Raw genomic sequence first — 56,973 nt, 5'->3', positions numbered from 1 at the left:
GATCTACCCGGTGGTGATGATGGCGACGGCGGAGGGCACCCGCCGGCTCACCGACGCCGAGACGGCGACGATCGCGGAGGGCGTCGTCTCCGGCCGGATGGAGAACCCGGGCGGCTGACCCCGCTCCCCACCTGACCAGTCAGCAGTCCGCAGCACAGCGCCCGAAGGAGAACCGCCGCCGTGGCCATGCAGTTCTACGCCTCGCCCGAGCAGATCATGCGCGACCGCTCCGAGCTGGCCCGCAAGGGCATCGCCCGGGGTCGCAGCGCGTTGGTCCTGAGTTACGAGGGTGGGGTGCTCTTCGTCGCGGAGAACCTCTCCAGCACCCTGCACAAGGTCAGCGAGATCTACGACCGGATCGGCTTCGCCGCGGTGGGCCGGTACAACGAGTTCGAGAACCTGCGCCGCGCCGGGGTGCGGATGGCGGACCTGAACGGCCTGAGCTACGACCGGCGCGACGTCAACGGCCTGGCCCTGGCGAACGCGTACGCGCAGACCCTCGGCGCGATCTTCACCGAGCAGTCGAAGCCGTTCGAGGTGGAGATCTGCGTGGCCGAGGTGGGCGCGACGCCCGAGGACGACGCGCTCTACCGGCTGACCTACGACGGCTCGGTCAACGACGAGCCGGGCCGGATGGCGATGGGTGGCCAGGCCGAGTCGATCTCCGGGGTGCTCAAGTCACAGCACCGGCCGGACATGTCGCTCAGCGAGGCGGTCCGGGCGGCCGTGCAGGCGCTGAGCAGTGTCGGCGGGGAGGGCGGAGCGGCGCGGACGATCGCCGCGAACCAGCTGGAGGTGGCGGTCCTGGACCGGCGCCGGGTGGGGCGGACGTTCCGCCGGATCACCGGGGCGGCGCTGACCGGGCTGCTGGACGGCGACGCCGGCGCGGACAACGCGCCCGCTCCCGGGCGGGCGAAGACGCCGACGGTGCCGACGGAGGAAGCGAACAAGCCGACTACGTCGGCGGGCTCGGCCGACCTGGAGGGCCAGCAGACCGAGCAGCCGGAAGCGTAACGGGCGCGGTGGGCACCGATCCCGACCGGCGTCGGGGTCCGGCGGGGCGTCAGCGGTGCGGCTTGAGCGGCTCCCACCAGGCCCGGTTCCGGCGGTACCAGTCGACGGTGGCGGCGAGCCCCCGGTCCAGGTCGACGGTGGCGGACCAGCCCAGCTCCCGCCGGCTGGTGGTGCTGTCCAGCGAGTAGCGCCGGTCGTGGCCCTTGCGGTCGGCGACCGGCCGCACCCGCTCCCAGCCGACACCGCAGGCGGCGAGCAGCCGGCCGGTGAGCTCCCGGTTGGTCAGCTCGGCCGAGCCACCGAGGTGGTAGACGCCGCCGGCGCGTCCCCGGGTCTGGGCCAGCGCGACGCCATTGCAGTGGTCCTCGACGTGCAGCCACTCCCGGACGTTGCCGCCGTCGCCGTAGAGGGGCACGTCGTGCCCGTTCAGCAGGTTGGTGATGAACAGCGGCACGACCTTCTCGGGGTACTGGTAGGGGCCGTACGTGTTGGCGCCCCGGGTGACCACGACGTCCAGGCCGTGGGTGCGGTGGTAGGCGAGGGCGAGCAGGTCGGCGCCGGCCTTGGAGGCCGAGTACGGCGAGCTGGGGTCCATCGGCGTCCGCTCGGTCCACGACCCGGTGTCGATGGAGCCGTACACCTCGTCGGTGGAGACCTGCACGAAGCGGCCCACGCCGTGCCGGAGCGCGGCGTCGAGCAGGGTCTGGGTGCCCACCACGTTGGTGGTGACGAAGGCCGCGGCGCCGGTGATGGACCGGTCCACGTGCGACTCGGCGGCGAAGTGGACGACGACGTCGTGGCCGGCGACGGTGGCGTCGACCAGCGGCGCGTCGCGGATGTCGCCGCGGACCACCCGCAGCCGGGGGTCGGCGCGTACGGGGGCGAGGCTGCCCTCGGTGGCGGCGTAGGTGAACGCGTCGAGCACGGTGACCGTGTCGACGTCGACGGCCGGCTCGGCGCCGCCGAGCAGTCGCCGCACGTACGCCGATCCGATGAACCCGGCGCCGCCGGTGACGAGGATCCTCACGGCTGGGAACGTACCGGCTCGCCGGTCGGGGTGCGGCGGGACCGCCGGTGCCGGCAGGCGTGCGTGACGGCCGCCGATGAGACGGCTGGGTTGAGCGCTGCCCATCGGGGGCCCCGGGCGGCTAATGTCACATCATGGAGCGGCGAATCTTCGGCCTCGAGACCGAGTACGGCGTCACCTGCACCTACCGCGGGCAGCGCCGGTTGTCCCCCGACGAGGTCGCGCGGTACCTGTTCCGGCGGGTGGTGTCGTGGGGCCGGTCGAGCAACGTGTTCCTGCGCAACGGGGCCCGCCTCTACCTGGACGTGGGCTCGCACCCGGAGTACGCGACGCCGGAGTGCGATTCGGTCACCGATCTGGTCGCCCACGACCGGGCCGGTGAGCGGATCCTGGAGGGGCTGCTCGTCGACGCGGAGAAGCGGCTGCACGACGAGGGCATCGCGGGTGAGATCTACCTGTTCAAGAACAACACCGACTCGGCCGGCAACTCGTACGGCTGCCACGAGAACTACCTGGTCTCCCGGCACGGCGAGTTCGGCCGGCTCGCCGACGTGCTGATCCCGTTCCTGGTCACCCGGCAGTTGATCTGCGGGGCGGGGAAGGTGCTGCAGACTCCGCGCGGGGCGGTCTACTGCCTGTCGCAGCGGGCCGAGCACATCTGGGAGGGCGTCTCCTCGGCGACCACCCGGAGCCGACCGATCATCAACACCCGGGACGAGCCGCACGCCGACGCCGAGCGGTACCGGCGGCTGCACGTGATCGTGGGCGACTCGAACATGAACGAGGTGACCACGCTGCTGAAGGTGGGCACCGCCGACCTCGTGCTGCGGATGATCGAGGCCGGGGTGGTGATGCGGGACCTGTCGCTGGAGAACCCGATCCGGGCGATCCGCGAGGTGTCGCACGACATCACCGGCCGGCGCAAGGTGCGGCTGGCCTCCGGCAAGGAGGTCAGCGCCTTGGAGATCCAGCAGGAATACCTGGCCAAGGCGACCGAGTTCGTGGAGCGGCGCGGCGGTGACCAGACCGCGAAGCGGGTGGTGGAACTCTGGGGCCGGGTGCTGCGGGCGGTGGAGACGGGCGACCTGGACCCGGTGGCCCGGGAGATCGACTGGGTGACCAAGCTGCGGCTGATCGAGCGGTACCAGCGCAAGCACGACCTGCCGCTGTCGCATCCGCGGGTGGCGCAGATGGACCTGGCGTACCACGACCTGCGGCGCGGCCGTGGCCTGTACGGGCTGCTGGAGCGGCGCGGCGAGGTGGACCGGGTGGCCACCGACCCGGAGATCTTCGAGGCGAAGGAGACCCCGCCGCAGACCACCCGGGCGCGGCTGCGCGGCGAGTTCATCCGGCACGCGCAGGAGAAGCGGCGGGACTTCACCGTCGACTGGGTGCACCTGAAGCTCAACGACCAGGCGCAGCGGACCGTGCTCTGCAAGGACCCGTTCCGGGCGTACGACGAGCGGGTGGAGCGGCTGATCGCCAGCATGTGACGGCGGGCGGCCGGTGCTGCGGGCGCCGGCCGCCACCGCACCGGTACGCTGGCGACGCGATGAACACTTCCGAACCCTCCGGCCGTGACAGCGGCACCGAGAAGCTGAACTGGATCGACCGCCGCCGGGAGAAGATCCGCGACGAGATCGAGCGCAACCGCCGCGGCGAGTACACGGTGCCGACGTGGGTGTTGGCGGCGGTGCTGGTCCTGATCGTCGGCGCCTGGCTGGCGCTGATCTTCCTCGCCGGCTGACGCTCCTCAGGGTTCCCCGGGGACTGCGTTCGGGCGGGAGCGCGCGCCCCGCGCCGACCGGCGGATTCCTTGACAGGTCGCCGCCGCACATGATCGTCTATGTCTTTCGCCGGGCCGATCGTAGGTGGGGACATGCCGGTCGCGGAGCCGCCGTGCGGCGCCTGCTGCTACCTCTTCACCGACACGCCGTGCGGTTCCTGCTACTCCTCCTGCACGGACGGAGGGGCGGATCTCGGTGCCTGGCTGGCGCTGCCGGAGGTGATCGTCCGGGCGGTGCTGGGGCTGGCCGCCGGCGCCTCGTCGCACGGCTCGCCGGCCGCGAGCGCGTCGACCCGGTTGGCCATCAGGCTGATCAAGGGGCGGGACGCCCACGGACACGGGAGAGTGACGTCATCGCACACATCGATCTCGGCTTCGACGAGCGGCAGCACCCCGGCATCCGGGGGCTGACCCGGTTCCGTCCGGAGACGGCCGGGCCGCTCAACGCCCTGGCGGAGACGCTGCTGCGCGCCCCGCACCCCACCCTCAGCCCCGGCGAACGCGAGCTGATCGCCGCGTACGTGTCCGGCCTGAACGACTGCGGATTCTGCCGCGCGTCCCATTCGGCGACGGCGGCGGCCCAGTTGCCGGCGGGGATGTCCCTCGTCGAGCAGGTGCGCGCCGACCTGGACGCCGCGCCGGTGGGGGAGAAGCTGCGGGCGCTGCTGCGGATCGCCGCCGCCGTCCAGCGCGGTGGCCGGGAGGTGACCGCCGAGCTGGTCGACGCCGCCCGGGCCGCGGGCGCCACCGACCTGGAGCTGCACGACACGGTGCTGATCGCGGCGGCGTTCTGCATGTACAACCGGTACGTCGACGGGCTGGCCGCGTTCACCCCGGAGGACCCGCGGGCGTACGAGATGGGGGCCCGGCACCTCGTGGAGCGCGGCTACGCGGCGGGCTGACCCCGCCGCCGGTCAGCGGGTGAGCCGGGCGGCGTGCCGGCCGGCCGCGGCGGCGGCCAGGAAGTAGGCGTGGTCGGCGTCCAGGCCGCGGCCCATGGTGGACAGCGTGACCGGCGTGGCGCGCAGCGCGGCGTCGAGGCCGTCGGTGGGCACCCGGACGATGGGGTGCCGCGCCGCGAGGGGGGCGAGGGCCGCGTCCACCTGCGCGGCCAGCGGCGACGCCAGGTTGTCGGGCACGACCAGGTCCGCCGGGGCGAGCGCCACCCGGCCGTACGCGGTGAGGCTGTGGTGGGAGACGCCGCGGTGCCGGGGGCGGGGGTCCGCGTCGGAGATCCGCAGCGAGCCGACCGGGCGGCCGCCGAGCGTGGCGACGGCGTTGACGGCCTCGCCGACGGCCACGCCGGAGAAGCCCCACCGGGTGCCGGTGCCCAGGTTGCCGGGTCCCTGGGCGACGATGGCGACGTCGGCGCGGAGCACGTGCCGGGCGGCGAGCAGCCCGCTGTGCAGGGTGCTGGCCTCCAGGTCCCCGCCGAACGCCTGCCCGACGCTGACGGTGCCGGCGAGGTGGTCGGCGAGCCCGGCGAGGGTGCGGGAGAACCAGGCGGGCAGCGCCCCGCCGTCGGTGAGCAGGTACGCCACCCGGGCGTCCGGGGCGTCGGCGTGGATCCCGGCGAGGATCGCCGGCAGGGCGGAGTGCAGGTCGGCGGTGACCACCGGCATCCCGTCCAGGCTCTCCGCGGCGGCGAGCAGGTCGTGGTGCGGGGAGGTCTCCTCGTCCACGCCGAGCAGGATGGGTTGCAGCGGGGTGTAGCGGGCCTTCACCAGGTGGCCGGCGTCGCGGGTGTCGAGGGCCTGCGGCGGGTCCGGCGGCAGGCGGTCGGGCAGGGCGACGACCAGGGCGTACCCGCCGGTGCCGAGGCCCATCAGCAGGGCGCCGGCGTTCAGCAGCACCCGGTCACCGGGCTGCGGGTCGCCGACCAGCGCCGGGTAGGCCAGGGCGCGCATCGGAGCGCCGTCGGGCAGGTCGACGTCGAGTTCGGTGGCGCCGGCCCACCGCCGCCGCACCGCCGTGACCGTTCCGGACCGCCATCGCACCATGCCCGGCACGCTATCCGCCGTCCGCCGGGCCGGTCGTGCCCGGGTCAGGACTGGCCGCCGGGGCCGGGCTCCCGGTCCGCCGGACGATCCCCCTCGTCCTGGGTGCGGCGGGCGCGTCCACCCCCGGAGCCGGGCATCGACCGGGTCGGGTCGAGGAAGACGTACCCGATCTCCGGGTACCGGTCGGTGAGCCGGCGCTCGGCCTCGTCCGCGGCCGCCTCGATGTCGGCGCCGGTGGCGGCGTCGTGGAAGTCGACCTTGGCGGCGACCAGGATTTCCTCCGGGCCGAGCAGCATGGTCATCAGCGTGTCGACCCGGTCGACCGCCGGCAGTCCGGCCAGCTCGCGTTCGATCTGCCGGTGCACGCGTTCCGAGACGGCGCGGCCCACCAGCAGCGAGATGTTGCTCCGGGCCAGGATGGTGGCGACCGCCAGCAGCAGCACGCCGATGAGGATCGAGGCGACGCCGTCGTAGAGCTCGTCGCCGGTCAGGTGGGACAGCCCCAGGCCGGCGCCGGCGATCAGCAGACCGGTCAGGGCGGCGCTGTCCTCCAGGAAGACCGCCTTCACGGTGGTGTCGGCGGTCAGCCGGAGGTAGCGGCGCGGGCTGGCCCGCCAGCGGCGGGACTCCCGGCGGACCTGCCGGACCGCCCGGGCCAGGGAGACGGACTCGATCACGAAGGAGAGCGCCAGCACGATGTACGACGCCAGGTAGTCGCCGGTGTGTTCGTGCACGACGATCGTGGTCACGCCGTGGGTGATGGCGAAGCCGGCGCCGACGACGAAGGTGAACATCGCGGCGAGGAACGCCCAGACGTAGCTCTCCTTGCCGTACCCGAAGGGGTGCCGGGTGTCGGCGGGCCGCGCGCCCCGGCGCAGCGCCAGGTAGAGCAGCACCTCGGTGGTGGTGTCGGCGACGGAGTGGGCGGCCTCGGAGAGCATCGCGGCCGAGCCGGAGATCAGCCCGGCGACCAGCTTGGCGACGGCGATGGCGAGGTTGGCCGCGCCGGCGACGACGACCGTGCCGACGCTCTCGGACTTGGCTTCCGCTTCCGCCATGCGCTCACCCTATGGCCGGTTTCGGCCCCCCGCCCGGCGTGCGGAGCCGCTGCGGGAGGGTGTGGCGTGGCTCGCCCGGGCCGCGACGTTCCGCGCGCCGCCCCCGCGTGGGTGCGCGCCCACGCCGCGCGGGCTGCTAGCGTTCAGCACGTGTCGCGGACCCGCACCGAACGCCTGGTCAACCTGGTGATCTGCCTGCTGTCCACGCGACGGTTCCTGACCGCCGCGCAGATCGCCGCGACCGTGCCCGGTTACGAGCACGATCCGGACGACGCCAAGGACCACGAGGCGTTCCAGCGCAAGTTCGAACGGGACAAGGCGGAGCTGCGCGAGCTGGGTGTCCCGCTGGAGACCGGCACGGCGAGCGTCTTCGACGCCGAGCCGGGCTACCGGATCGCCCACCGCGAGTACGCGCTGCCCGACATCCCCCTGGAGCCGGACGAGGCCGCCGCCGTGGGCATCGCCGCCCGGCTGTGGCAGCACGCCGGCCTGGCCGCGGCCGCCTCCTCCGGGCTGGCCAAGCTGCGCGCCGCCGGGGTGGACGTGGACCCGCAGGCCACCCTGGGCATGGAGCCGATGGTGACGGTCGACCCGGCGTTCGCCCCGTTGACCGCCGCCGCCCGGGACCGGCGGGAGGTCAACTTCGACTACCGGGTGCCGGACCGGGACGCGTCGAGCCGTCGCCGGCTCCAGCCGTGGGGCGTGGTCTGCTGGCGCGGCCGGTGGTACGTGGTCGGCCACGACCTGGACCGGGAGGCCACCCGCTGCTTCCGTCTCTCCCGGGTGGTCGGCGCGGTCCGGGTCACCGGCCAGCCGGGGGCGTACGAGCCGCCTGCCGGGGTGGATCTGATCAGCCACGTCGCCCGCTGGTCGGGGCCGGTGGAGCGGACCGGGCGGGCCAGCGTGCTGGTCGTCCCGGGCCGGGCCGCCGGGCTGCGCCGCTGGGCGGTGGACAGCACCAGCGGGCCGGACGGCGACCGGCTGGTCCTGCCGTACGCCGACCCGGACTACCTCGCCGGCCAGCTCGTCGGGTACGGCCCGGACGTGCGGGTGCTGGACCCGCCGGAGGTCCGCGAGGCGGTCATCCAGCGGCTGAAGGAGATCGCCGCCCGGCACGACGAGCTGGCGGTCGCCGGGGGTGCCCGGTGACCCGGCCGGCGGCCCGTGCCGGCCGCGCCTCGGCGGACCGGCTGGCCCGGCTGCTCAACCTGGTGCCCTACCTGCTGGCCCGGCCCGGTATCGAGATCGCCGAGGCGGCCGGTGACCTGGGGGTGACCGAGCGGCAGCTGCGGGAGGACCTGGAGCTGCTCTGGGTGTGCGGGCTGCCCGGCTACGGTCCGGGTGACCTGATCGACATGGCGTTCGACGGTGACCGGGTCACCATCACCTACGACGCGGGGATCGACCGGCCGCTGCGGCTCACCCCGGACGAGGCCCTGGCCCTGGTGGTCGCGCTGCGGATGCTCGCGGAGACCCCGGGGGTGGCCAACCGGGAGGCCGTCGAGCGGGCCCTCGCCAAGATCGAGAACGCGGCGGGCGACCTGGTGGCCGCCCCGGTGGAGGTCCGGCTGCCCGGGGACAGCGCCCGCGTGCGGGAGCTGCGCGCCGCGGTCGAGCGTGGCCGCGCGTTGCGGATCACCTACTACACCCCGGCCCGGGACGAGACCACCGAGCGGACCATCGACCCGCTGCGGATGTTGATGGTGGGCGGCCGGGCGTACGTCGAGGCGTGGTGCCGGCGGGCCGAGGCGGTTCGGCTGTTCCGGGCCGACCGGATCGACGCGGTCACCGAGCTGGACGAGCGGGCCGTGGTGCCGCCGCAGGCCCGGCCGCACGACCTGTCCGACGGGGTGTTCCGTCCCTCGCCGGACCTGCCGCTGATCACCCTGCGGATCGGCCGGGGCGAGCGGTGGATCACCGAGTACTACCCGTGCGAACGGGTCGAGGCCGACGGCGAGCAGTGGCTGGTGTCGCTGCGGGTCACCGACCTGGGCTGGGCCCGCCGCTTCGTGCTCGGGCTGGGCCCGGACGTCGCGGTGGTCGCCCCGGCGGAGTTGGCCGAGCAGGTCCGCGCCCAGGCGGCGGCCGCGCTCGACGCGTACGCGACGCCGGCCCGGCCCGCCGACTCGGCGGGGGCCACTGTCACCCAGTAGGCTGACCGCCGTGGTGACCTGGATCGTGCTCGCGGTGGTGCTGTTCGCGCTCGTCGTGCTGGGCCTGGCGGTCCGGCCGGTGCTGGCGCGGCTGCCCCGGCTGCGCCGGGCGGCGGTGGCGCTGCAGGGGCGTCAGGCCGAGGCGGAGGCGCTGCGGTCCACCGCGGAGGCGCTCCAGCAGCGGGCCGAGGCGCTGCAGGCCCGGGCCGCCACCGCCCAGGAGCGGGTGGCGTTGATCAAGGCCAAGCGGGGAAAGTGATCGATCGGCGTCGGTCCCGGGCGCGGTAGCTGCGCGTTCGGCGGTCGTTGCGCGCAGAAACGCGCCGCCGCAGACGGTTGACGGGACACTCCGGGTTGGCCGAGACTTCACCGACCGGGCCCGCACCGACAGGCCCGGTGGGGTGGCAACCGCTCTCGGCGCACGTACGATGGGCTGCGTCCGCCCCTCAACGACACAGAGCGACTGGAGCTTCCCATGGGTGCCCTCAAGCCGTGGCACATCGCCGTACTCGTGGTCGTGCTGATCCTGCTCTTCGGCGCGAAGCGGCTCCCCGACGCGGCCCGCTCGCTGGGCCGCTCGCTGCGGATCATCAAGGCCGAGACCAAGAGCCTGCACGACGACGACCGTGACCTGGCCGAGAAGGCCGACGCGCAGGCCGGCTACCAGCCGCTCCCGCCGTACGCCGGTCAGCAGCCGCAGCAGGGTTACGCGCCGCAGCAGCCCCCGCAGCAGCAGCAGTACGCCCAGCCGCAGCAGCCGGTCGCCCCGCCGGTCGACCCGGTGCAGCGCGTCCGCGACAACTGACCGAAGGGCCCAGCACCGTGGCCTTCGCGCTCCGTAAGCGCGGCCCGAGCACCTTCGAGCGGGCCGCCGACGGCTCGATGACGCTCATGGAGCACATCCGTGAGCTGCGTAACCGCCTGTTCCGTGCCTCCCTGGCGATCGTGGTCGGCTTCGGCTTCGGCGTCTGGCTCTCCGGTCCGGTGCTGCACCTGCTGCAGAAGCCGTACTGCGACCTGCCGAAGGCGAGGCTCGTCAACGGCACGTGCAACTTCGTCCAGCTCGGGCCGGCCGACCTGTTCCTGCTGCAGATGAAGGTGGCCCTCTGGGTCGGGCTGATCATCGCGGCGCCGATCTGGCTGTACCAGCTCTGGGCGTTCATCGCGCCGGGCCTGCACAGGCACGAGCGGCGGTACGCGTACTTCTTCACCGGCCTGGCGGCGCCGTTGTTCGGCGGCGGCGCGGTGCTGGCCTACTTCGTCACCTCCAAGGGCCTTGAGTTCCTGCTCAACGTCTCCGGTGGCGGTGACATCACCACGACACTGGACATCACCCGGTACATCTCGTTCGTCACGAATCTCATCCTGCTCTTCGGGGTGGCGTTCGAGTTCCCGCTGATCGTGCTCATGCTCAACTTCGTGGGGCTGGCCAGCGCGAAGCGGCTGTTCGGCTGGTGGCGGGTGGCGATCTTCGTCTTCTTCGCCTTCTCCGCGGTGGTCACACCGACGCCCGATCCGTTCGGCATGACCGCGTTGGCCATCTGCCTCTCCGCGCTCTACTTCGGCGCGGTAGCGGTGGCCTTCCTCAACGACCGGCGGCGGGGGCGCGGTCGCGAGATCTACTCGGACCTCGGCGACGACGAGGTGTCGCCGCTGGACCTGACGCCCGAGCCGGTCGAGGCGGGGCAGCGGGTCGACACGGTCGCCCCGGTCGGGGCGCCGGAGCCGGTCGCCGCGCCCGCGCCGATCGAGCGCCGCTACGACGACATGACCTGACCGGGCTTCCCGGAGCACCGACGCGGACGCCGCCCCGGGTGGGCGGCGTCCGGCGTTTCCGGCGGCCCGGGGGGTGATCCGCGTCAGACGAGCGCCAGCAGGCGGTCGAGCGCCGGGGGCACCCGGCCGGGGTCGAGGGCGCCGGCGAGCAGACCCGCGTAGTGGCTCTTCCGGCCGGACCGGGTGCCGAGGAAGCGGTGCAGCTGCCGGGGGAGCGGGCGTGCCTGCTGGGCGGGCTGCCGTTGGAAGAGCCGGAGCGACCGGAGGTCCCCCGCCTCCTCGACGACCCGCTCCACCTCGCCCGTGCCGAGCGCGCGGATCAACTCCTCCTCCAGGTCCGCGACGCAGACCTGGAAGCCGAGGTCGGCCATCCGGTCCCGGGACAGGTCCGCGCCGAGGCCGGCCCGCTCCAGACCCCGTCGGATGTACCCCTCCTCGGCGGCGTCGTAGAGGCCGGCGAGCCTGCGGTCGAGGCCGCGCGGGCCGAACAGCTCGAGGAAATGGCCGACGTTGGTGGCCCCGCCCATCGGGACGATCGCCACCCCGTCGAGGGAGCGGCCGCGACGCTCGGCCACCGCCTGCAGGGCGCACCGGTCGCTGGCGCCCTCCACCAGCACCACCGTCGCGGCGTCCAGGCCCGCGACGAGGTCCAGCGCGGTTCGCAGATCCACCGCCCACCTCCGTGCCCGCCGACGGCGCCACCATGCCGGGTGCCCGTCCGGGAAGGCAAGCGAGTATTCGGCGCATCCGCTGCCGGGCGCCGGCATCCCGCACCTGCAGGTGATGTGACCGGGTCCCGGCCCGTGTCCGATCCGGACACCGGCCGGGCCGCGCCGTGCTCAGGCCACCCGACGGACGCGGTCCGGCGGCGGCGCCGGCACGGCGTCCGGGTGCAGGATCGCAGCGATCGCCTCGACCCCGTCGACCAGCCGGGGACCGGCCCGCACGATCAGCCCGTCCGCGTCGACGGCCCAGACCTCCGCGTCGGGGAAGTGCGGGGCCACCGCCGCGGCCTGGTCGGCGGCCCCGTCGAGGTGGAAGCCGCACGGGGTGACCAGCACGACCTCCGGCGCCGCGGCCCGCAGCGCGGCCCAGGTGGTGGGCGTCGAGCGGGCGCCGGGGTGGCCGGCCACCGGTTCGCCGCCGGCGGCCCGGACCTGGTCGGGAATCCAATGACCGGCGCCGAACGGCGGGTCCACCCACTCCACGACCGCGACCCGGCGCCGCGGCCGGTCGGCCACCGAGGCGGAGACCCCCGCCAGTCGCGCCCGCAGGCCGTCCACCAGGGCCTCCGCCCGATCCGGTACGCAGGCGGCCGTCCCCACCGCGAGGATGGTGCCGAACACGTCCTCCAGGGTGTACGGGTCGAGCGACAGCACGTCGGCCCGGCAGCCGAGGTGGTCCACGGCGTCGGCCACCCGCCCGGCGGGCAGGGCGCAGACCCGGCACAGGTCCTGGGTGAGGATCAGGTCGGGGTCGAGCCCGGCCAGCGCGCCCGCGTGCAGGGTGTAGAGGTCGGCCCCCGCGGCGAGCTGCCCCTTGACGTACGCGTCGATCTCGCCGGGACTCATGCCGCGGGTGTCCCGGCCGCCCACGACGACCGTCGTGCCGGCCCGGTCCGCCGCCGGCAGCTCGCATTCGAAGGTCACCCCGACCAGGTCCTCAGCGAGGCCGAGGGCGTAGACGATCTCGGTGGCGGACGGCAGCAGGGAGACCAGGCGCATCCCGCCATCCTGCCCGCCCACCGCACGGGCCCCGCACTGCCCCGGCAGTTGCCCGATCCCGACCTTTCGGTCCGGGCCCGGCGATAGGCTGGGTCGGCGCCGGAGAGCACGGACGCATCGGTCGTCGCCGCCGCACGGGTCGCCACAATCCACCTCGGGGCCGCCCGCCCCGACGGCGATCTCGCGGGAGGCGGTGCGGTGTCGGATCCCATCACGGTGTTCTTCGAGCGGCTCGCCGCCGGCGGCTGTGGGCGCCTGCTGCGCAAGACCGGCGGCACCGTCCGGTTCGAGCTGACGGGGGACGACGGGCTCGACCTCTGGCACCTGACCATCGCCGAAGGGCGGGTGGAGGTGTCCCGGGAGGCGCGGGACGCGGATGCGGTGATCCACACCGACCGGGCCTTCTTCCTTCGGATGGTGCGGGGCGAGGCGAAGCCACTGACGGCCTGGCTGCGCAACGACATCATTGCCGAGGGGCAGTTCCGCTTCGTCGTCCTGCTGGAGCGGCTCTTCGCCGCGCCGCCGCCGGTGACCCGGCAACCACGCGCCGTGGCCGGCGACGGCCGGGAGCGGGCATGAAGTCGAACCTGGTCCGGGTGCTGGACGGCAACATCTTCGTGCTCAGCGAGAACAACGGCGACATCGAGGCGGCCGTCGCCAACGTGTGCGGCTTCTTCGACTTCGACACCCGTTTCCTGTCGCTGTGGCGGCTCCGGCTGAACGGCGACCGGCTGAACCCGCTCTCCATCGCCGAACGGGACTACTTCACGCTGCGCTTCTTCCTGGTGCCGGGCGAGCCCACCCATTATGTGGACGCGAAGGCCTCGGTGATCCGGGAGCGGTCCATCACCGGCGGCGTCTTCGAGGAGCGGCTGACCGTGCTGAACCACGACCGGGGTCCGGTGGACTTCACCGTACGGCTGGACGTGGCCAGCGACTTCTCGCCGATCAGTCTGGTCGGCGCGGAGCGCGAGCCGGTGGGACAGCTCTACCGGCGCGTCGAGGACGGCGGCCTGCGGCTCGGCTACCGCCGGGAGAAGTTCCAGCGGGAGACGGTCATCTCCACCAGTGAGCCGGCGGCCGTCGACGAGGACGGGCTGACGTACACGGTGCAGGTGGAAGGGAACGGGGAGTGGACGACGACCCTGCGGGTCCGGGCGTTGGTGCTGCGGCCGGACGGCCGGGACGTTCGGGAGCAGCTGGACCGGCGCCCCCGGCGGACCACCGCGGAGCAGCGGGAGGACCTGGCGGACTGGCTGGCCCGGGCGCCGCAGCTGAGCTGTGACTGGGACGCGGTGACCACCACCTACCAGCGGAGTCTGGTCGACCTGGCCGCGCTGCGGTACTCCCCGCTCACCCTCCCGGACGAGACGATGCCCGCCGCCGGCCTGCCCTGGGTGGCCACCATCACCGGGCGGGACAGCATCCTGACCAGCTTCCAGGCGCTGCCGATCGCATCCGAGCTGGCGGTGGCGACCCTGCGGATGCTCGGCATCGACCAGGGCGCGGTGCTCGACGACTTCCGCGACGAGGAGCCGGGCAAGATCCTGCGCGAGTTCCGCTACAGCGAAATGGTGGCCTTCGAGGAGCGACCCGAATCGCCGTACTACGGCAGCGCCGACGTCACGCCGCTCTACGTGGTGCTGCTCGACGAGTACGAGCGGTGGACCGGCGACGCCGCCCTGGTGCGGGAGCTCGAGGAAGAGGCCCGGGCGGCGCTGAACTGGATCGACCAGTACGGCGACATCCTCGGCGACGGCTACGTCCGCTACCGGCGGCGCAACACGCGAACCGGGCCGGAGAACCAGGGCTGGAAGGACTCGCCGGCGGCGATCTGCTATGCCGACGGCCGGCTCCCGGAACCGCCCCGGGCCACCTGTGAGCTGCAGGGCTACGCGTACGACGCGAAGCTGCGCGGGGCCCGGCTGGCCCGCGAGTTCTGGGGCGACCCGGCGTACGGGGAACGGCTGGAACGGGAGGCGGCGGCCCTGCGGGAGCGCTTCGAGCGGGACTTCTGGATCGCCGACCGGGGCTACTACGCGCTCGCGCTGGACGCCGACGGCCGGCAGGTCGACGCGCTCGCCTCCAACATGGGACACCTGCTGTGGAGCGGCATCGTCGACGAGTCCCGGGCCGCACAGGTCGCCGCGCACCTGCTCGGCCCCCGGCTCTTCTCCGGCTGGGGAGTGCGGACGCTGGCCGAGGGGCAGGCGCGGTACAACCCGCTCGGATCCCACGTCGGGGCGGTCTGGCCGTTCGACAACGCGCTGATCGCCTGGGGGCTGCGCCAGTACGGCTTCGCCGAGGAGGCCGGCCGGATCGCCGAGGGGATCATCGACGCGGCGCGCCACTTCCACGGCCGCATGCCGGAGGCGTTCGCCGGCTATCCCCGAGAGCTGACCCGTTACCCGGTGCGCTATCCGACGGCGAACAGCCCGCAGGCGCTGGCCACCGGTGCGACGTTCCTGCTGCTGCGTGCCCTGCTGGGTCTGGACCCCGCCGGGGAGCACCTGATGATGGTGCCGCGGGTGCCGGCCCGGTTCGGCCGGGTGGAGTTGCTGGACGTCCGCGGGCGGTGGGGTCAGATCGACGTGATCGGCAGCGGGCTGGCCCGCCTGGACGGCGGGTGACCGGGGGCCGGGTTGGGCGGTGAGCCGGGCCACCCTCGTGGCCGGGCGGCTTGGCGGCCGCTCGGGGCCGGGTCTAGCGTTCGCCGGGGCGCTCCGCCCGCGCCCGACAGCCCACCACCGCCCACCCGGAGGACATCCCTTCATGCGTGCCACCGTGATCCACGCCCCGAACGACATCCGGGTCGAGGAGGTGCCGGACGCCGCCGTCCGCACCCCGACCGACGCCGTCGTACGCGTCGTGCTCGCCTGCATCTGCGGCAGTGACCTGTGGGCGTACCGGGGGGTGGCCAAGCGCCAGCCCGGGCAGCGGATCGGTCACGAGTTCCTCGGCGTGGTCGAGGCCGTCGGCGCCGAGGTGACCTCGGTCCGGGCGGGCGACCTGGTGGTGGCGCCGTTCGTCTGGTCCGACGGGGTCTGCGACTTCTGCCGGGAGGGCCTGCAGACGTCCTGCCCGCACGGCGGCTTCTGGGGCGAGCCCGGCTCCGACGGCGGCCAGGGCGAGGCCGTCCGTGTCCCGTACGCCGACGGGACCCTGGTCAAGCTCCCCGCCGAGGCGGCCGGCGACGAGCGGCTGCTCACCGCGATGCTGGCCCTGTCCGACGTGATGTCCACCGGCCACCACGCCGCCCTGGCCGCCCGGGTCCGGCCCGGCACCACCGTCGCGGTGGTCGGCGACGGCGCGGTCGGCCTGTGCGGGGTGCTCGCCGCCCGGCGGCTCGGCGCCGAGCAGATCATCGCGCTGGGCCGGCACACCGCCCGCACCGACATCGCCCGCTCCTTCGGCGCCACCGACGTGGTCGCCGAGCGGGGCGACGCCGCGATCGCCGCGGTCAAGGAGCTGACCAAGGGGCAGGGCGCGCACGCCGTGCTGGAGGCCGTCGGCACCGCGGAGTCGATGCGTACCGCGATCTCCATCGCCCGCGACGGCGGCGCGGTGGGCTACGTCGGGGTGCCGCACGGCGGCAGCGCCGGCGTGGACATCGGCCAGATGTTCGGCCGCAACGTCGCGCTCGGCGGCGGCGTCGCGCCGGCCCGGGCGTACATTCCGGAGCTGCTTGCCGACGTGCTGGACGGCGCCATCGACCCGTCGCCGGTCTTCGACCGGTCGGTGACCCTCGACCAGGTGCCGGACGGCTACCGGGCGATGGACGAGCGCACCGCGCTCAAGGTCCGCATCACCTTCTGACCAGGTCGGCACGACGAGGCGCCGGACCCGCGGCAACGCGGGTCGGGCGCCTCCGTCGTGGACAGATCGGGCGGCCGGTGGCCGGAAGACGGTCCGGTGCGGGCGCAGCCACGGGGTTGAGGGGCGTCTCCCCTGGTGGAGGCCGTGGGTCGTACCGTACGGTGCTCGCCGTGACCGCGCACGATCTTGTTCCGCCCGGCCCCGTCGCCGTGCTCGCCAACCCCACCGCCGGCCGGGGCCGGCACCGTGGCCTGCTGCCCCGGCTGCTCGAGCGGCTGAACGCCGGCGGCCGGCCGGTGCGGGTGCTGACGGCGGGAACCCCGGCGGAGGCGGAGGCGGCGTGCCACGCCGCGGTCGCGGACGGCGCCGGTGCGTTGGTCGCGGTGGGTGGCGACGGCACCGTCCACCGGGCGTTGCAGGCGGTCGCCGGTACGGCCGTGCCGTTCGGCCCCGTCCCCGCCGGCACCGGCAACGACTTCGCGGTCGACACCGGCTTCCCGGCCGACCCGCTCGCCGCGGTCGACGTGATCGCCGCCGCGCTGCGCGACGGCCGGACCCGCCCGGTCGACCTGGCCCGGATGACCGCCCCCGACGGTGGGCACCGCTGGTACGGGGCGGTGCTGGCCGCCGGATTCGACGCGATCGTCAACGAGCGGGCCAACCGGATGCGCTGGCCGCGCGGCCCGCGCCGCTACGACCTGGCGATCCTGGTGGAGCTGGCCCGGCTGCGCCCGCGCCGGTACACGCTGCGCCTCGACGGCGAGGAGCTGACGCCCGACGCCGTGCTGGTGGCGGTGGGCAACTGCCCGACCTACGGCGGGGGCATGCGGATCTGCCCGGACGCCGACCCGACCGACGGGCTGCTGGACGTGGTGGTCGGCGGACGGTTCGACCGGCGCACCCTGATGCGGGTGAAGCCGCGCATCTACCAGGGCACGCACGTCGACCATCCGCTGGTGCGCAGCTACCGGGCGCGGACCGTGGAGCTGAACGCCGAGGGCATCACCACGTACGCCGACGGGGAGCGGGCCCTCGACCTGCCGGTGCGGATCAGCGCCGTGCCGCAGGCGGTGCGGCTGCTGGGCTGAGCCGACCCTCGGGCCCCGGGTCGGCGGAGCCGTCCGGGCGCTCGGCTGCCGTCGTGCCGTCGCCGCCCTCGGTCGACGTGGCCGGCGCGCCGGCCCGGACCGCGCCGATGCTGGCGGCGATCACCAGACCGATCGCGAGGACCTCCGTCGCGCGCAGCGCCTGGTCCAGCACCAGCCAGCCGGCGAGGGCGGCGATGGCCGGGCCGAGGCTCATCAGCACGGCGAAGGTCGCGGTGGGCAGCCGGCGCAGCGCCAGCAGTTCCAGGGTGTACGGCAGCACCGAGGCGAGCAGGGCGAGCCCGGCGCCCAGCCCGAGCACGGCCGGATGCCCCAGCCGGGCGCCGGCCCCGACCAGCCCGATCGGCAGGGTGACCAGGGCGGCCACCGTCAGCGCCAGGGCCAGCCCGTCCGCGCGGGGGAACCGGCCGCCGACCCGCGCCGAGCAGAGGATGTACGCGGCCCACATCACCCCCGCGCCCAACGCCAGCGCGGCGCCGGCCGGGTCGAGCCGGTCGAAGCCGCCCTGGCCGAGCAGGGCCACCCCGGCCAGGGCCAGCCCGGCCCAGCACCAGGCGGCCAGCCGGCGGGCGGTGCACACCGACAGGGCCAGCGGTCCGAGCACCTCCAGGGTGACGGCCGGGCCGAGCGGGATCCGGTCGATGGCCTGGTAGAAGATCGAGTTCATGCCGGCCAGGGCCAGCCCGAAGGCCATCACCGAGGCCCAGTCGGCGCGGTCGTGGCCGCGCAGCCGCGGCCGGCACACCGCCAGCATCAGCAGCGCGCCGATGGTCAGCCGCAGGGTCACCGCCCCGGCCACCCCCGTGCGCGGGAAGAGCAGGGCGGCGACCGCCGACCCGAACTGCACCGACAGCGCCCCGCCGAGGACCAGCCCGACCGCCCCGAGCCGACCGCGGCGCGGGGCCTGCTCCGTCGACGGGCGCGGCCTGGTGGTCATGCCCGTGACGCTAGACGGGCACCTCGGAACCGGGCTCGCCGGGCCGGCTGCTCCCGAGGCGGGCCACGTCGCGCCCGCCGCTCAGCTCGGCCCGAGGGTGGTCGGCTCCGCACCCGCCCGGTAGTCCCGCGCCGGCACTCCGTACGCCTCCCGGAAGGCGCGGCTGAAGTGGGCGGGGTCCGGAAACCCCCATCGCGCCGCGATGACCCGGATGGGCTGGTCCCGCAGCAACGGGTTGCGCAGGTCGCGCCGGCACTGTTCCAGGCGGCGCCGGCGGATGAGCCCAGCGACCGTCTCCTCCTCGCCGGCGAAGAGCCGGTGCAGGGTGCGCAGCGACAGGTGGTGGGCCTGCGCCACGGCGCCGGGGTCGAGGCCCGGCCGGGCCAGGTGCCGCTCGATGAACTCGACCACCTGCAGCCGGGTGACCTGCTGACGCGTCTCCGGCGACAGGGAGTCCTCGCCGTCCGCGTACCGTGCCAGGGTCGCGCACACCAGGTCGAGCGTCACGCCGCCGAGCCCCTGCGCCTCGCTCGGCTCGTACTGCTCGGGGTGCGCCACCAGTTGCCGGAGGAACTGCGCCAGCAGGGCGCCCGTCCCCCGGTCGGCGGGCATGGCCGCGGCGAGCAGCCGGTTAACCCGACCGGCGGACAGCGGCAGCCGGGCGTGCGGGATGTGCACGCAGATCGTCGAGGTGTACCTCGTCTCGTCCACCTGGTGCTCCGCCTCGTACGGTCGGGAGCCGTCGAAGAAGGTGAACCCGGTCTGGTCGATGGTCGACTCGTTGCGGGCCTGGCTGATGGCGCTGAAGCCGGCGGTCGGCAGGGCCAGCTGGAACATCTCCGAGTCGGCCTGGCGGATCTGCCGGGCCGTCCGCCTGGTGCGCAGCGTCGGGTACCGGAACTCGGTCAGGTGCACCCCGCCCAGGTCGATCAGCTGGGCGAAGGCGTTGAACGGCGCCCGCCGGTCGGTCCAGATGCTGGCCGGCGTGCTGCCGACGGCGAAATCCGCCCAGAGGTCGAAGCGGTCGGCTTCCGGCACCAGCTGGGTGTCGAGCACCTGACGTGGCAGGATCGCGTCCTCCCCGAGGGCGTTGATGATCGAGGCAGCATCGTACCGGCAGCTCGCGGAGGTCCATGGGGCAGTGCGGCACCGCGGACGAGCTACCGGAGGCGCTGACCACCTCGGGTCAGCGCCGGAACCCGCAGCTCAGGAGCCCAGCGCCAGGTCGAGCACCGCGCCGAGCCCGTTGGCCCGGCCGGCGTCGGCGGCCGGCAGCACCAGCACGGCGCAGCCCGCGCCCACCGCGCCCGCGTCGGCCGGCGTGTCGCCGACCATCAACGCGCGCTCCGAGTCGACGCCGAGCATTCCGCAGGCCCGCAGGAAGATCCCCGGGTCCGGCTTGCAGCGCCCCACCTCGTAGGAGAGCGCGTACGCGTCGACCAGCCCGTCGAGGCCCCAGGCGGCGAAGAGCGGCCGGATGTCGAAGCCGATGTTGCTGACGACGGCCACCTTCACCCCGGCGCGCCGCAGCTCCTTGAGCACCGCCTCGGTGTCCGGGTACGGCACCCAGCCCTCGGGGACCCGTACCCGCTCGTAGAGCGCCTCGGGGAACCCGTCGATGCCCGCGTCCACCGTCTCCGCCAGCCCGGTGTACGCGCCCCGGTGGGCGTGCTCGTAGAGATCCCGGTCGGCCCAGAGCTCGGCCAGCCGGGGCGGCACCCGCGCGGGCACCGGCCCGCCGGCCCGCCCGGCGGTGAGCAGCCGGTCGGCCAGCGAGGTGGCGCGTACCCGGTCCAGCTCCACCCCACACGTCGCGGCGGCCGCCAGCACCCACTCGCGCGGCTCCTCCACCTGGGCGAGGGTGCCGTGGAAGTCGAAGAGCACCGCCTCCACGGGCCGGCGGGACGTGCTCGGGCGGACGGCATCGTCGGCGCCGCTCGAGGCGTGGGGCGGTTCGGCATGGTCCGGCACGTCGTGCACCCTACCGACCGCCTCCGACCGTACTGCCGGACGGCCTTGTCAGGTGGTGGTCGGTCCTAGCGATTAATCTTGGAGGCATGTCGAGTCCCGCCGAGCGGTACGCCGCGGCGCGCCGCCGGGCCGCGCAGGCCTCCACCTTCCCGGCCCTGGACGAGTTCGCCCGAGACCTCGGGTTCGACCTCGACGACTTCCAGCGGGAGGCGTGCCAGTCCCTGGAGCGGGGCAGCGGCGTGCTGGTGTGCGCTCCCACGGGCGCGGGCAAGACGGTGGTCGGCGAGTTCGCCGTACACCTGGCCCTGCGCGGCAAGCCAGGGCAGCCGGCGGCGGCCGACGCGGCCGAGGGGCCGACCACCCGGCGCAAGTGCTTCTATACGACGCCGATCAAGGCGCTGTCCAACCAGAAGTACCACGACCTGGTGGACCGCTACGGCGCCGAGCAGGTCGGCCTGCTCACCGGCGACAACGCGATCAACGGCGACGCCCCGGTGGTGGTGATGACCACCGAGGTGCTGCGCAACATGCTCTACGCCGGCTCCAGCACCCTGGAGGGCCTGGCCTACGTGGTGATGGACGAGGTGCACTACCTCGCCGACCGGTTCCGGGGCGGGGTGTGGGAAGAGGTGATCATCCACCTGCCCGCCTCGGTCACCCTGGTCTCCCTCTCCGCGACGGTCTCCAACGCGGAGGAGTTCGCCGACTGGCTGGTCACCGTGCGCGGCGAGACCGCGGTGGTGGTCAGCGAGCACCGGCCGGTGCCGCTCTGGCAGCACATGCTGGTCGGCAAGCGGATGTTCGACCTGTTCCACGACGCCGACGCGGCCCGCAAGCACGACGTGCACCCCGAGCTGCTGCGCTACACCCGCGACACGGTGCGCCGCCTGGAGCTGGGCGAGGGGCGCAGCGCCGGTCCCGGCGCCGGGCGCCGCGGCCCCCGCTGGCGCGGCCCGATGCGCCCCGACATCGTCAACCGGCTCGACCGGGACGGCCTGCTCCCGGCGATCCTGTTCATCTTCAGCCGGGCCGGCTGCGCCGCGGCCGTGCAGCAGTGCCTCGCCGCCGGGCTCCGGCTGACCTCGCCGGAGGAACGCACCGAGATCCGCCGGGTGGTCGAGTCCCGGGTCACCGCCATCCCCGGCGAGGACCTGTCGGTGCTCGGCTACTGGGAGTGGCTCGACGGGCTGGAGCGCGGCCTGGCCGCCCACCACGCCGGCATGCTTCCGGTGTTCAAGGAGGTCGTCGAGGAGCTGTTCGTCCGCGGCCTGGTCAAGGCGGTCTTCGCCACCGAGACCCTGGCGCTGGGCATCAACATGCCCGCCCGCTGCGTCGTCCTCGAACGCCTGGTCAAGTTCAACGGCGAGGCGCACGTCGACCTCACCCCGGGGGAGTACACGCAGCTCACCGGGCGGGCCGGCCGGCGCGGCATCGACGTCGAGGGGCACGCCGTGGTGGTCTGGTCGCCGGAGACCGACCCCCGGCACGTGGCCGGGCTCGCCTCCACCCGGACCTACCCGCTGCGGTCCAGCTTCCGGCCGTCGTACAACATGGCCGTCAACCTGGTCGGCACGGTCGGCGCGGACCCGGCCCGGGCGCTGCTGGAGTCGTCCTTCGCGCAGTTCCAGGCGGACCGCTCGGTGGTCGGCCTGGCCCGGCAGGTGCAGCGCAACACCGAGACCATCGAGGCGTACGGCGCCGAGGCGGCCTGCCACCACGGGGACTTCGACGAGTACTTCGCGCTGCGGGTGGCCATCGCCGACCGGGAACGGGCCATCGCCCGGCAGGGCCAGACCCAGCGCAAGGCGGCGGCCGTCGCGTCGCTGGAGCGGCTGCGGGTCGGCGACGTGATCCGGGTGCCGTCCGGGCGGCGGGCCGGGCTGGCCGTCGTCCTCGACCCGGCCACCGGCGGCTTCGGTGAGCCGCGCCCGCTGGTGCTCACCCAGGACCGCTGGGCCGGCCGGGTCAGTCCCGGCGACTTCACCACCCCGGCCGAGGTGCTCGCCCGGATCCGGGTGCCGAAGCACTTCAACCACCGGTCCCCGGCTGCGCGGCGGGACCTGGCCGCCGAGGTCAGCGGCACCGGGCTGGACCGGCACGACGGCCGCCGGGGCGGGCGGTCCCGGCAGGTCGCCGGCGAGGACCACCGGCTCAGCCAGCTCCGCACCGAGCTGCGCCGGCACCCCTGCCACGCCTGCCCGGAGCGGGAGGAGCACGCCCGCTGGGCCGAGCGGCGTCGCCGCCTCGAACGGGACACCGAGGAGCTGCGGCAGCGGGTCTCCGGCCGGACCGGCTCGCTGGCGCGGACCTTCGACCGGATCGTCGCGCTGCTCACCGCCCGCGGCTACCTCTCCGCCGACGGCGGGGTCACCGACGCGGGCCGGATGCTCGGCCGGATCTGGACCGAGGCGGACCTGCTGGTCGCCGAGTGCCTGCGCCGGGGCGTCTGGGACGGGCTCTCCCCGGCCGAGCTCGCCGCGGCCGTCTCCGTGGTGGTCTTCGAGGCCCGCCGCGACGTCGACGAGCGGGCCTCGCTGCCGCGCGGCCCGGTCGCCGACGCGGTCGACGAGACGCTCAAGCTGTGGAGCGACATCGAGGCGGACGAGGCTGCCCGGGGTCTCGCCGTCACCCGCGAGCCGGACCTGGGCTTCGCCTGGCCGATCTACCGGTGGGCCCGCGGGGAGGTGCTCGCCAAGGTGCTCGCCAGCGGCCACCAGATCGACGGCGAGATGCCCGCCGGGGACTTCGTGCGCTGGGCCCGCCAGGTCGTCGACCTGCTCGGCCAGCTCGCCGACTCCGGCGGCGCGTCGGCGGAGCTGCGCTCCACCGCCCGGCAGGCCATCGCGACCGTCAACCGGGGCGTGCTGGCCTACCACGCCGCGGCCTGATCGTCACCGTGCGGTCACCACGTCCGCACGATCAGGAACGGGCGGTGAGCGCGTCCACGAGCCGGCGGCACGAGCCGGCCAGGTTCCACCGCTGCGCCAGCTCCAACAGCCCCTCCGGCTCCGCGGGCGCCGTCGGCAGCGCGGTGGGCAGCTCCGGCAGCGGTATGTCCCGGGCCACCTCCACCACCTTCGGGGCGACCGCCAGGTAGTCCCGGGCCGCCGCCAGCTTGCTCCGCAGCCCCGGCGCGAAACCCGCGTCCCCGTCGTCCAGCGCGGCGAGGATGCCCGGCAGGCCGCCGTACCGCTCGATCAGCCGGGCGGCGGTCTTCTCGCCCACCCCGGGCACCCCGGGCAGCCCGTCGCTCGGGTCGCCGCGCAGCGCCGCGAAGTCCGCGTACCGGTCGGCGGGAACCCCGTACCGGGCGCGGATCGCCGCGTCGTCGCAGTCCTCCAGCTTGGCCACCCCGCGCCCGACGTAGAGCAGCCGGACCTGGCGGGCGTCGTCCACCAGCTGGAACAGGTCCCGGTCGCCGGAGACCACCTCCACCGGACCGGGCTGGGTCACCGAGAGCGTCCCCAGCACGTCGTCGGCCTCGTAGCCGGTGGCGCCGATGAACGGAATGCCGAACGCGGTCAGCACCTCCAGGATCATCGGCACCTGCGGGGAGAGGGTGTCCGGCACCACCTCGCCGCCCTCCGGCGCCACCCGGTGCGCCTTGTACGACGGCAGCAGCTCCACCCGCCACGCCGGCCGCCAGTCGTAGTCCAGTGCGCAGACCATCCGGTCCGGCCGGCGGGTGCGGACGAGCTGGGCGAGCATGTCGAGGAAGCCGCGCACGGCGTTGACCGGCTGGCCGTCCTCGGTCTTCGCGGCCGACTCCGGGATGCCGAAGTAGGCCCGGAAGTAGAGGCTGGGGGAGTCGATCAGCAGGATCGGGGGTCGCTGTGCCACCCGGACAGCCTGGCACAGCCGTACGACGAGGTGGGGGAGGGCCGGATCGTGCCGGGGCGGGCGCGGTTGGCCGTCGGGTGAGTCACGGGCGCGTCCGCCGGGGAGACTGACGGCATGACGTTCGTACCCGGGTTGTCGCTCGCCCGGCGGTTCCACGACGAGGTGGTGGCTCCCCTGCTGGCTCGGCGGCTGCCCGGGCTGCGCTACGCCGCCGGCCTGCTCGACGGCGGGTCGGAGCTGCTCGGCCTGGACACCGAGCGCTCCACCGACCACGACTGGGGTCCGCGGGCCCAGCTCTTCGTCGCCGGCCCGGACGACGTGGGGCCCGCCCGGGCGGTGCTCGACGCCGAACTGCCGGCGGAGTTCCTCGGCTGGCCGACCCGCTTCGTCGGCGGCCCCGACGTCCGCCTCGGCGTCGTCGACGCCGACGGGGACCGGCACGGGGTGAGCGTGGACGAGCTGACCGGCTGGCTGCGCGACAAGCTCGGCTTCGATCCGCGCACCGGCGTGGGGGTGGACGACTGGCTCGCCACGCCCACCCAGCGGCTGGCCGAGCTGACCGGAGGCGCGGTCTTCCACGACGGCCTCGACGGGGCGCTCACCGCCGCCCGGGCCCGGCTGGCCTGGTACCCGGACGACGTGTGGCGGCACGTCCTGGCGGCCGCCTGGAGCCGGATCGGCCAGGCCGAGCACCTGGCCGGGCGGTGTGCCGAGGTCGGCGACGAACTGGGCAGCCGGGTGGTGACCGCCGGGCTGGCCCGGGACCTGATGCGGCTCGGTCTGCTGGTGCACCGCCGCTGGCCCCCGTACGCGAAATGGCTCGGCACCGTCTTCGCCCGGCTGCCGGCGGCGGCCCCGGTGGTCGACGGGCTGACCCGCGCCCTCGGCCCCGACGGCTGGTCCGACCGCCAGGCCGGGCTGGTCGGCGCGCTGGAGACGGTGGCCGGCTGGACCAACGACCTGGGGCTGGCCGCGCCGGTCGACCCGACGGCCCGGCAGTTCCACGGGCGGCCGTTCCTGGTGCTCGACGCCGGCCGGTTCGCCGCCGCGCTGCGCGCCGCGATCGGTGACCCGGCGCTGCGCGCGCGGCCCTCGGTGGGCGCCGTCGACCAGTACCTGGACAACGTCGACGTCCTCGGCCACGCGCAGCAGGCCCGCCGGGTCGCGGAGGCGCTCCGACCGGACTGACCGGGCGGGTCAGCCGGTCCGAGTGAACCGGTGCTCGGGCGGAGCGGGCCGGGCGCTACCGCGCCGACTGGGGTTTGCCGGCAGCTACCGCGCCGACCGGGGCGGGCCGTCCTCGTGCCAGCGGGCGCGGTACGCGGCCTCGCTGGCCTCGTGCTCGGTGCGCTCCTCGAACACCGCTTGGCGCAGGGCACGCCGGGAGTCGGCCAGCACCACCAGCTCGATCGCGACGAGCGCGACGCAGATGGCGGACAACAGCCCGAGCGCGCCGAGCGCCGGCAGGTGTCGGCCCACGAACAGGCCGGCCCCCAGCGCGAGGAGCACGCCGACCCGGGTCCAGGTGACGGTGCGCAGGGTGCGCAGTTGGAACGCCATGTCGGCGGCCAGGTAGACGATCACCCCGCCGAACAGCATCGGCACGGCCGGGCCGGGCGCCCGCTCGGCCACCCCACCCGCCGGGTCGGTGATCGTCCGCACCAGCTCCTCGGCGCCGATGGCGAACAGCACGACTCCGGCGATCATCGGCAGGTAGAGGTAGGCGTAGGCGTCGCGGGCCATCGCCACCCGTGGGTGGCCCTGCGCGGCGTGCAGCGCGATCCGGGCGGCGGGCCCGATCATGTCGAAGTGCGCCCACCACAGCGCCGCGGTGAACAGGATCCCCAGCAAGGCCGCCGGGACCGCCGGCCAGGTCACCGGTTTGCCGATCAGGTTGCCGCCGACGCCGACCGAGATCACGGACTCACCCAGCGCGATGATGAGGATCAGGTCGTACCGCTCCGTCCAGTGTTCGGCGGACGTGACCTCCCAGCCCCTGGTGCCGGCCGCCAGCCCGCTGCCGTACTGCAGGACGACGACGGCGATCCACAGCCCGTCGCGCAGCCACACCCCGACGTCGGGATCCTCGATGTTCGGCGGCAGCAGCGCCGCGACCAGCAGCAGGACGGTGGTGATCACGATCTCCGGTGCGAACTGGAGCAGCTTGCCGCGGGCGTGCGGCCTGCCGCGCGTCGCGTGCACGTACAGCACCAGGTGCACGGCGCGGACCACCACGTAGCTGACCGTGACGAGCATGGGCCCGGCCGCGCCTTGATGCAAATCGCCGAAGGTCTGGGGCAGCGCCAGGGCGAAGGCGAACAGCGCCATCATGCCGACCACCATCAGCACCGGGACGAAGCCCTCGCCGAGGCGGAGCTGGCTGGCGACCACGCTGTGCACCACCCAGCACCACCACAGCACGGCCAGCACCAGCATCGCGTGCAGCAGCTGTCGCCCGCTGACGTTGGCGGCGGTGGCCCGGGTGATGATGAAGAACGACACGACGAAGACGAGGTCGAAGAACACCTCGAACTTGTCCACCCGCGCGGCCGGGGCGATCCGGATGGCAGGCCCCAGCCCCCCGGTCCGTCGCTTGCCGCCCACCGGTCGAGTCTGGCAGCGCCCGGCCCGTCGCGGGTCGGAATCGTCCTCGCCGGCCACCGTGCGAACCGCCGACGCCCCGGGTTGCCGAGGGCGGCCCCGTCGGTCGGGCGGCGCGGTCTACGGGTCGCCGATGCCGTGACCGCCTCGGGTCACCGGGGCGGTTCGACGCCGAAGGACACGTTCAAGCGGTATCGCTCGCCCGCATACCGCGACTCCGTCAGCTCCAGGGGATCGTCCCGGCCGTCGAGGATCAGGCGCTGCTCGACCAGCAACGCCGAACCCACGGGGACATCGAGCAGCCGCGCGTCGTTCCGGGTGGCCAGCCGGGCGGCCAGCGTCGCCACCCCTCTGGTCGGCGTACGACCCAGCGCGGTCAGCGCTTCGTGCAGCGATCCACCGGCCAGGTCACCGTCGAGGAGAGCCTTCAGGGACCCGGGAAAGGCGGCCTTCTCGACCACGACCGGTTCCCCGTCGGCCAGGCGGACACGCTCGATGTAGACGACGTCGGTCCCGGCGCGCAACCGCAAGCGGGCGGCCTCCTCTGTGGTCGCCGGTCGGGTCTGCGCCGTCACCACCCGCGACGACGGTTGTCTGCCCTGCCGCCGGACCTCGTCGCTGAACCGGACCAGGTTGTCGGCCCGGCGTGGCGACGCCGGAACGGCGACGAAGGTGCCCCGCCCGGGCACCCGGTACGCGAGCCCGTCGTCGACCAGCTTGGTGACCGCGGCCCGCGCCGTCATCCGACTCACCCCGTGCTCCCGCGCCAGGTCAGGCTCCGACGGCAGCGGATCGTGCGGCCGGGACACCGCGATCAGAGCGCGCAGCGCCTGCTCGATGCGGTAGTAGCGGGGCGCGAAGTCCAGGTCGGCAGTCACCTCCGAGACGCTACCGATGACCTGTCTAGACAGCAAGCTGTCTAGACAGATAGCGTGGCCGGACCCGACCGAGGAGACATCATGGCCACGTTCACGCCGGAGAGCGTCACCGTCGCGCAGATCGCGAAGCTGATCGACCACTCGCTGCTGCGCCCCGAGCTCACCGACGACGACGTACGCGAGGGCTGCGGGCTCGCCGCCCGCTACCACGTGGCCTCCGTCTGCGTCCGGCCCGGTGACGTCGTCCTCGCCGTGGACCTCCTGCGGGGAACCGACGTGCTCGTGGGCACGGTGGCCGGCTTCCCGCACGGCGGCACGACCACCCGGATCAAGGCCGCGGAGGCGGCGCTCGCCGTCGGCCAAGGCGCCGCCGAGGTCGACATGGTGATCAACATCGGCTGCCTCCGGTCCGGGAAGCTGGCCGAGGTCGAGGCCGACATCCGTGCCGTCGTGGCAGCCGCGGACGGCGCGACCGTGAAGGTGATCCTGGAGAACGCCTACCTGACCGCCGAACAGATCGTGGCCGGCTGCCAGGCGGCCGAGCGGGCGGGCGCCCACTTCGTCAAGACCTCGACCGGCTTCGCCAACGGAGGCGCCACGATGGACGACCTGGCCCTCATGCGCTCCGCGGTCTCACCGGCCATCGAGGTGAAGGCCGCCGGCGGCGTCCCCACCCTCGACACCCTGCTCGCGATGGCCGCCATCGGCGTCACCCGGTTCGGCGCCATCGCCACCGCCGCCATCCTCGACGACCTGGCCCACCGGCAGGAGCACGGCCGGCCCGCCGCCGGGGCCGTGGCGAGCGGCGGCGCCTACTGACATCCGTAGGTATCTTTCCTTGACCCACCGCCTTCATGTAGCTAAGTTTCGATGAGCTGAGCTGCTTGGAGGCACCCGATGGAGCGCAGAACCTTCCTCACCGGCGCCGGAGCGGTCACCGCCGGCGCCCTCGCCACGACCGTGACCGCCGCACCCGGCAGTGCCGACCCGGGCATTCGCCTTGTCGAGACCGGCCTGGACGCGCTGGTGCGCTCCGACTTCGCCGAGCTCCGCGGGCAGCGGGTGGGCGTGATCTCCAACCCGACCGGCGTCGACTCCGCCTACCGGCACCTGGTCGACGTGATGCACGCCTCGGGCCAGGTGAACGTGGTCGCGGCGTTCGGTCCCGAGCACGGCTTCCGGGGCTCGGCCCAGGCGGGCGGCAGCGAGGGCACCGGCACGGACGCCCGGACCGGCATCACCGTCTACGACGCGTACGGCGCCTCGCAGGCCAAGTGGGAGGCCATGTTCACGCAGTCCGGAATGGACACCGTGGTCTTCGACATCCAGGACGTGGGGGCGCGTTTCTACACCTACATCTGGACGATGTACACCTCGATGCTCGCCGCCGCCCGGCTCGGCAAGCGGTACGTCGTACTCGATCGGCCGAACCCGGTCGGCGGCCGGGCGTACGGCCCGATGATGACCGCCGGATACACCTCCGGGGTGGGTCTCAAGGAGATCGTGCAGCAGCACGGCATGACCGTCGGTGAACTCGCGGGCTTCTTCAACGCCGAGTTCCTGCCCGCCGAGGCGGGACGGCCGGTCGAGCTGCACGTGGTGCAGTGCCGGCACTGGAAGCGGGACCGGCTCGCCGCCGACACCGATCTGCCCTGGGTGATGCCCAGCCCGAACATGCCGACCACGGACACCGCGCTGGTCTACCCGGGCACCTGCCTCTTCGAGGGCGTCGCGTCGATCACCGAGGGGCGCGGCACCTGCCGTCCGTTCGAGCTGATCGGCGGCCTGGCGACGGACTTCGACTACCACTGGGGTGACCGGCTCAACGCCCGGAACCTGCCGGGGGTGCGGTTCCGGGAGGCGTACTTCTCGCCGACCTCGGCCGGGCAGAAGCCGGCGCTGCTCAACAAGCCCTGCGCGGGGGTCGAGGTCAAGATCGTGGACCGGGGCGCGTACGACCCGATCCGTACCGGGGTCGCGATGCTGGTGGAGGCGCGGAAGTACCCGGCGTTCGCGTGGCGGCAGGACGCCTGGGACCAACTGCGGCCGTACTGGATCGACAAGCTCACCGGATCGCCCCGGCTGCGCACGATGATCGACGCGGGTGCCGACGTGGCCGACGTGGTCGGCGCCTGGGCCGACGAGTTGGCCGCGTTCGACCGGCAGCGCCAGCCCTACCTGCTCTACTGACCGCCGCGGCCGGGCGGCGCGACCATGGGCCCCGTCCGGCCCCGGCCCCGGTCCACCCGCGTTACCCGGGTGACCACCCAGGCCGTTGCCCGGCCGTCCGCATGCCGAGCGGGTCCGGGCGGCTGGGTAGCAGGTCGGGGCGGTCCTGCGGCGGCGGGCGGGCGGCGGGACGGTGTTCCAGCTTCATCCGGTAGAGGCGCTGGTCGGCCACCTGCATCAGGGCTTCGAGGGTGTTGCCGTCCTGCGGCGCGGTGGCCGAGCCGATGCTGACGCGGGCGTCCGGGCGGACGGCCGCGTCGATCCGGGTCAGCACCGTCCGCGCGGTGACGTCGTCGGCGTCCACCAGCACGACCACGAACTCGTCACCGCCGACCCGGGCGATGGCGTCCCCGGCGCGCAGCACCTCCCGGGTCGCGGCCACCGTCCGCTGCAGCAGCCGGTCGCCGGCGGCGTGTCCGAGGCGGTCGTTGACCAGCTTGAAGTCGTCGAGATCCAGACACAGCAGGGACGGGCCCGGGCGACAGCCGCTCCGGAACAGGTGCTTGGTGAACTCGGCCAGGCCGCGCCGGTTGAGGGCGCCGGTGAGCGGGTCGAGCTCCGCGAGCGAACGGAGCTGGGATCGCTGCCGCGCCAGGATCCGTGCCTGCGCGGAGCACACCGAGATCAGCACCACCATCGCCGCGACGTAAAGGAAGACGTGCCCGGGGGGCGCCGGTCGTCCGGTGGCGGCGACCGCGAGGTAGGCCCCGACGGTGAGCGCCGCGAGCGCCGTCATCAGCGGCAGGCGCGGGGTGTGGCTGGCGACGAACACGGCCGTGGTCACGAAACCCAGGGCGGCCGGTGCGGCTGCACCACCGTCCCAGTACGCGCCGAGCGTCGCCACGACGAGCGTGATCAGCAGGATGGTGAACGAGACGCGGTACCCCGAGGCCTTCGTGGTCACCTTCTGGGCTGCCCACAGGCCGACGAGGCCGGACGCCATTCCGCAGCCGTAGGCCGCGAGCATGACGGACCGATGTGGCTGGTGCAACGTCATGAGGCAGTAGCTGACGGCGATTCCGTGCGAGACGACGTGCAACGCCGCGGTGAGCAGCATCCTTCGCCGGCGCTCGTTCACCCGACTGTCCACCGCGCCCACGGCAACCTGACGACGGATCCCGATGATCCGGCCGCGAAATCGATCGCAGCGGCCGTGACCGTGATCCGGGTCGAGGCCGCTCCGACGTGTCCCACCACTCCGACATTCAACGATGTGCGTGAGGTGACGTCAATATTTCGACACGGTTACGTCTGCCCTGCGTACGTCCGTCGTGGCTCAGCGCAACCTCGCCTGCCTCGCCGTGCCCCTGCACGGCCGGCGACCTACTTCCCGCGGGCCGGCCGGAGCGCCGGCCGTGCCCTGCCCACTAGTCGAGACCGAGGTGCGCCGGCGACGAGGCGAGCGAACGGAACCGCTCCGCCGGATCGGCCACCAGCCGTCGCGTGTGCAGGTCCAGCATTCCGCCGACCCCGGTCAGCTGGGCGACCGGAGTGCCGTCCACGCGTACGTACTCCTGCTCCAGCCGGAACGTCTTGCCGCCGCGCCAGACGAAGCCGCAACTGACGTCGACCTCGTCGCCCGCCCGCAGTTCGCGCAGGTAGCGGATGGTGCACTCAAGCTGGACCGGCCCGACGCCGGCCGCACGCAGCGCGTCCGGGTGCAGGCCCGCGGCGCGCAGGCACTCCCACCGGGCGTGCTCGGCGTACTGCAGGTATACGGCCTGGTTGACGTGCCCCTGGACGTCCAGCTCGTACCCTCGGACGGCGATGCGCACACGAAACGGCTGACTCATGGACAGATCTTGACACGGGCGTCCCGGGGGAGCGGGGGCGTGCGGGTCAGAGGCGACCACCGGCAGCGGTGTCGGAGACTCGCTGGGCGAGATAGATCGGCACGATCGAGAGCACGATCAGCACCGCCGCGACGACGTTGATGACGGGCGCCTGGTTGGGCCGGAAGAGGTTGTTGAAGATCCAGATGGGCAGGGTCTGAACGCCCGGCCCGGCCGTGAAGGTCGTCACGATGATCTCGTCGAAGGAGAGCGCGAAGGCGAGCAGCCCACCGGCGAACAGCGCCGAGCGCAGCAGCGGGAACGTCACGTAGCGGAACGTCTGGAAGGTGTCCGCGCCGAGGTCCGCGCTCGCCTCCTCCAGGTTGCCCCCGAGTCGGCGCAGCCGGGCCAGCACGTTGTTGTAGACCACCACGACGCAGAACGTCGCGTGCCCGACGATCACCGAGAACAGCCCCTTGCCCACCCCGAGCGGCTCGATCAGCGAGCGGAAGGCGGTGTCCAGCGCGATGCCCGTGACGATGCCGGGCAGCGCGATCGGCAGCACCACGAGCAGCGACACGGCGTCCCGCCCGAAGAACCGGTAGCGCTGCACCGCGAACGCGACCAGCGTGCCGAGCAGGAGCGCGACGGCCGTCGCGCCGAGGCCGGCCGTCGTCGAGGTCCACAGCGCCTCGCGGGCGCCCGCGTTCTCCCACGCCCGCACCCACCAGTCGGTGGTCCAGCGCGGCGGTGGCCAGGCGAAGGTGCGGTCGGCGTTGAACGAGTTGACCAGCACGAGGGCCAGCGGCACGTAGACGAAGGCCAGGCCCACCGCCATGGCCCCGCGCAGCAACCAGCGCGCTCCGCGCGACAGCGTCACAGCTCCTCCAACGCGCCGGACCGGCGCACCGCGACCAGATAGCCGACCATGATGAGTACGGGGATCGTGGCGAGCGCCGCCGAGAACGGCAGGTTGTTCGCCGCGCCGATGTTGGCGTACACCAGGTTGCCGATGAGCTGCGTCTTGCCGCCCACGATCTGCACGGTGATGTAGTCGCCGAGGGACAGGGAGAACGTGAAGATCGAGCCGGCGATCACCGACGGCACGATCATCGGCAGCACCACCGAGCGGACGGTGCGCCCGCCCCGGGCGCCGAGGTCCGCCGACGCCTCCAGCAGCGAGTCCGGCAGCCGCTCCAGCCCGGCGTAGATGGGCAGGATCATGTACGGCAGCCACAGGTAGCTCAGCACGAGCACGGTCGCGAGCAGCCCGTAGCCGGGGCCGTTGCCGGCGCCCCCGAAGAGCCAGTCCACCGGGCCGTCGTTGGCGAGCATCACCCGCCAGGCGTACGCCTTGACCAGGTAGCTCGCCCACAGTGGGGTGAGGATCGCGATGACCAGCAAGCGGCGGCTGCGCGGGGAGGCGACCTTCGCCATGAAGAACGCCATCGGCAGCGCGATGAGCACGTCGATCACGGTGACCGCAGCGGCGACGCCGAGGCTGCGCAGGGTGACGGTGCGGTAGACCTCTTCGGTCAGGATGGTGCGGAAGTTGGCGAACGTCGGCTGGCGGACCAGGTCGCCGGTGAAGCTGTTGACCGTCCACAGCGCGGAGACGAAGAGCACGGCCAGCGAGCCGAGGTACGCCACGAGCAGCCAGAGCAGCGGCGCCGAGAGCAGCCCGGCGAGGCGTGCTCCGCGGTGTCGGTGCAGCCAGGAGGAGAGCCGGCGGACCGGCCCGCGGGCGGCGATCGTGTCATCGCCCGCCGGCCGGTCCACCGTGGAGAGAGCTGTCACCTGTCTCAGCCCTTGATCGTGGTCCAGGCCTGGGTCCAGGCCGCGTAGTCCTTGCACTTGACGTCGGTGCGGCCGTCGAGGCATTGCTCCACCGGGGTGCTCCAGAACCAGACCTGGTCGAAGTACGCCTCGTCGGCGGCGTGGAACGTGGTGCAGTGGTTCTTGTCGGCCGTCTTGTCGCAGGCGAGCTTGTTCGCCGGGGCCTCGCCGAACCACTCCGCCACGGCGCCGTTCGCCGCCGGGTCGATGATGTGGTTCATCCAGAGGTAGCCGCAGTTCGGGTGCTTGGCCTTGGCGGAGATCATCCAGGTGTCGGACCAGCCGGTCGCGCCCTCGGAGGGCAGGACCGCCTCGACGGGGGCGCCGTCGGCCTTGGCCAGGTTGACGATGACCTGCCACGCGGTGCCGACCACGGAGTTGCCGGACTTGAAGGCCTGCACCTCCTTGGTGTAGTCCGACCAGTACTCACCGATCAGCTCGTTCTGCTTCTTGAGCAGGTCCACGGCGGCGGCGAACTGCTTGTCGTCCAACGCGTACGGGTTCTTGATGCCCAGCTCCGGCTGGTGCTTCATCAGGTAGAGCGCCGCGTCGGCGAGGTAGATGGGCGAGTCGTACGCCGTCACCTTCCCCTTGTACGGCGAGTTGGGGTCGAACACCGCGCTCCAGGACGTCGGCGCCGGGGTGACCTTGTCGGTGCGGTACATGAGCACGTTCGCGCCGCGGCCGTGCGGGATGCCGTACGCCACCCCGTCGACCGAGTTCCACTGCTTGAGCTTCAGGCCGTCGAAGACGTCCTTGTAGTTGGCGACCAGGTCGGTGTTGACCGGAGCGACCTCCCCGCCGTAGATCAGGCGCAGCGAGGCGTCGCCGGAGGCCGAGACCACGTCGTAGTCGCCGGTCTTCATCAGCGTCACCATCTCGTCGGAGGTGCCGGCGACCTTCACGTTGACCTTGCAGCCGGTCTCCTTCTCGAAGCCGGTGACCCAGTCGACCTTCGGGTCCGTGGAGCCGTTCTCGACGTACCCGGCCCAGGCGACGATGTTGACCTGGCCCTCCCCGGCGCCGAGCGACGCCAGTTTGTCGATCTTCGGCGGTTTGATGCCGCCGGGACCGGAGCCGCCGGTGGCGCCGCCGCCGTCGCCGCATCCGGTCAGCGCGAGCAGGCCGGCCGCGGCGACCGCGGTGAAGACTCGGGTGGTGCGCATCTGCGCTCTCCTTCTGGTTGTCGACGGGGGTCGGGTTGGGTCAACGGGGGTTCACGGGAACCGCGACGACGTGCTCGGCCCGCCAGGTCAGCCGGATCGGCTTGCCGCGCAAAGCCGCCACGTCGGCGGGGGAGGTCTGCTGGTTCTGCTGCATCGCGACGACGCGCGGCCCGGCGTCGAGGTCGACCACGAAACGGGTCGCCGCTCCCGCGTAGATCACCTCGACGACCTGGCCCGCCGCGCTGATCTCCTCGGTGGACGCGGGCGCGCCGCCGAGGCGGATCTTCTCCGGGCGTACGGAGAACACGCCCTCGCGGCCGAGCACCGCGCGGGCGGTCTCGCCCTCGAACAGGTTGGAGGTGCCCACGAAGCCGGCGACGAACGGGGTGGCCGGGCGCTCGTACACCTCGGCGGGCGTGTCGACCTGCTCGATCCGGCCCTGCTTGAACACCGCCACCCGGTCGCTCATCGTCAGCGCCTCCTGCTGGTCGTGCGTGACGAAGACGAAGGTGATGCCCACCTCGCGCTGGATGGCCTTCAACTCGACCTGCATCTCCTCGCGCAGCTTCAGGTCCAGCGCGCCGAACGGTTCGTCGAGCAGCAACACCGCCGGCCGGTTGACCAGGGCGCGGGCCAGCGCGACCCGCTGGCGCTGCCCGCCGGACAGCGCGCCGGGACGGCGCTCGCCGTACCCCTCGAGGCGGACCGCCCGCAGCGCCGCCGCCGCGCGCTCCCGGCGCTCGGCGCGCGCCACCTTGCGCACCCGCAGGCCGTACTCCACGTTCTGCTGGACGGTCATGTGCGGGAAGAGGGCGTAGTCCTGGAAGACGGTGTTGACGTCCCGGTCGAACGGGGCGAGCCGGGTGACGTCGCGGCCGGCGAGCGTGACGGTGCCGGCGGTCGGCAGTTCGAATCCGGCGATCATCCGCAGCACCGTCGTCTTGCCGGACCCGGAGGGCCCGAGCATGGAGAAGAACTCCCCATCGGCGATGTCCAGGTCGACGCCGGCGACGGCCTCCACGGCATCGAACGACTTGCGCAGACCGGTCAGGCGGATCGCGGGTTCCGACACGGCGACAGGCTCCAACTCTTCAACGAATCATGAGACCCGAGCAGGCACTGGCTACGGATTCTCCAGCGGAAGAATAGGACCGCAACGGATACCGTAGTCAAGGGTTGTTTTCGGATCGTTCGGTCGCCGCCCGGTCGCCGGGCCGCCGACCAGGGCCGGGACACCCGGTGAGAGTTTCCGCCGGCCCTGCGGCAAGGGCGGCCGCAGCCGCAGGAGGCCGAGCACGGCACGCGACCGCCGCGTCGCACCGTCCGGCGCGGTGGATCCGATCAGACCAGCGCCCGGGCCGCGTCCGGGCTCAGGTCGTGCCCGGCGGCGACCAGCGTGTCGAACCGCTCCCGCCCGAGCGCGGCGACCAGGCGCCCGCCGATCCGGTCCAGTTCGTCCCGCTCGGCGGGCGCCGCGGCGAACTCGGCGGCCCGCCGGGCGGCGGCCGCCGCGCCGAGCAGCCGGGCGGCGACCTCCGGCTCGGACCAGGCAGTGGCCGAGGCGATGCCCTCGAGGGCGCCGATCGCGTCGCGCGGGGCACCCATCGCCTGCGCCACGTCGAACGCCTCGACGTGCCGGGCCAGCCCGGTCGCCGGGTCGCCCCCGTGTTCGGCCGCGTATCCCAGCTCGACCAGCACCATCGGCAGGAACAGCGCCGGCTGGGCTTCCCGGCGGGCCAGCTCCACCAGGTGCTCGAGGTGAGTGGTGGCGACGTCCAGTTTGCCGTCCCGGCGGGCCGCGAAGCCCAGGCTCAGCTCGGCGAACACCAGGGCGCTCCCGGAGTCCTGCTCGGCCGCCAGCCGGTACGCCCGCTCGGCCAGCTCCCGGGCCTGCACGTAGTCGCGGGTCTGCACCGCGAGCCAGGCCAGCCAGGACAGTTTGCTGCTCACCTCGGGCCACAGCGACAGCTCCTCGGCCCAGCCCAGGCCCTCGCGGTGCAGGGCGGCGGCCCGGTCGTACTCCCCGGTCAGCTCGGCCAGCCCACCCACCCAGTCGCTGGCCTGCAGCCGGCCCCAGCGGTCACCCAGCTCGGCGAAGAGCTGCGCGCAGCGGGTGCCGTCCCGATCGAGGGCGGCCAGGTCACCGGCGGCGTGCGCCAGTTTGGCCCGGCTGCTCAGCACGGCCGCCTCGGTCCACCGGTCGGCGGATCCTTCCGCGGCGGCCAGCAGCTCGGCCGCCCGGGTCAGCTCGCTGCGGTGGATCAGCGCGGCGGCCACGAACCAGGTGCCGCGACTGTCGTCGTACGCGGAGATGTCGGCGGTCTCCAGCCGGTCGCCCTGCAGCAGCGCGAACCCGACCCGCCAGGCCGCGGCCCGGGCCTGCGCCGAGCTGTCGCCGTCGAGCGTCAGCGCCCGGCGGGCCTCGCTGAACCGGCCACGCAGGAACCAGTACCAGGTCAGCGCGACCGCGAGGCGCAGCCCGCCGCCATGCGCCAGCGCCGATCGCAGGTTGGCGTTCTCGGCGTCCAGCGTGACCAGCCACTCGGCCTGGCCGGGGCCGCGCAGCTCCGGGTCGGCGCGTTCGGCCAGGCTCGTGTAGTACGCGGCGTGCCGGGCCCGCACCGCGGCGGCCTCTCCCGGGCGGTCGGTGTCGAGGCGGTCGAGGCAGAACGCGGCGACCGACTCGAGCAGCCGGTAGCGCGGGCCGGTCCCGGTGTCGTCCATCACCACCAGGGACCGGTCGACCAGCCGGGTCAGCACCTCCACATCGGCGTCGCAGACCACCTCGGCCGCGTCCAGCGTGCAGCCGCCGCTGAACACGGCGAGCCGGGCCAGGACCGGGCGGTCCGGGTCGTCGAGCAGGTCCCAGCTCCAGCCGATCACCGCGGCCAGGGTCCGGTGCCGGGCCGGCACGTCCCGCTGCTGGGTGGCGAGCACCTTGAACCGGTCGTCGAGGCGCTCCACCACGCCGGTGACGCCGAGCGCGCGGACCCGGGTCGCGGCCAGTTCCAGCGCCAGCGGCATGCCGTCCAACCGGCGGCAGAGCTGCGCGACGACGGGCGCGGTGCGGTCGTCCAGCCGGAACCCCCGCTGCTGGGCGGCGGCGCGGGCGGCGAACAGCCGGGCCGCGGCGGACCGGCGGACCGCGTCCGGGTCGCGGTCGTCGTCCGGTACGGCCAGCGGCGGCACCTCCCACACCAGTTCGCCGGTGAGACCGAGGGGTTCCCGGCTGGTCGCCAGCACGGTGACGTCGGGAGCGTCCCGCAGCAGCCGGGCCACCAGGCCGGCGGCCGGCTCGATGACGTGCTCGCAGTTGTCCAGCACGAGCAGCAGCCGCCGTTGCCGGATCGCGGCGAGCAGCCGGTCGGCGGCCGGGACGCTGACGCCGGCCGCCTCGTGGACGTCCAGGACGGCCAGGATCCGGTCGGCGACGCCGGGATCGCCGGGCGGGAGTGCGGCGAGTTCGACGAGGTGGACCCTGTCCGGGCGGGCCTGTTCGCGGGCCGCCTCGGTGGCCAGCCGGGTCTTGCCGACACCGCCGGGGCCGGTGAGGGTGACCAGCCGCTGCTGCGGGATCAGCGTGCGCAGTTCGGTGAGCGCCTCGGCCCGGCCGACGAGCTCGTTCAGCCGGGCCGGGATGCTGTTGCGGATCCGCGCCGCCCGGGGTGGCCCGGTCAGGTCGGCGTCCTGCGCCAGGATCCGCCGATGCAGCGCGACCAGCTCCGGGCCGGGGTCGAGGCCGAGTTCGTCGGCGAGGCGGTCGCGCAGGTCGGCGTAGCTCTCCAGGGCCTCGGTCTGCCGGCCGGCCGCGTACAGGGCGCGCAGGTGCAGGGCGCGCAGGCCCTCGCGGAGCGGGTGTCGGGCGACCAGCTCGGCCAGGTCGGCGGCGACCAGATCGTGTTCGCCGCGGGCCAGGCGGGCGTCGGCGAGGCGCTCGAGCACGGCAAGTCGCTGCTCGGTGAGCCGGATGGTCTCGGCGCGGACGTACTCGGAGTCGGCGAAGTCCGCGTACGGCTCGCCCCGCCACAGCCCGAGGGCCTCGGTCAGCCGGGCCACGTCCCCGGCCGCGGCCAGTTCGGCGAACCGGTCCGCGTCGGCGGTCGCCCGCAGGAGGTAACCGGGCGGGCGGGACTCCACCAGGTCGCGGGCGCCGGGTTCGGCGTCGTTGAGCGCCTTGCGGAGCTGGGAGACCCGGACCTGCAGGGCGCCGGCCGGGTTTGCCGGCGGGTCGTCGCCCCAGAGGTCGTCGATCAGCCGGTCCGCCGAGACCACCTGGTTGCGGTTGGCGAGCAGGTCGGCGAGGAGCGCGCGGACCTTGACGCCCGGCACGGTGACCGGCTCGCCGGCGTCGGTGGTGACGGCGAGCGGGCCCAGGACCCCGAACCGCATGCCGGCCACCTTACAAGCCGTAAGCCGGTCGGAAGTCGACCGTAAGCGGGGCGGCGCACGGTGTGGGTGTCAGCGAGTCCGAGAAGGGATCATCGTCATGAGCTACGCACCGGTCAACGGCCTGGACCTGTACTACGAGGAGCACGGCACCGGCAGCGGCCGGCCCCTCGTCCTGATCCACGGGGCGCTCTCCGGGATCGGCACGTCGTTCGGCACGATCCTGCCGTTCCTGACGAAGACCCGCCGGGTGGTCGCGGTGGAACTGCAGGCGCACGGGCACACGCCGGACATCGACCGCGACCTGACCGTGGAGGACTTCGCCGCCGACGTGGTGGCGCTGCTCGACCACCTCGGCATCGACCGGGCGGACGTGTTCGGCTGGAGCATGGGCGCCGCGGTCGGGCTGCGGCTGGCCACCGATCACGCCGACCGGGTCGGCCGGCTCGTCCTGGCGTCGGTGTGCTTCACCCTCGACGGCATGTACCCGGGCCTGCTGGACGGCATCCAGGACCTGCGGCCGGAGCACCTGCACGGCTCGGAGTTCCACGAGGAGTACCTGCGCACCGCCCCGGACCCGGCCGGCTTCGCCAACCTCGTGGCCAAGGTGAAGCGGCTCGACGGTGACCTGCCGGAGTGGACGGCCGACCAGGTCCGGGCGGTCGCCGCGCCCGTGCTGCTCGTGCTGGGCGATTCGGACATCGTCCGGCCCGAGCATGCGGTGGAGATGTTCAAGCTGCTCGGCGGCGGGGTGCCGGGCGACCTGACCGGGCTGCCGCGGTGCCGGCTGGCGATCCTGCCGGGCACCACGCACACCTCGATCCCGCAGCGGGCCGAGTGGCTGGCGCCGATGGTCGACGAGTTCCTGGACGCCTAGGGGATCGGCCGACGCCGCCGACGGACCGGTCGCTTCGCAGGTCGGAGGGCAGCAGCGACGCCCGGACTCACACCGTCCGGGGCGTCGCTCCACCTCACGGTTTCAGGAGTTTCCGCCGGCGCTGCGGCAGCGCTCGACCTCCGACCACACGGCGGACATCCCGGCGAGCCAGCGGTCGAACAGGGGGAGCCGCCAGTGCCGGCCGGCTACCGCGACTGGCCGGTCGGCGTCGTGGCGAGTCCGGTGCAGGCGCGCAGGTTCGCGTACTCGTGGGAGATCCGGGCCGCCTCCTCCCCGTCGGCGAGCCGGGGCTGGCCGGTACGCCGAGAGATCAGCGCCGGGACGAACTCGGTCTTCACGATCGCCGACCCGTGCAGGGTCACCCGCAGCACCCCCGTGTCGTTGCTGTAGGCGTCGTCCCGCCACCACAGGAAGTTGCCCAGTCCGTACTGGACGAAGGTCCTGCCCAGCCAGCCGTCGCCGAGCAGCAGATGGGCGTGGGTGCCGACAACGAGGTGGGCGCCGGCCTCGGCCATCGCGCCGGCGAACTCGCGCGCCTCGGCTGATGGGCACGATTCGCCCTCCACGCCCCAGTGGACGTAGACGACGATCACGTCGGCCCGCTGCCGGGCGGCCCGCACCGCCGCGACAGCGCGGCTCAGGTCCCGCGTCATCGCGATGCCGGCCTCGGTGTCCGTGGCCTTCCACGACGACCACAGCTCGGCGACCTGGCTGAAGGCGAGGAACGCCACGGTCGTACCGCGTATCTCGGTGATCCACGGCGCGTACGCCGCCGCCGCGTCGGCGCCCGCCCCGACGGCCGGGACCCCACTGGCCCTGGCCGCGTCCAGGGTGTCGCTCAGCCCCACCCGCCCGTAGTCCAGCGTGTGATTGTTCGCGATCGACACGACGTCGATGCCGGCCGCCTTCACCGCTCCGTACGTGCTCGCCGGCGCCCGGAAGTGGAACTCCTTCGGCTCCGGGGTGCCCCGCGTGGTCACCGCGGTCTCCAGGTTGACCATCGTGAGGTCCGCGCTGGACAGGGTGGCGGAGATCGACCCGAAAGCGGTTGCCGGGTTGCTCAGCAGCCCGGCCGTACGGTCGGCGAAATGCACGTCGCCCGCGAAGGCCAACGTGATCTCGGCGGGTCCAGCCTGCGACGGGGATGCCGCCACGGAGGCGGATCGGGCGGGCCCACCCGCCGGCCGGGTCGGTGCCGCGTCGCACGCGGCCAGGGTCAGGGTCGCCACCACCGCGACGAGGGATCGTGCCCATTTCACTCGCCGCATCGTACGGCGGAAGCCCCTGACGCTCGGCCCACTTGGGCAGAACTGGTCGAGCGGACCTGACGGGCATGACGGGCGCGCTGGGGCCCCGTAGATCGACGCCAACCGCGGTCGGCGCTGCGGAGGACCGCCGGTGCCGATCGGGTCAACCGTTGACATGCCGTCACCACGACCTGCACGGAGTGCGTTCGCGTGATCGCATCGCTACCATGGGTCAGCGTTCTCGGTGGAAGGAGGTCGTCTCCGCGTGCGATGTCCCGCCAGGCCACCCGCTCCCGCGGCCGCGCCGGGGCGATCTGCGCCGCCTCCGTCCGACGGACTGGCCCGGTTCGTCCGGCGGGTCGTCCTGATCGCGGCCGCCGTGGGCGCCGGCTTCCTGGTGGCTGCGCTGTTCGACGGGCCGGCCGTCGCGAGCGCGGCTGACCGCACCGGTTCCGGTGAGCACCACCAGCACATCCGCGTCGCGCTCGACTCGAGCGGATCGCTCGCTCGCCAAGAACGTCCGGCCCGGCGGGATCACCCGGCGGGGGGCGGCGCGGCCCGGCCCGTGACCCTGCTGCGCGCTGTCGTCGGTGGCCTGGCCGCCGCACCTGACCGGACACACCCGACCCGGACACCGTCGTCTGGGGACGCGTCGTCCGTGGTCGCGCCCCGGACCCGGACCCCGCTCTCATTCGGTGTAGACGGTGGCAGGCCGGCCGGCCGGCCTGCCGAACGCCGTGCGGATCGGCGTCAGAATTCCGCCGGCGGCCTCGGGCGGCGGTCCGCCGATCGTCAGGGGCCGCGAGTTCCCGCCAGGTCGCCGACACCGCTGGCGGGGCCGAGCGTGGCCCGACCGGCTGTGGTGGCGCTGGTTGTCGCCCCGCTTCCGCACGTCGTGCGTGCCGTGGACACCGTGCCGATTCCGTCCCTCGTCACGACGCTCATCCGGGCCGCCGGAGCCGTTCTCTCGCCCGTCCTCGGCCTGGTCAGCGGTCCGGCAGTCCCGCCCTCGCCCGGCCCGACCGCTCCGCCCCCGGCGCCGGCGGCCGAGTCGGGCTCCGGTAGGGCGAGCGGCCCGACAGCCCGTCCGCTCACCGCCTCGGAGCCGCCCCGGGGCCCGAGGCCCGCGCCCGCGCTTGCGAGGGCTGCGCCGACCATGGCGAAACCGCCGTCGGCGTCCGTCGTCGGACCGGTGGGTCCGGCCGCGCCGATCGGGCGGGGCGCCGCGCGGCCGTGCCCGGAGTCGGCGTCGTCCGGACAACCCGGCCGGCCCGTCCCACCCGCCGACAAGGCTGCCGTGGGTGTCCAGGACGGACCGGGGCCCGGGCCAGGACTGCTCCGCGCGCCCGGCTGGCCGTCGCGGTGCCGGCCCGGCCAGTTCCAGGACCTGGTGCCGGTCCTCGTCGGGGGACGATCTCCCTCAGCGGTCGCCCGTCCCGGCTGAGCCGGACGACCCGCCCGCGGTCGCCGGCCCGAAGGCCGTGCCGGCCCCGCTGGCGTGGTCCAACGGCGCCCGCGCCCCGTCCACCGCGGCGGTGCGGCGGGACGAGGGCTGCCCGTCTGTCGCGCCCGATCCGGCCGTGCCGCCCCGTCGAGAGTTGCGGGGCCGATGGCCGTCGTGACGCGTACCCGAGATCGGAGAAACGTGGTGATCCACGTTGTCGTGGCCGAGGACATGGGTCTGCTGCGCGGTGCGCTCTGCGCCGCGCTGTCGAGTGAGGAGGACATGAATGTGGTCGCCGACGTGGAGGGTGCCGGTGAGCTGTTGACGGTGGTCCGGCGCTGCCGGCCGGACGTGGTGGTGCTGGCTCTGGCGCCGGAGCTGCCGGACCCGGTCGAAGTGCTGGCCAGGATCGGCGCCGAGGCGCCGGGCAGCGCCGTGCTGGCGATGAGTCACCGGTGGAGTCCCGCCCTGGCCGAGGCGGCGCTGGCGGCCGGGGCGCGGGGTCTCCTCGGCAAGGACGGATCGCTGCCGGACCTGGTCCGGGCGATCCGCGCACTCGCCGCGGGGGAGCGGGCCATCGACCCGGCCGCCGCGGTGGCGGTGCTCTGCCCCCCGGAGACTCCGCTGACCCCACGGGAGCTGGACGTGCTGCGGGTGGCTGCCGAGGGCCTTCCGGTGAAGGAGATGGCCCGTCGGCTCTATCTGGCGCATGGGACGGTGCGCAACCACCTGTCGGCGATTCTGCGCAAGACGGGGGCCCGCAACCGGATGGAGGCGGTGTGGCGCGCGCGGCGTGACGGCTGGTTCTAGTGGTCGGTGGGCGGGTCCGCCGGCCATGTCCCGGGCCCGCCCCGTAGCCGTGCAGGACCCCAAGGTGCGTGTTTGAATGCTGACGTTGAGTGATCGATGCTGAAGATGCGCAGGAAGGTCCACCGTGATCCGTACCCTGCTCGCCCTGGAGGGTGCCCTGGTTCGGGGCGCGCTGTCCTGCGTCCTCGCCGCGGAGGAGGACATCAGCGTGGTCGCGGAGGTGGATCGCGGCGACGCGGTCCGCCCGGCGGTACAGGCACAACGCCCTGACGTGGTGGTGGCCGATCTGGACCTCATCGCCGAGGACGTGCCCGGCCCGGTCGGCCCGTGTCCCCTCCTGGTGCTCGCCCACCCCCGCAGGGCGCGGGGGCTGCGCGGCATGCTGTCCGCGACGCGGATGGTCGGCATCCTCGGCAGCGACGTGGGCCCGCAGCGGGTGGTGGAGGGGATCCGGCGGTTGTTCCGCCGCGAGCCCGTGCTCGACGCGGACCTCGTCGTCGCCGCGCTGCGCCCGGACGGGCCGCTGACCAGCCGCGAGATCGAGGTCCTCAGGTTGACCGCGGCGGGGGCGCCGGTGGCGGAGGTCGCCGCGTCGCTGGGGCTCGCCCGCGGCACCGTCCGCAACCACCTCGCTCGGATCGCCCGTAAGGCGGGCGCGCGTACCCGGGTGGAAGCCGTGCGTGTCGCCCGGGAGGCGGGCTGGATCTGAGCACCCGGCGGCGGTGGCTCACACCCGCCCGGCGGGCGCCGCGCCGGGCGGCACCGGGACGTCGTCCCAACAACCGACGAGTAGTCGGTAGGTCGCCGAGCGGGCCAGTAGTTGCTCGTGCGTACCGACGACCGGCTTGTCGCCGTCGAGCACCAGCACCCGACGGGCCCGGATCGCGGAGCTGATCCGGTGCGCGATTACCACCAGGGTGCCTGCCCGCTGCGCGAAGGCGCCCTCGACCGTCGACTCCAACGCCGGGTCCAGGTGGCAGGTCGCCTCGTCGAGGATGGTCAGTGGGGCGGCCGTCAGCCAGGCCCGGACGGCGGCGATGAGCTGCCGTTCGCCGGCGGAGAGCAGGGCGGGCGCGACGGGCGCGGCCAGCCCGCCCAGGCGGGTGGCGAGCGCGCGGGCGCCGAGCGCGTCGAGGCCGGCCTCCAGGGCGGCGTCGTCGGCGTCGGGCCGCAGGTAGCGGAGGTTGTCGGCGAGCGAGCCGGTGAAGACGTACGCCTCCTGCGGCACCAGCACCCGCATCCGGGCGAGCACCTCCGGTTCGGCGCCGGCGACCGCCGCGCCGGCCAGGTGGACGGTGCCGGCCTGCGGGGGCACCAGTCCGGCCATCAGCGCGGCCAGGGTGGACTTGCCCGCGCCGCTCGGCCCGACCACGGCGAGGTGGTCACCGTCGGCCAGGGTCAGCGAGAAGTCCTCCAGTACCGGCTGGGCGAGCAGGCCGTAGCGGAAGGTCAGTCCGCGGATCCGCACCGCGGGCACCGGACCGGCCGGTCCCGTCGACCGGCCGGGGCTCGGTGCCCGGACGGCCGGGGCCGGCGGGCGGTGGTCGTCGGGCGTCGGGCAGGTGCGCAGGATGTTCTCCAGGGTGACCGCGTACCGCAGGCCGCCACCGCCGACGCCCTGCACCAGGGTGTGCAGGGCGGGTTGCAACCCGGTGGCGACGTAGATGAGCGCGCCGAGCACGGCGCCGGCGCTCAGGCCGCGCTCGACCAGCCACGGCGCGGCCAGGAGCAGCACCACCAGCGGCAGCCAGCCGCCGATGCCCAGGCTGAGACTGCGTACCGCGGCCATCCGGGCCACGGTCCGTTCGGCGTGGGCCTGTGCCGACACCCGTACCTCCACGTCGGCCACGACGCGAGCCTGCGCCCCGCAGGCGAGCACGTCCCGGTGCCCGGTCAGGGCGGCCGCGGCCGACTGGCCGAGCTGTTCACCGGCTCGGACGTACGCGCGCTGGTGCCCGACCATCGCCGGCAGCGCGGTGACGAACACGGCCAGACCGACGACCAGCGGCGCGGCGGCCAGCGCCGCCACCACCGGGGCCAGGGCGAACAGGCCGAGCAGGGCCGCGCCGGCGGCGAACAGGAAGCCGCGGGTCACCATCAGCAGGCCACCGAAGGTGTCCCGGACGATCTCCACCTGGTGGGTCAGCCGGGCCAGCGCCGCGCTGTCCGGACGACCGCCGGCCCGGGTGGCCTCGCGGAGCGCGGCGTGGACCACCCGCCCGGCCAGCTCGTCGCGGAACGGCTCGACCACGGCGCCGAGGCTCCGGTACGCCCGACCCGTGGCGGCCGCGCCGACGAGTACGGCCACGGCGAGGGCACCCAACCAGGCCAGGCCGGTGAGGAGGCGTCCGGCCAGGAAACCCTCGTCGACGGCGCGGGCGACCAGATAGCCGGACAGCAGCGCGGGCAGCGCCTCCACCAGTGACCAGCCGCAGAGCCGGGTGAGGTCCCGTCCTCGGGCACGCAGCGCCCGCCAGGTCACCCGGCGTACGCCGCTCACGAGCCGTCACCGGCCGGCAGGAAGACCGCCCGGTAGGCCGGGTCCACCCAGAGCCGCCGGTGCGGAGCCAGGCCGCGCAGCCGGCCGCCGTCGAGCCAGGCGACGAGGTCGGCCGCTTCGGCGGTCGCGGCCCGATGGGTGACCACCAGGCGGGTACGCTCGCCGGCTCGCCCGGCCACCGCCTGCGCGATCCGGTGTTCGGTCGCGGTGTCCAGGCTGGACGTGGCGTCGTCCAGGATGAGCAGGCGCTCCGCGGCGAGGGCGCGGGCCAGTCCGAGTCGCTGGGCCTCACCGCCGGAGAGCGGCGTGTCCTCCAGCGGGGTGCGGAAGCCGTCGGGCAGTCGGGCGACGACGTCGGCGACCGCCGCCGTACGGGCCGCGCTCAGGACCGGTGGCGTGGCCGGGCTGCCGTCGGCCGGCGGTGACGCCGAGCCGGCCGGCAGCGCCAGCCCGATCGCGTCGTGGACCGTCGCACCGATCAGCACCGGCCGGCCGAAGGCGTAGCCCACCGCCCGGCGCAGTGCCGCCCGGTCCAGCTCGCGCAGCGGCACCCCGTCCAGCCGCACCTCACCGACGTCCGGGTCGTGCAGCCGTCCCGCCACCGCGGCGAGCGTGGACTTGCCCGCGCCCGACGTCCCGACGACGGCGACGGTCGCGCCGGCCGGGACATCCAGGTCGACGCCCGCCAGGATCGGCCGGCCGTCATCGCCGTGCACGCTCACCCCGCGCAGCCGGAGCCCGCCGCGGCCCGGCGGAAGCGTCCGGTCGCCGTCGGCCACGACGGGTCGGGCCAGCAGTTCGGCGACCCGGTCTGCGCCCGCCCGGCTGCGGACCAGATGGTTCAGCGTGGCGAGCACCCCGCCCAGTCCGGCGCCCATGGCCGCGTACCGGACCGCGGAGACCAGCTGCCCCGGGGTGAGCCAGCCGGCGGTCAGGGCGTACCCGCCGACCGCGATCACGGTGAGCTGCAACAGCGGCGCCACCGCCGAGGTACGCGCGCTGGCCCGGGCCAGCAGCTCCCAGCCGCGGCGGCCGTGCCGGCCGAGCTCCGGCAGGGCGGCCAGCACCCGGTCCTCCTCGCGGCGGGTGGTCGCCGCGGCGGCGATGGTCCGGGCCCCGGTCAGCGACTCCAGCAGTCGGCCGGCGATCGCGCCCAGGGCCTGTTGGTATCCGGCGGTGGCGGCCGAGGCGTCGGTGACGAAGGCGCGCATCAGCACGGCGAGCAGGCCGAGACCGGCGAGCAGGGTGGCGCCCAGCACCGGCTCCAGGACGGTGAGCGCGACGACGCTGCCGAGCGGCGGCAGCACCGTCACCACCGCCAGCACCACCGAGTTGCCGGCCTGTCCCGCGTCGGCTGCCTGGCCGACCAGCCGGCCGACGAGATCACCCACCGGGTGACGGCGGGTGGCGCGCACGTCCAGCGCGAACAGGTGCCGGAGCAGGTGCCGGCGGAGCCGGGCGGTGGCCCGCGCGGCACCGTATCCGCCGGCCAGGTCGCTGAGGGTGTCGGTGCAGACGAGGACGACGACCAGGCCGCAGGCCGACACCGCCCACCAGCGGGAGTCGCCGGCAAGGGCGGCGTCGACGGCGCGGCCGAGGGCCGCGGGTAGCAGCAGTTCGGCGGCCGCGCCGGTCAGCGCGACCGCCGCGAGCACGGCCGTCCAGCCGCCGCCCTCCCGGACCGTCCGCCGGAGCAACCCGTCTCCCGCGGCCAACGTCTGCATCGGTCCTCCCGGTGTGGCGGCGGTTGCCCCGGGTGGGCACGTCTACCCACCCAGGGCCCCGCGTGGTGCCCGCGATCAGTTGCAGGTCGTGACGGAGAGCGAGCTGTCGCCGCAGAGCAGCAGGCTCGCCCGGCTACCGCCACCCGTACGGTCGGCCGGAGCCATCTCCAGGCCCTGAAGGTCCAGAAGCGCCATGTCGTGTCACCCCCTTTCCGCTGGTCGGTCGATCCGGTCGCCCCCGCTGCCGCGGGGGAGTCTCTGCGCGCCCGGCAACGGCGCGAGGAAGGGCAGCACCGGCGGCTGGTCGTGCTGCGCGCAGGCCAGCGCGTACAGCACTCCGGCGGTGCCGGTGCCGAGGTCCATGGACAGCCGCAGCAGCTGCTCGCCGGGGAAGGCAACCCCGTCCCGGTACGGCAGAGCGTGCCAGGCCAGTCGTTCCCGCTGCGCGGCGAGCTCCCGCCGCTGGTCGGCGTCGTCCGCCGAGGCGGCGAGGTACGCGATGATGCCGGCCCGCCCGGCGAACAGCCCGGCCTGCGCGTAGAACGGTGACCGCGCCGCGCGGCGAATCCCGGCGCTCGCCTCGGTGAACCGTTCCTCGGCGCGGTGGCGCAGGTACTGGTCGAGGACCAGCCCGATGCCGACGCTGCCGTGCGCCAGGTACGGCATGGTCCGCCAGCCCTCGTTGACCTCAAGCGCGCCGTCGGGGCGTACCACGCACCGGCGCAGGTCCTGGCGCAGCGCCGTGGCGGCGTGCTCCAGCAGCGTCTCGTCGCCGCTCAGCTCGTGCAGCCGCAGCAGCATCAGCGCCGCGCCGGTCCGGCCGCGCAGCAGCCCGGCGTACGGGTGCCGCCCGCCGCTGACGTCGGGGCCCGGGTCGTCGGCGAGCCGGTCGACGACCTGCTCGGCGGCCCGCCACGCGGCGTCGCGCAGCGACGTCTCCCCGGTGCGCCCGGCCAGCTCGGCCAGGTTGAGGGCGATCCCGGACAGGCCGCTCGCCAGGCTGTGGTCCAGCCCGTCCCAGGGCTGCCGGAGGCAGATGTCGAGCACGTCCAGCGCGTCCTGTCGGCGCCCGAGGTGTTCCAGCGCGTACGCGACACCGTGCAGCCCGTCGTAGAAGCCGCAGCGGGTCCCGGACGGGGGCGAGCTCGCCCGCCGCACCAGCCAGTCCTCGTGTTCCGGCCAGCGCCCGGCGCCACTGGCGGCCAGTGCGTACAGGACCCCGGCGGCTCCGTGGCCGAGGTTGAGGCCGCCGCTGCGGAACTGCTCGATGTCGCCGGGGAAGAGCCGGTCGTCCCGCTGGGGTGTGGCGCTGGCCAGGATCGCCGTGGTCAACCGCTGCCGCACCGCCGGCCAGTCGCCCGGATCGAGCGCCGGCTGCGGGTCGTGCGCGCCACCGCGGGTGGAGCCGGTGATCTCCTCGACGGCCGGGTCCAGGAAGGACCGGGGCACCGGGAGGTTGGCGGTGACGATGTCGGCCAGGTGCGCCGCCTTCGCCGGGGCGAGCCGGACGAGCTGGGTCAGCGGCAGGAACAGCGCCAGCCGCAGGCAGGCCAGGGCGTACCGGTCCACCGCCGGCCCGGTCCGGTCCCGCGGGGCCGCGAAGCCCTGGTTGCGCAGGCCGGGCCGGCGGTGTCCGGCGATGGGCGCGGCGACCTCGAAGTCGACCAGGGCGACCCGGTCGTCGGGGCGGACCATGATGTTGAACAGGTGCAGGTCGCCGTAGACCAGGCCCCGGTCGTGGATCGCCGCGATCAGCGACTCGACCTGTTCGTGGATGTGCCGGGCCCATCGGACGTACGCCGCCCGGTCCTCGTCGGTCGCGTCGGCGTCGATCAGTGGGTACCGGTCGACCAGCACCTTGTTGAGCGGGCGGCCCTCGATGAACTCCAGCGCCAGGAACCGGTGCTCGCCGAGGGTGAACTCGTCGTGCACCCGCGGCACCTGCGGCAGGTCGGCGAGCTGGCGCAGGGCGGCCGCCTCCCGGGCCAGCCGGGCGACGGCGTCGGTGGCGTCGGCGTCCAGGCCGGTGTGCGGCCGGGCCTCCTTCAGCACCACCTCCGTGTCGGTACGCAGGTCGCGGCCCACGTACAGCCCGCCGCCGTTGGAGAAGTGGATCACCCGCTCGATCCGGTAGGGCACCTCGTCGGTGCTGGTCGCGCTCCGGGCGGCCAGGTGCGGGCCGAGGAAGTCGGGCAGGGTGATCCAGTCCGGCACGTGGAAGACCGGGTCCCGGCGGTCGGGCACCAGCGCCCCGGAGCCGTCCTCGATGGCCGGTACCACCTGGCCGTCGGGGGAGTGGCAGTAGCGGGCGGCGAAGCCGCCGTAGCGCACGTACACCGGGCCGGCGCCGTAGCGCAGGTCGCTGAGGATGTACGGCCCGGACTCGCCGGCGAGCAGTTCGTCGAGTTCCTTGCAGGCCAGCTCCAGCTCCGCGTCGTCGCGGGGGTAAACCGTGATGAACTTGCCGCTGGCGGCGCGGGCGGCGTACTTGGAGTTGCGCAGCAGCAGCGTGCGGGGGCCGCGCAGGAACTTGAAGGACAGGCCACGGGGGACGCAGTACGCCCAGACGGCGTCCAGCACCCGCTCGGCGTTCGCCAGGCCCGCGGACACGTGGATCTTCCAGCCCTGCTGCGGCAGCGAGCCGCCCTCGGGCGCGTAGATCAGCCAGTCGTCGAGCGGCTCGCGTCGCCAGCCGGTCGGGACCGGCCGCTCGGCGGCCGGGAAGGCCGGCTGCGCGACCGCGCTGCCGAGCGAGTCGTAGAACAGCCGATCCGCGGCGCAGTAGCTGTCGTAGCGCTCGTCCACCGTCACGACTCCCCTCGCGAACTCGGCCGGCTGCCTCCTCCGGCGACGGATTCGAGTCTCATCGACGGAACAGGCCCGGCCACAGTGCGCTTGGTCATGACGCTCGATGCGTCACGCACGGGTACTCATGACAAAAGTCAGACCCCACCCGTGCGGTGGCGACCGGGGCGGCGCGTCCGCCGATTGCGCGACGCGCGGCGCCCGGCCCACCCACGTCGACCAGGTCGAGGTCGGTGCGGCCGCTCAGCGCCGCCGACAACGCTGCGGACAGCCCGTACGCCCCGACGGGGATCCCGCCGCCGATGGCCTTGCCGATGGTCACGACGTCGGGATCCAGTCCCCACGCGGCGGTCGCGCCACCCGGGCCGGCGGAGAAGGTGTGGGTCTCCGTTGATGAGGTAGGTGCCGTGCGCACGGGTCAGCTCCCGAACCCCGGCCAGGTAGCCCGGCTCGGGCAGGACGATGCCGATGTTGGTCAACGCCGGCTCCATCAGCACGACGGCGACGTCGCCGTGGGCGAGTTTCCGGGCCAGGCCCTCGAGGGCGGGCGAGGCCGCGCCGGTCGTGCTGCCACGACGCCTGACTCGGCGTGTCGGAGGCTCATCGACTGACCGCTTTGGGCAACAATCGACGATTGTGGTGGGCGTTGTGGGACGACTCGGGAGGGTGCCCGTGCAGCGGCGTGGCGGCCGACGATTCGCCCGCGCGGCGGTACGTGGGATGCTCCTGCTCGGTGGCGTCGTCGCCGTCTGGGGCGCCTACGACGCCGTCAGGCACGACACCGCGTACGCCGTCGACGAACCGGGCTCGGGCATCGTCGGGGACCTCCTCGGCGGCGCCGGGGCGATGGTCGACAGTGTCCTCTCCGGCCCGCCCGCCCCCGTGTCCGGCCGGGCGACGGTCGACCACAGCCGCGCGAGGACCGGCGCGACGCGCGAGCCGGGGCCCGTGACCGCGGGGAGAGCGGTCACCCGCGAGCCTGCCAGCGAGTCCGACCCGGCGGTGCGGGTCCCGCCCGCCGACCTGTCGGCGGCGGTGGCGCCGGTGCGTCGCCTCGTGGGCCGGTCGACCGGCGCGGGGTCGGCGGGAGCCGTCGAGGTCGTCGCGCCCGTGACGCGTCCGGTCGTGGCCGCCGCGGCTCCGGTGGTGCAGGCGGTCGCCGGCACGGGAATTCTCGAACCCGTTGACGCCGTTCTCCGGCCGGTGACCGAGCCGATCGTCCGGACACTGCATCCCGTCCTCGCCCCGGTGCTGGGGCTGACCGGGCCGATCCTCGGCCAACCGGCGGTTCCACCCGGCGACCCGGCCGACCCGCGGCCCCAGCCTGCCGGCGCGGTGCCCACCACCACTCCAGGCGACACCGGCCACGCCATCCGGATGCCCGCTGTCATCCCGACGGACCCGGCAGCTGCGCCGGCCATCCCGTCCCGGGACGTGACGGTGCCGTGTCGAAGCGGCGGCGAACGGGCCGCGGGTGCTGCTGACGTGGGTCGTGGCCCCGGGCGCGCCGAGGGGCGCGGCACGGGCGGCCTGACGACGCTCTCGTCCGGCAGCGCGACCGGTTCGGCTGCCGCAGCCGCCGGTACGCCCACGGCAGCCGACACCTCACCGCACCCGTGGACGCCGGAGCTGGCATCCCGGCGCTGCGCTTCGTCCCGGTGCGACATGTCCGCCCAGCGATCGCCCCAGCCCGGCACCAGACCTGCCTGATCGACGCCTCGGCGTCACCACGCCCGGCCACGGCTGCCCCCGAGCACGAACCGGCCGGCGACAGCGGCGCGGTCACGGCCGCACCCAGATATTCGCCGGTCCCGGGCGCCGGGGTGCTGATCCGCCGGCGGCGAACGGCAGCACCCGGCGCGCCGCGCCCCACGTACCTCCACCGCGCGGCCCTCGTGCGGCGACCCAGGACCGTCCCGCACGTCCGATCAGCTGGTTGCACGCCCGCGCTGATCGGTCACGCGACGCCGGTCCGTACCGGCACGCCCGCTCCAGGGGCGGGCGACCTCGCCCGACCACACACCCTCGCCTCGTGTGGCGGCCGGCCCGCCCTCGGGCAACAACGCCTGATCCACAGGAGATCGTCCATGGCAGCCATTCCGCCCGCGGTTCCCGCCCGCTGGTGCGACACCACCCACATTGCGGGCCTCGTCGCCGACGCCCTGCACTCCTCGGCGATCGGCGCGTGGCTCGTGCCCGACGACGACCGGCGACGCCAGGTCCTCACCGCCATCTCCGCAGTCTGGGTCGAACACGCCCTGCTCTTCGGTGAGGTCTACCTGCTCGTCGACCGCTCCGCCACCGCCGTCTGGTTCCACCGCCACCGTCCCATTCCGCCACCGGCCGGCTACCGCGAACGGCTCGCCCATGCCTGCGGGGACCACCTGGACCGCTTCCGGGCCCTGGACCGAGTCCTCAAAGCTCACCGTCCCGCCGACGCCCACAACCATCTCGCCTTCCTCGCGGTCCCGTCGGCCACCTGGCGTCACGCCCGCGCCACCGCCCTGCTCGCCCGCAGCCTCGTCCGGATGGATCGCCTCGTGCCTTCCTACGTGGAGGCCACCACTCTCGCCGAGGCTGCCCTCTACGTTCGCCACGGCTTCACCGCCTGCGATCCGTTCGTGCTCCCCGACGGCACGACGGTCCACGCACTGTGGCGTCGACCGGCGGGACGCTGCGTTGCCCCGGCGGTGCGATCGCCGACCAGCCGACCCGGATGGACCTGGGGCAGATGCGAGTAACGACATCGCGAACGGGGCAAGCCGGGACGCCCTCCTGCCGGCCGATCCTCGCGGCGCCCGGGCCGCGCCTCGATGCCGGTTCAGCAGCGAGGGCGCCCGCCCTCCCCGCGCAGCTGATCATTCCCGCTCGCCCGGCCGTCGATAGTTGATCAGGAGAGAAGGCATGGACAACGCGGTGATCTGGATACCCGCCGACATCGACCCCGTCGAGCCCGCCGTCGCGAAGTGCCTGGACTACAGCCGCCGGCGCGGTTACCGCCTGGAGGGCATCGTCCGCGGACCGTGGGAGTCCGTGCGCTGCATGGTGACGAACCGTGCGGTGGATGTGCTGATCGTCGCCGACCCGGCGGACCTGCCGTCGGCTCCGATACCACGAATTGAGGTCGCCGACGGCTAGGCAATTGGGCAGGTGCTTGACGTCGAGCAGACCCGGCGTCGCACTGCCATCGACCTCGGGATGCCCACCTTCGCCCAGATCGCCATCCGCACCACTGAGGTTGAGGAGCCGCTCCATGATTCGCCCGTTCACCGACCAACTGGTCCATCACCTCGTGGAGCAGGCGGAGGCCGATCGCATGCACAGGCCGAGGAACAGCGCTGCCGCCTGCCGCAGATCGAAGTGCGATCCGGATCACCTGTTGCTTCTTGTGCGTGCTGAAGACGGTAGAGAGGTGGTTGCCGTCGAGTGAGAGGACGAAAGACGTGGATGTGTATAAAGCTGTAGACAGCCGCCGGGCTGTGCGGGTGTTCAGCGATGAGCCGGTATCCAAAGAGATACTCGAACGAGTGCTGGTTGCAGCGACGCGGGCTCCGTCGAGTGGGAACCTCCAGCCGTGGCATGTGTATGTCGTGACCGGTGAGCCCTTGGCCGAACTGAAGAAGCGCGCGACGGCCAGGGCATTGGCGGGAGACACGGGTGATGAGCGGGAGTATCCGATGTACCCGGCCCAACTGGCCTCGCCGTATCTGGACCGCCTTTCCGCCGCGGCTGCCCAGCGGTACAAAGCGCTGGGAATCGTGCGCGACGACCCCGACAGGCCCATGAAAATCGCCGCCTTGAACTCGGAGGCGTTCGGGGCGCCGGTCGTACTGTTCTGCTACCTCGACCGGACGATGGGGCCCGGACAGTGGGGGGACGCGGGGATGTACTTGCAGACGGTCATGCTGTTGCTAAGGGCGGAAGGGTTGCACAGCTGCCCCCAGGTGATGTGGACGATGTATCGCAAGACTGTCAGCCAGATAGTCGGAGCCGATGACGGGCTCGTACTGTTCTGCGGTGTCGCGGTGGGATTCGAGAAGGAAGGCGTGCCACGGCTGCGTACCGGGCGGGCGGACATGACAGAAACAGTGAGCTTCATCGGAGTGTGACGGGGCATGTCGGTGTGGCGACGACGAACCTCCACATCAGCTGAACAAGCGCGGCCGGGGCGTCAAGAGCGGGGATGATCATCGTGACGGGCCGACGACTGCATGGCCTCGGACCGGACTCTCGCAACTCGTAGTGCAGAGAAGCTTGCGTCAGATGCTCGCTCCTCCGGCCCGAGCCGTCCCAGCGAGACCGACTGATCGAGATCCGCGACAACCCGCTCGATCGGATCGCCGAAGCTCAGCGCGGGGGCTGGCTCGGCGAGGTCGAGGGCCTGGAGATCAGCCTGGCCGGCGCCGAGGACAAGCTGGCTCAACTCGATGCCGCTCTCAAGCCCTCAGTCATCCACCTGGGCCTGCCCACCTTCGGCCAGATCGCCGGACGCTTCCGCACCTCCTGATCATCCCCTCTCAGAACCTGGCAGAGGGGCTGATCGGTTTCGCTCTCTGAGCCCAGCGAGGCGGAGCGAACCGGTAGTTCGGAGAAGGCGGTCGCGGCGTGACGGTCACCGCCGATTGCGGAGGGGACGCAGGTGAATGTAACGGTGGCCGCGATCACGCCGCCTGCGTTGGTGGCAGGGATGGAGGTCGACCAGGCAGCCGACGCGGTGGTCGGTTTCCGCGCTGGCGACATCTGGATCGGGCGGAAGCGTGGCCGGTGGCAGTCCGTGGGAGTCGGCGCCGGTCAGCCCGCGTCGAAGGGGCGTCATGGTGCTTGAGCTGTCCGCGATCGCACGCGAGCGTGTGGTGCTGGCGACCGTTGCCGATGTGATCGTGGCCGCGGCGGCCGGCAGGGGTCTGCGAGTTGCGGTGGTCTGCCCTGACTCGCAGGTCACCTTCGTCGGTCACCTGACCCGTGCGCTGCACGCCCGGGGCCGGGCCGGCCGCTGCGTAGCCTCCACACCGACTCCGGCAGGCGTCGACCGCCGGCAGTCGGCTGATCCCGTGCCGGGCCACTCGACGGTCATGGTGATCACCTGTGGGGCGTGCGCGCCGGGCCCCGACGAGGTTTGCCGCGTCACCATCCGCGTCACCACCGATGCCCCGACCGCATCGGCGACGGACGACTCCCACCGGCAGCCGAGCGACCCGCACCCGGATGCCGACCCGGACCCGGACATCGTTCTCGACTACCACGATCCGAGCGGGCCGACGATCCGCCAGATCGTGCCCCGGCTGTCGCCGCCACCTGCCCCGCGATAGCCGCTGTCGCTCCCGGTACGCCGTCGTCGCCGGCGACCACCGGCGGCGACCGACGATGGTCCGACCGAAGCTGGCCGCGTGCCGGTTGCCCTGGGGAAGTGGCTGGTGAAAGCTGACCAGATGGCCGACGCGTGGACCATGACCTTCGACAGCGCGGACCCACCGGCCCTGGCCGCCTTCTGGAAGACGGCGCTGGGCTACGTCGACGCGGCGCCCCCGTCGGGCTTCGCCGACTGGGAAGCGTTCCTCCGCCACTTCGGCGTTGCCGAGGACGAGTGGGGCGACGCCGCCTATCTTGAGGACCCGGCCGGGCGGGGACCGCGGATCTCGTTCCTCAGGGTTCCTGAGCCGAAGGTGGCCAAGAACCGGATCCACCTCGACATTCAGGCCGGCGGCGGGCGCGGGGTGCCCTGGGAGGTGCGGGCGCCGCGGGTACGGGCTGCGGTCCAGCGGCTGGTGGCAGCGGGCGCAACGGTGCTGCGTGAGGATGTTGTGGACGGCCGGCTCGACCACGTGGTGATGGCCGACCCGGAGGGCAACGAGTTCTGCGTGGTCTGATCGCCGAGCGGACCGGCCGGGCTCAATGCCTTCGTCCGCTGTTGCGTCTGGCGGCTCCTCACCGATGGCATAGCTGAACCGTTGTCGCATCCTGAGGAGATATCTCATGTCGATCGCCCGGTTACTCGCCGGCGCCGCGGTGGCCACCGCCCTCGTGGCCGTCGCCGCAACGCCCGCGCAGGCGGCTGTCAACGATCCGTTGTACGACAAGCAGTGGGGCCTGCGGCAGATCCATGCCGAACAGGCCTGGGGAGCCAGCACGGGAACCGGTGTGGTGATCGCGGTGGTGGACACCGGCGTCGACCTCAGCCACCCGGACCTGAAGTCCAAGCTCGTGCCCGGCGCCACCTTCGTCGACTGCGGGCCGGCCTCCTGCGGCAACGGCGACTGGCGAGGCCCCAACGGCACGGCCGACGCCGGCGACGAGCACGGCACCCACGTGGCGGGCATCGCGGCCGCCGCCACCGGCAACGGTCTCGGTGTCGCGGGCGTCGCCCCCGACGCGGAGGTCATGCCGATCAAGGTGCTGGAGGCGGGCAGCGGCAGCTTCGCCGACATCGCCGCGGGCATCCGCTACGCGGCCGACCACGGTGCCAAGGTGG

The 56,973-nt window shown here is 73.8% G+C and carries 53 protein-coding genes and 1 pseudogene (2 of these 54 running past the window's edge); 30 read left to right on the top strand and 24 right to left on the bottom strand.

Annotated elements, in window-relative coordinates; translation table 11 throughout:
* Both prcB and prcA read left to right on the top strand, forming a co-directional pair.
* On the top strand, positions 1–118 hold the final stretch of the coding sequence (gene prcB, locus DKT69_RS24745; protein ID WP_201749836.1) for a proteasome subunit beta. The gene continues 722 nt to the left of window position 1, outside the view; the window shows 118 of its 840 coding nt (coding positions 723–840); the start codon falls outside the window, past its left edge; it ends in the stop codon at positions 116–118.
* 62 nt (positions 119–180) lie between these two features.
* Positions 181–1,014 carry a proteasome subunit alpha gene (prcA, locus tag DKT69_RS24740; RefSeq protein WP_109803886.1) on the top strand — a complete coding sequence of 278 codons (834 nt, stop codon included), beginning with the start codon at positions 181–183 and terminating at the stop codon, positions 1,012–1,014.
* Between the two features lie 49 nt (positions 1,015–1,063).
* Here prcA and rfbB read toward each other — a convergent pair whose 3' ends face one another.
* Positions 1,064–2,041: a dTDP-glucose 4,6-dehydratase gene (rfbB, locus tag DKT69_RS24735; protein WP_109803885.1), complete on the bottom strand. Its 978-nt coding sequence runs from the start codon at positions 2,039–2,041 to the stop codon at positions 1,064–1,066.
* Between the two features lie 134 nt (positions 2,042–2,175).
* Between rfbB and pafA the strand changes: the two genes are divergently transcribed.
* The 5 genes and pseudogenes from pafA to DKT69_RS41430 all read left to right on the top strand — a co-directional run bounded on the left by pafA (position 2,176) and on the right by DKT69_RS41430 (position 4,729).
* Positions 2,176–3,534, top strand: a complete 1,359-nt coding sequence (gene pafA / locus DKT69_RS24730; protein ID WP_109803884.1) for a Pup--protein ligase — start codon at positions 2,176–2,178, stop codon at positions 3,532–3,534.
* Positions 3,535–3,593: 59 nt separating this feature from the next.
* Positions 3,594–3,788, top strand: a complete 195-nt coding sequence (locus DKT69_RS24725) for a hypothetical protein (protein ID WP_109803909.1) — start codon at positions 3,594–3,596, stop codon at positions 3,786–3,788.
* Positions 3,789–3,920: 132 nt separating this feature from the next.
* A complete protein-coding gene (locus tag DKT69_RS39130; RefSeq protein WP_201749841.1) occupies positions 3,921–4,238 on the top strand; it encodes a hypothetical protein in 318 nt (105 codons plus the stop codon).
* Positions 4,181–4,396: pseudogene (locus DKT69_RS41435) on the top strand (carboxymuconolactone decarboxylase family protein); the annotation flags it as partial. The gene DKT69_RS39130 and the pseudogene DKT69_RS41435, both read left to right, overlap by 58 nt.
* A gap of 27 nt (positions 4,397–4,423) precedes the next feature.
* Positions 4,424–4,729, top strand: coding sequence for a carboxymuconolactone decarboxylase family protein (locus DKT69_RS41430; protein WP_236648211.1), 306 nt, complete (start codon positions 4,424–4,426; stop codon positions 4,727–4,729).
* A gap of 12 nt (positions 4,730–4,741) precedes the next feature.
* Here DKT69_RS41430 and DKT69_RS24715 read toward each other — a convergent pair whose 3' ends face one another.
* Together DKT69_RS24715 and DKT69_RS24710 are read right to left on the bottom strand one after the other, a co-directional pair.
* A complete protein-coding gene (locus DKT69_RS24715) occupies positions 4,742–5,827 on the bottom strand; it encodes a DUF3866 family protein (protein ID WP_109803883.1) in 1,086 nt (361 codons plus the stop codon).
* Between the two features lie 44 nt (positions 5,828–5,871).
* Positions 5,872–6,885 carry a cation diffusion facilitator family transporter gene (locus DKT69_RS24710; RefSeq protein ID WP_109803882.1) on the bottom strand — a complete coding sequence of 338 codons (1,014 nt, stop codon included), beginning with the start codon at positions 6,883–6,885 and terminating at the stop codon, positions 5,872–5,874.
* Between the two features lie 150 nt (positions 6,886–7,035).
* Here DKT69_RS24710 and DKT69_RS24705 point away from each other — a divergent pair, with 150 nt between their 5' ends.
* The 5 genes from DKT69_RS24705 to tatC all read left to right on the top strand — a co-directional run bounded on the left by DKT69_RS24705 (position 7,036) and on the right by tatC (position 10,814).
* A complete protein-coding gene (locus DKT69_RS24705; RefSeq protein WP_109803881.1) occupies positions 7,036–8,034 on the top strand; it encodes a helix-turn-helix transcriptional regulator in 999 nt (332 codons plus the stop codon).
* Positions 8,031–9,038: a helix-turn-helix transcriptional regulator gene (locus DKT69_RS24700; protein ID WP_109803880.1), complete on the top strand. Its 1,008-nt coding sequence runs from the start codon at positions 8,031–8,033 to the stop codon at positions 9,036–9,038. The genes DKT69_RS24705 and DKT69_RS24700 overlap by 4 nt, the downstream gene beginning before the upstream one ends.
* 10 nt (positions 9,039–9,048) lie before the next feature.
* Positions 9,049–9,297 (top strand): hypothetical protein, encoded by a 249-nt coding sequence (locus DKT69_RS24695; protein WP_109803879.1) that lies wholly within the window; start codon positions 9,049–9,051, stop codon positions 9,295–9,297.
* A 216-nt stretch (positions 9,298–9,513) separates the two neighbouring features.
* Positions 9,514–9,843: a Sec-independent protein translocase subunit TatA gene (gene tatA, locus DKT69_RS24690; protein WP_109803878.1), complete on the top strand. Its 330-nt coding sequence runs from the start codon at positions 9,514–9,516 to the stop codon at positions 9,841–9,843.
* Between the two features lie 17 nt (positions 9,844–9,860).
* The gene (gene tatC / locus DKT69_RS24685) at positions 9,861–10,814 is read left to right on the top strand and encodes a twin-arginine translocase subunit TatC (protein WP_109803877.1); all 954 of its coding nucleotides are present in this window, start codon (positions 9,861–9,863) and stop codon (positions 10,812–10,814) included.
* An 83-nt stretch (positions 10,815–10,897) separates the two neighbouring features.
* Here tatC and DKT69_RS24680 read toward each other — a convergent pair whose 3' ends face one another.
* Positions 10,898–11,485, bottom strand: a complete 588-nt coding sequence (locus DKT69_RS24680) for a TOPRIM nucleotidyl transferase/hydrolase domain-containing protein (RefSeq protein WP_236648209.1) — start codon at positions 11,483–11,485, stop codon at positions 10,898–10,900.
* Between the two features lie 168 nt (positions 11,486–11,653).
* Entirely contained in the window at positions 11,654–12,538 is an 885-nt protein-coding gene (locus tag DKT69_RS24675; RefSeq protein WP_109803876.1) for an ABC transporter substrate-binding protein, read from the bottom strand.
* 198 nt (positions 12,539–12,736) lie between these two features.
* Between DKT69_RS24675 and DKT69_RS24670 the strand changes: the two genes are divergently transcribed.
* The 4 genes from DKT69_RS24670 (at position 12,737) to DKT69_RS24655 (ending at position 17,442) form a co-directional block, all read left to right on the top strand.
* Positions 12,737–13,117 carry an SCP2 sterol-binding domain-containing protein gene (locus DKT69_RS24670; protein WP_161557943.1) on the top strand — a complete coding sequence of 127 codons (381 nt, stop codon included), beginning with the start codon at positions 12,737–12,739 and terminating at the stop codon, positions 13,115–13,117.
* The gene (locus tag DKT69_RS24665; protein ID WP_109803874.1) at positions 13,114–15,168 is read left to right on the top strand and encodes an amylo-alpha-1,6-glucosidase; all 2,055 of its coding nucleotides are present in this window, start codon (positions 13,114–13,116) and stop codon (positions 15,166–15,168) included. The genes DKT69_RS24670 and DKT69_RS24665 overlap by 4 nt, the downstream gene beginning before the upstream one ends.
* A 142-nt stretch (positions 15,169–15,310) precedes the next feature.
* Entirely contained in the window at positions 15,311–16,354 is a 1,044-nt protein-coding gene (locus DKT69_RS24660) for a zinc-dependent alcohol dehydrogenase family protein (RefSeq protein WP_109803873.1), read from the top strand.
* Between the two features lie 161 nt (positions 16,355–16,515).
* Positions 16,516–17,442, top strand: coding sequence for a diacylglycerol kinase (locus DKT69_RS24655; protein WP_109803872.1), 927 nt, complete (start codon positions 16,516–16,518; stop codon positions 17,440–17,442).
* Here the strand turns inward: DKT69_RS24655 and DKT69_RS24650 are convergent.
* From DKT69_RS24650 to DKT69_RS24640, 3 genes are all read right to left on the bottom strand, one after another.
* A complete protein-coding gene (locus tag DKT69_RS24650) occupies positions 17,405–18,397 on the bottom strand; it encodes an EamA family transporter (RefSeq protein WP_109803871.1) in 993 nt (330 codons plus the stop codon). The genes DKT69_RS24655 and DKT69_RS24650 overlap by 38 nt on opposite strands.
* An 81-nt stretch (positions 18,398–18,478) precedes the next feature.
* A complete protein-coding gene (locus tag DKT69_RS24645; RefSeq protein ID WP_109803870.1) occupies positions 18,479–19,453 on the bottom strand; it encodes an AraC-like ligand-binding domain-containing protein in 975 nt (324 codons plus the stop codon).
* Between the two features lie 150 nt (positions 19,454–19,603).
* A complete protein-coding gene (locus DKT69_RS24640; RefSeq protein ID WP_109803906.1) occupies positions 19,604–20,368 on the bottom strand; it encodes an HAD family hydrolase in 765 nt (254 codons plus the stop codon).
* An 86-nt stretch (positions 20,369–20,454) separates the two neighbouring features.
* On the opposite strand from DKT69_RS24640, the gene DKT69_RS24635 reads away from it, so the two are divergent.
* Entirely contained in the window at positions 20,455–23,256 is a 2,802-nt protein-coding gene (locus DKT69_RS24635) for a DEAD/DEAH box helicase (protein WP_109803869.1), read from the top strand.
* A gap of 31 nt (positions 23,257–23,287) precedes the next feature.
* Here the strand turns inward: DKT69_RS24635 and DKT69_RS24630 are convergent, their stop codons facing one another.
* The gene (locus DKT69_RS24630) at positions 23,288–24,208 is read right to left on the bottom strand and encodes a 5'-3' exonuclease (protein WP_109803868.1); all 921 of its coding nucleotides are present in this window, start codon (positions 24,206–24,208) and stop codon (positions 23,288–23,290) included.
* Between the two features lie 114 nt (positions 24,209–24,322).
* On the opposite strand from DKT69_RS24630, the gene DKT69_RS24625 reads away from it, so the two are divergent.
* Positions 24,323–25,396, top strand: coding sequence for a DUF4037 domain-containing protein (locus DKT69_RS24625; protein WP_109803867.1), 1,074 nt, complete (start codon positions 24,323–24,325; stop codon positions 25,394–25,396).
* Between the two features lie 84 nt (positions 25,397–25,480).
* Here the strand turns inward: DKT69_RS24625 and DKT69_RS24620 are convergent, their stop codons facing one another.
* A complete protein-coding gene (locus DKT69_RS24620; RefSeq protein WP_109803866.1) occupies positions 25,481–26,812 on the bottom strand; it encodes a low temperature requirement protein A in 1,332 nt (443 codons plus the stop codon).
* Positions 26,813–26,961: 149 nt separating this feature from the next.
* Entirely contained in the window at positions 26,962–27,687 is a 726-nt protein-coding gene (locus DKT69_RS24615; RefSeq protein ID WP_109803865.1) for a GntR family transcriptional regulator, read from the bottom strand.
* Positions 27,688–27,768: 81 nt separating this feature from the next.
* On the opposite strand from DKT69_RS24615, the gene deoC reads away from it, so the two are divergent.
* Both deoC and DKT69_RS24605 read left to right on the top strand, forming a co-directional pair.
* Positions 27,769–28,506 (top strand): deoxyribose-phosphate aldolase, encoded by a 738-nt coding sequence (gene deoC / locus DKT69_RS24610; RefSeq protein WP_109803864.1) that lies wholly within the window; start codon positions 27,769–27,771, stop codon positions 28,504–28,506.
* Between the two features lie 78 nt (positions 28,507–28,584).
* Positions 28,585–29,877: an exo-beta-N-acetylmuramidase NamZ family protein gene (locus DKT69_RS24605; protein ID WP_109803863.1), complete on the top strand. Its 1,293-nt coding sequence runs from the start codon at positions 28,585–28,587 to the stop codon at positions 29,875–29,877.
* 61 nt (positions 29,878–29,938) lie between these two features.
* Here DKT69_RS24605 and DKT69_RS24600 read toward each other — a convergent pair whose 3' ends face one another.
* The 7 genes from DKT69_RS24600 to DKT69_RS24570 form a co-directional block, all read right to left on the bottom strand.
* Positions 29,939–31,006 carry a GGDEF domain-containing protein gene (locus tag DKT69_RS24600; RefSeq protein ID WP_201749835.1) on the bottom strand — a complete coding sequence of 356 codons (1,068 nt, stop codon included), beginning with the start codon at positions 31,004–31,006 and terminating at the stop codon, positions 29,939–29,941.
* A 277-nt stretch (positions 31,007–31,283) separates the two neighbouring features.
* A complete protein-coding gene (locus DKT69_RS24595; RefSeq protein WP_109803861.1) occupies positions 31,284–31,709 on the bottom strand; it encodes an acyl-CoA thioesterase in 426 nt (141 codons plus the stop codon).
* A 46-nt stretch (positions 31,710–31,755) separates the two neighbouring features.
* The gene (locus DKT69_RS24590; RefSeq protein ID WP_109803860.1) at positions 31,756–32,568 is read right to left on the bottom strand and encodes an ABC transporter permease; all 813 of its coding nucleotides are present in this window, start codon (positions 32,566–32,568) and stop codon (positions 31,756–31,758) included.
* Entirely contained in the window at positions 32,565–33,485 is a 921-nt protein-coding gene (locus DKT69_RS24585; protein ID WP_236648208.1) for an ABC transporter permease, read from the bottom strand. The genes DKT69_RS24590 and DKT69_RS24585 overlap by 4 nt, the downstream gene beginning before the upstream one ends.
* 5 nt (positions 33,486–33,490) lie before the next feature.
* Positions 33,491–34,690 carry an ABC transporter substrate-binding protein gene (locus DKT69_RS24580; protein ID WP_109803858.1) on the bottom strand — a complete coding sequence of 400 codons (1,200 nt, stop codon included), beginning with the start codon at positions 34,688–34,690 and terminating at the stop codon, positions 33,491–33,493.
* Between the two features lie 40 nt (positions 34,691–34,730).
* The gene (locus DKT69_RS24575) at positions 34,731–35,762 is read right to left on the bottom strand and encodes an ABC transporter ATP-binding protein (protein ID WP_109803857.1); all 1,032 of its coding nucleotides are present in this window, start codon (positions 35,760–35,762) and stop codon (positions 34,731–34,733) included.
* Positions 35,763–36,031: 269 nt separating this feature from the next.
* Entirely contained in the window at positions 36,032–39,079 is a 3,048-nt protein-coding gene (locus DKT69_RS24570; protein ID WP_109803856.1) for an AfsR/SARP family transcriptional regulator, read from the bottom strand.
* Positions 39,080–39,176: 97 nt separating this feature from the next.
* Between DKT69_RS24570 and DKT69_RS24565 the strand changes: the two genes are divergently transcribed.
* A complete protein-coding gene (locus DKT69_RS24565; RefSeq protein ID WP_236648207.1) occupies positions 39,177–39,953 on the top strand; it encodes an alpha/beta fold hydrolase in 777 nt (258 codons plus the stop codon).
* 206 nt (positions 39,954–40,159) lie between these two features.
* Here DKT69_RS24565 and DKT69_RS24560 read toward each other — a convergent pair whose 3' ends face one another.
* Positions 40,160–41,233, bottom strand: coding sequence for a CapA family protein (locus tag DKT69_RS24560; protein ID WP_161557942.1), 1,074 nt, complete (start codon positions 41,231–41,233; stop codon positions 40,160–40,162).
* 1,636 nt (positions 41,234–42,869) lie between these two features.
* Between DKT69_RS24560 and DKT69_RS24550 the strand changes: the two genes are divergently transcribed.
* Together DKT69_RS24550 and DKT69_RS24545 are read left to right on the top strand one after the other, a co-directional pair.
* Positions 42,870–43,475: a response regulator transcription factor gene (locus DKT69_RS24550; RefSeq protein ID WP_236648206.1), complete on the top strand. Its 606-nt coding sequence runs from the start codon at positions 42,870–42,872 to the stop codon at positions 43,473–43,475.
* Between the two features lie 124 nt (positions 43,476–43,599).
* The gene (locus DKT69_RS24545) at positions 43,600–44,184 is read left to right on the top strand and encodes a response regulator transcription factor (protein ID WP_109803852.1); all 585 of its coding nucleotides are present in this window, start codon (positions 43,600–43,602) and stop codon (positions 44,182–44,184) included.
* Between the two features lie 18 nt (positions 44,185–44,202).
* Here DKT69_RS24545 and DKT69_RS24540 read toward each other — a convergent pair whose 3' ends face one another.
* The 5 genes from DKT69_RS24540 to DKT69_RS40065 form a co-directional block, all read right to left on the bottom strand.
* Positions 44,203–45,975, bottom strand: a complete 1,773-nt coding sequence (locus tag DKT69_RS24540; RefSeq protein ID WP_109803851.1) for an ATP-binding cassette domain-containing protein — start codon at positions 45,973–45,975, stop codon at positions 44,203–44,205.
* Positions 45,972–47,699, bottom strand: a complete 1,728-nt coding sequence (locus DKT69_RS24535) for an ABC transporter ATP-binding protein (protein ID WP_109803850.1) — start codon at positions 47,697–47,699, stop codon at positions 45,972–45,974. The genes DKT69_RS24540 and DKT69_RS24535 overlap by 4 nt, the downstream gene beginning before the upstream one ends.
* A gap of 75 nt (positions 47,700–47,774) precedes the next feature.
* A complete protein-coding gene (locus DKT69_RS24530; RefSeq protein ID WP_013734295.1) occupies positions 47,775–47,894 on the bottom strand; it encodes a SapB/AmfS family lanthipeptide in 120 nt (39 codons plus the stop codon).
* A 6-nt stretch (positions 47,895–47,900) separates the two neighbouring features.
* Positions 47,901–50,504: a class III lanthionine synthetase LanKC gene (lanKC, locus tag DKT69_RS24525; RefSeq protein ID WP_109803904.1), complete on the bottom strand. Its 2,604-nt coding sequence runs from the start codon at positions 50,502–50,504 to the stop codon at positions 47,901–47,903.
* A gap of 94 nt (positions 50,505–50,598) precedes the next feature.
* Complete coding sequence (locus DKT69_RS40065) at positions 50,599–50,919, bottom strand: hypothetical protein (RefSeq protein ID WP_236648205.1); 321 nt, start codon at positions 50,917–50,919, stop codon at positions 50,599–50,601.
* Positions 50,920–51,224: 305 nt separating this feature from the next.
* Between DKT69_RS40065 and DKT69_RS24515 the strand changes: the two genes are divergently transcribed.
* The 7 genes from DKT69_RS24515 to DKT69_RS24480 form a co-directional block, all read left to right on the top strand.
* Complete coding sequence (locus DKT69_RS24515; RefSeq protein ID WP_109803849.1) at positions 51,225–52,214, top strand: hypothetical protein; 990 nt, start codon at positions 51,225–51,227, stop codon at positions 52,212–52,214.
* 377 nt (positions 52,215–52,591) lie between these two features.
* Positions 52,592–53,245 carry a hypothetical protein gene (locus tag DKT69_RS24510; protein WP_109803848.1) on the top strand — a complete coding sequence of 218 codons (654 nt, stop codon included), beginning with the start codon at positions 52,592–52,594 and terminating at the stop codon, positions 53,243–53,245.
* A 163-nt stretch (positions 53,246–53,408) separates the two neighbouring features.
* Positions 53,409–53,642 carry a hypothetical protein gene (locus DKT69_RS24505; RefSeq protein ID WP_109803847.1) on the top strand — a complete coding sequence of 78 codons (234 nt, stop codon included), beginning with the start codon at positions 53,409–53,411 and terminating at the stop codon, positions 53,640–53,642.
* A gap of 254 nt (positions 53,643–53,896) precedes the next feature.
* A complete protein-coding gene (locus DKT69_RS24500) occupies positions 53,897–54,613 on the top strand; it encodes a nitroreductase family protein (RefSeq protein ID WP_201749834.1) in 717 nt (238 codons plus the stop codon).
* A 705-nt stretch (positions 54,614–55,318) separates the two neighbouring features.
* Positions 55,319–55,813 (top strand): hypothetical protein, encoded by a 495-nt coding sequence (locus DKT69_RS24490; RefSeq protein WP_109803845.1) that lies wholly within the window; start codon positions 55,319–55,321, stop codon positions 55,811–55,813.
* A gap of 105 nt (positions 55,814–55,918) precedes the next feature.
* Positions 55,919–56,371: a VOC family protein gene (locus DKT69_RS24485; RefSeq protein ID WP_236648204.1), complete on the top strand. Its 453-nt coding sequence runs from the start codon at positions 55,919–55,921 to the stop codon at positions 56,369–56,371.
* Between the two features lie 106 nt (positions 56,372–56,477).
* Positions 56,478–56,973 carry the beginning of a S8 family peptidase gene (locus tag DKT69_RS24480; protein WP_109803844.1) on the top strand. 563 nt of this gene lie beyond the right edge of the window, so only the first 496 of its 1,059 coding nucleotides appear in the window; its start codon is at positions 56,478–56,480; its stop codon lies off the right edge, out of view.

The organism is Micromonospora sicca, from assembly GCF_003172935.1.
Classification (GTDB): Bacteria; Actinomycetota; Actinomycetes; order Mycobacteriales; family Micromonosporaceae; genus Micromonospora; species Micromonospora sicca.
This window is presented reverse-complemented; position numbering and strand designations above follow the sequence as displayed.

What these genes read in the sequence shown, in the direction of transcription:
- DKT69_RS24675 (WP_109803876.1), bottom strand. Translation starts at nt 12,538, where the DNA reads ATGCGCCTGGTCTCCCTGCTGCCGTCCGCCACCGAGATCGTCTACGCC.
- DKT69_RS24530 (WP_013734295.1), bottom strand. Translation starts at nt 47,894, where the DNA reads ATGGCGCTTCTGGACCTTCAGGGCCTGGAGATGGCTCCGGCCGACCGT.
- DKT69_RS24650 (WP_109803871.1), bottom strand. Translation starts at nt 18,397, where the DNA reads ATGACCACCAGGCCGCGCCCGTCGACGGAGCAGGCCCCGCGCCGCGGT.
- DKT69_RS24665 (WP_109803874.1), top strand. Translation starts at nt 13,114, where the DNA reads ATGAAGTCGAACCTGGTCCGGGTGCTGGACGGCAACATCTTCGTGCTC.
- tatA (WP_109803878.1), top strand. Translation starts at nt 9,514, where the DNA reads ATGGGTGCCCTCAAGCCGTGGCACATCGCCGTACTCGTGGTCGTGCTG.
- DKT69_RS24570 (WP_109803856.1), bottom strand. Translation starts at nt 39,079, where the DNA reads ATGCGGTTCGGGGTCCTGGGCCCGCTCGCCGTCACCACCGACGCCGGC.
- DKT69_RS24580 (WP_109803858.1), bottom strand. Translation starts at nt 34,690, where the DNA reads ATGCGCACCACCCGAGTCTTCACCGCGGTCGCCGCGGCCGGCCTGCTC.
- DKT69_RS24710 (WP_109803882.1), bottom strand. Translation starts at nt 6,885, where the DNA reads ATGGCGGAAGCGGAAGCCAAGTCCGAGAGCGTCGGCACGGTCGTCGTC.
- DKT69_RS24490 (WP_109803845.1), top strand. Translation starts at nt 55,319, where the DNA reads ATGGTGCTTGAGCTGTCCGCGATCGCACGCGAGCGTGTGGTGCTGGCG.
- DKT69_RS24505 (WP_109803847.1), top strand. Translation starts at nt 53,409, where the DNA reads ATGGACAACGCGGTGATCTGGATACCCGCCGACATCGACCCCGTCGAG.
- DKT69_RS24605 (WP_109803863.1), top strand. Translation starts at nt 28,585, where the DNA reads ATGGAGCGCAGAACCTTCCTCACCGGCGCCGGAGCGGTCACCGCCGGC.
- pafA (WP_109803884.1), top strand. Translation starts at nt 2,176, where the DNA reads ATGGAGCGGCGAATCTTCGGCCTCGAGACCGAGTACGGCGTCACCTGC.
- DKT69_RS24510 (WP_109803848.1), top strand. Translation starts at nt 52,592, where the DNA reads ATGGCAGCCATTCCGCCCGCGGTTCCCGCCCGCTGGTGCGACACCACC.
- DKT69_RS24660 (WP_109803873.1), top strand. Translation starts at nt 15,311, where the DNA reads ATGCGTGCCACCGTGATCCACGCCCCGAACGACATCCGGGTCGAGGAG.
- DKT69_RS24625 (WP_109803867.1), top strand. Translation starts at nt 24,323, where the DNA reads ATGACGTTCGTACCCGGGTTGTCGCTCGCCCGGCGGTTCCACGACGAG.
- deoC (WP_109803864.1), top strand. Translation starts at nt 27,769, where the DNA reads ATGGCCACGTTCACGCCGGAGAGCGTCACCGTCGCGCAGATCGCGAAG.
- DKT69_RS41430 (WP_236648211.1), top strand. Translation starts at nt 4,424, where the DNA reads ATGTCCCTCGTCGAGCAGGTGCGCGCCGACCTGGACGCCGCGCCGGTG.
- DKT69_RS24535 (WP_109803850.1), bottom strand. Translation starts at nt 47,699, where the DNA reads ATGCAGACGTTGGCCGCGGGAGACGGGTTGCTCCGGCGGACGGTCCGG.
- DKT69_RS24595 (WP_109803861.1), bottom strand. Translation starts at nt 31,709, where the DNA reads ATGAGTCAGCCGTTTCGTGTGCGCATCGCCGTCCGAGGGTACGAGCTG.
- DKT69_RS24725 (WP_109803909.1), top strand. Translation starts at nt 3,594, where the DNA reads ATGAACACTTCCGAACCCTCCGGCCGTGACAGCGGCACCGAGAAGCTG.
- DKT69_RS39130 (WP_201749841.1), top strand. Translation starts at nt 3,921, where the DNA reads ATGCCGGTCGCGGAGCCGCCGTGCGGCGCCTGCTGCTACCTCTTCACC.
- DKT69_RS24715 (WP_109803883.1), bottom strand. Translation starts at nt 5,827, where the DNA reads ATGGTGCGATGGCGGTCCGGAACGGTCACGGCGGTGCGGCGGCGGTGG.
- DKT69_RS24635 (WP_109803869.1), top strand. Translation starts at nt 20,455, where the DNA reads ATGTCGAGTCCCGCCGAGCGGTACGCCGCGGCGCGCCGCCGGGCCGCG.
- DKT69_RS24565 (WP_236648207.1), top strand. Translation starts at nt 39,177, where the DNA reads ATGAGCTACGCACCGGTCAACGGCCTGGACCTGTACTACGAGGAGCAC.
- DKT69_RS24515 (WP_109803849.1), top strand. Translation starts at nt 51,225, where the DNA reads ATGCTCCTGCTCGGTGGCGTCGTCGCCGTCTGGGGCGCCTACGACGCC.